The 54,551-nt window shown below is 74.1% G+C and carries 56 protein-coding genes, 1 tRNA gene and 1 pseudogene (2 of these 58 cut by a window edge); 36 read left to right on the top strand and 22 right to left on the bottom strand.

What is annotated here, in order from left to right; translation table 11 throughout:
• Nucleotides 1-761 carry the 3' portion of a DeoR/GlpR family DNA-binding transcription regulator gene (locus ACZ3ZE_RS10975; RefSeq protein ID WP_361178243.1) on the top strand. 25 nt of this gene lie to the left of the window's left edge, so the window shows 761 of its 786 coding nt (coding positions 26-786); its start codon lies beyond the left edge, outside the window; its stop codon occupies nt 759-761.
• A gap of 87 nt (nt 762-848) precedes the next feature.
• Here ACZ3ZE_RS10975 and ACZ3ZE_RS10980 read toward each other — a convergent pair whose 3' ends face one another.
• Entirely contained in the window at nt 849-2,141 is a 1,293-nt protein-coding gene (locus tag ACZ3ZE_RS10980; protein WP_467258471.1) for an SLC13 family permease, read from the bottom strand.
• A 222-nt stretch (nt 2,142-2,363) separates the two neighbouring features.
• Here ACZ3ZE_RS10980 and ACZ3ZE_RS10985 point away from each other — a divergent pair, with 222 nt between their 5' ends.
• Complete coding sequence (locus tag ACZ3ZE_RS10985) at nt 2,364-3,581, top strand: serine hydrolase domain-containing protein (RefSeq protein WP_361622961.1); 1,218 nt, start codon at nt 2,364-2,366, stop codon at nt 3,579-3,581.
• A 90-nt stretch (nt 3,582-3,671) separates the two neighbouring features.
• Here the strand turns inward: ACZ3ZE_RS10985 and ACZ3ZE_RS10990 are convergent, their stop codons facing one another.
• Both ACZ3ZE_RS10990 and ACZ3ZE_RS10995 read right to left on the bottom strand, forming a co-directional pair.
• Nucleotides 3,672-4,604 (bottom strand): M56 family metallopeptidase, encoded by a 933-nt coding sequence (locus tag ACZ3ZE_RS10990; RefSeq protein ID WP_361178249.1) that lies wholly within the window; start codon nt 4,602-4,604, stop codon nt 3,672-3,674.
• 4 nt (nt 4,605-4,608) lie between these two features.
• Nucleotides 4,609-4,998, bottom strand: coding sequence for a BlaI/MecI/CopY family transcriptional regulator (locus tag ACZ3ZE_RS10995; RefSeq protein ID WP_361178251.1), 390 nt, complete (start codon nt 4,996-4,998; stop codon nt 4,609-4,611).
• A 256-nt stretch (nt 4,999-5,254) separates the two neighbouring features.
• Between ACZ3ZE_RS10995 and ACZ3ZE_RS11000 the strand changes: the two genes are divergently transcribed.
• From ACZ3ZE_RS11000 to ACZ3ZE_RS11035, 8 genes are all read left to right on the top strand, one after another.
• Complete coding sequence (locus tag ACZ3ZE_RS11000) at nt 5,255-6,301, top strand: questin oxidase family protein (protein ID WP_361622964.1); 1,047 nt, start codon at nt 5,255-5,257, stop codon at nt 6,299-6,301.
• A 175-nt stretch (nt 6,302-6,476) separates the two neighbouring features.
• Nucleotides 6,477-8,357, top strand: a complete 1,881-nt coding sequence (locus ACZ3ZE_RS11005) for a glycoside hydrolase family 15 protein (RefSeq protein WP_467258474.1) — start codon at nt 6,477-6,479, stop codon at nt 8,355-8,357.
• A 136-nt stretch (nt 8,358-8,493) separates the two neighbouring features.
• A complete protein-coding gene (locus tag ACZ3ZE_RS11010; RefSeq protein WP_467258477.1) occupies nt 8,494-10,371 on the top strand; it encodes a methylmalonyl-CoA mutase family protein in 1,878 nt (625 codons plus the stop codon).
• Nucleotides 10,371-12,557 (top strand): methylmalonyl-CoA mutase, encoded by a 2,187-nt coding sequence (gene scpA / locus ACZ3ZE_RS11015; protein ID WP_361178261.1) that lies wholly within the window; start codon nt 10,371-10,373, stop codon nt 12,555-12,557. Before ACZ3ZE_RS11010 ends, scpA begins: the two co-directional genes overlap by 1 nt.
• A 4-nt stretch (nt 12,558-12,561) precedes the next feature.
• Nucleotides 12,562-13,551: a methylmalonyl Co-A mutase-associated GTPase MeaB gene (gene meaB, locus ACZ3ZE_RS11020; RefSeq protein WP_467258480.1), complete on the top strand. Its 990-nt coding sequence runs from the start codon at nt 12,562-12,564 to the stop codon at nt 13,549-13,551.
• Nucleotides 13,552-13,721: 170 nt separating this feature from the next.
• Complete coding sequence (locus ACZ3ZE_RS11025) at nt 13,722-14,138, top strand: STAS domain-containing protein (protein WP_361178265.1); 417 nt, start codon at nt 13,722-13,724, stop codon at nt 14,136-14,138.
• 41 nt (nt 14,139-14,179) lie between these two features.
• On the top strand, nt 14,180-14,593 hold the full coding sequence (locus ACZ3ZE_RS11030; RefSeq protein ID WP_361178267.1) for an STAS domain-containing protein: 414 nt from the start codon (nt 14,180-14,182) through the stop codon (nt 14,591-14,593).
• Between the two features lie 16 nt (nt 14,594-14,609).
• Nucleotides 14,610-15,134: an ATP-binding protein gene (locus ACZ3ZE_RS11035; protein WP_361178269.1), complete on the top strand. Its 525-nt coding sequence runs from the start codon at nt 14,610-14,612 to the stop codon at nt 15,132-15,134.
• Here ACZ3ZE_RS11035 and ACZ3ZE_RS11040 read toward each other — a convergent pair.
• Nucleotides 15,076-15,972, bottom strand: a complete 897-nt coding sequence (locus tag ACZ3ZE_RS11040) for a SigB/SigF/SigG family RNA polymerase sigma factor (RefSeq protein ID WP_442305126.1) — start codon at nt 15,970-15,972, stop codon at nt 15,076-15,078. The two genes, ACZ3ZE_RS11035 and ACZ3ZE_RS11040, sit on opposite strands and share 59 nt — an antisense overlap.
• A gap of 142 nt (nt 15,973-16,114) precedes the next feature.
• On the opposite strand from ACZ3ZE_RS11040, the pseudogene ACZ3ZE_RS11045 reads away from it, so the two are divergent.
• From ACZ3ZE_RS11045 to ACZ3ZE_RS11065, 5 genes and pseudogenes are all read left to right on the top strand, one after another.
• Nucleotides 16,115-16,510, top strand: a pseudogene (locus tag ACZ3ZE_RS11045) (ATP-binding protein); the annotation flags it as partial.
• A gap of 156 nt (nt 16,511-16,666) precedes the next feature.
• Nucleotides 16,667-16,996 carry a plasmid stabilization protein gene (locus tag ACZ3ZE_RS11050; protein ID WP_361623108.1) on the top strand — a complete coding sequence of 110 codons (330 nt, stop codon included), beginning with the start codon at nt 16,667-16,669 and terminating at the stop codon, nt 16,994-16,996.
• Nucleotides 16,997-17,079: 83 nt separating this feature from the next.
• On the top strand, nt 17,080-17,445 hold the full coding sequence (locus ACZ3ZE_RS11055) for a hypothetical protein (RefSeq protein ID WP_361622979.1): 366 nt from the start codon (nt 17,080-17,082) through the stop codon (nt 17,443-17,445).
• A 158-nt stretch (nt 17,446-17,603) separates the two neighbouring features.
• Entirely contained in the window at nt 17,604-17,819 is a 216-nt protein-coding gene (locus tag ACZ3ZE_RS11060) for a DUF397 domain-containing protein (RefSeq protein WP_361178276.1), read from the top strand.
• A 138-nt stretch (nt 17,820-17,957) separates the two neighbouring features.
• Complete coding sequence (locus ACZ3ZE_RS11065; protein ID WP_361622982.1) at nt 17,958-19,301, top strand: esterase-like activity of phytase family protein; 1,344 nt, start codon at nt 17,958-17,960, stop codon at nt 19,299-19,301.
• Between the two features lie 117 nt (nt 19,302-19,418).
• Here the strand turns inward: ACZ3ZE_RS11065 and ACZ3ZE_RS11070 are convergent, their stop codons facing one another.
• The 8 genes from ACZ3ZE_RS11070 to ACZ3ZE_RS11105 form a co-directional block, all read right to left on the bottom strand.
• A complete protein-coding gene (locus tag ACZ3ZE_RS11070) occupies nt 19,419-19,655 on the bottom strand; it encodes a DUF6253 family protein (RefSeq protein ID WP_329425488.1) in 237 nt (78 codons plus the stop codon).
• A 4-nt stretch (nt 19,656-19,659) separates the two neighbouring features.
• On the bottom strand, nt 19,660-20,469 hold the full coding sequence (locus ACZ3ZE_RS11075) for a maleate cis-trans isomerase family protein (RefSeq protein WP_361178280.1): 810 nt from the start codon (nt 20,467-20,469) through the stop codon (nt 19,660-19,662).
• A 12-nt stretch (nt 20,470-20,481) separates the two neighbouring features.
• Complete coding sequence (locus tag ACZ3ZE_RS11080) at nt 20,482-21,192, bottom strand: transglutaminase-like domain-containing protein (protein WP_361178282.1); 711 nt, start codon at nt 21,190-21,192, stop codon at nt 20,482-20,484.
• Nucleotides 21,193-21,210: 18 nt separating this feature from the next.
• The gene (locus tag ACZ3ZE_RS11085; protein WP_361178285.1) at nt 21,211-22,362 is read right to left on the bottom strand and encodes an acyl-CoA dehydrogenase family protein; all 1,152 of its coding nucleotides are present in this window, start codon (nt 22,360-22,362) and stop codon (nt 21,211-21,213) included.
• A gap of 83 nt (nt 22,363-22,445) precedes the next feature.
• Nucleotides 22,446-22,820 carry an ectoine synthase gene (locus ACZ3ZE_RS11090; protein WP_361178287.1) on the bottom strand — a complete coding sequence of 125 codons (375 nt, stop codon included), beginning with the start codon at nt 22,818-22,820 and terminating at the stop codon, nt 22,446-22,448.
• Between the two features lie 55 nt (nt 22,821-22,875).
• The gene (locus ACZ3ZE_RS11095) at nt 22,876-23,145 is read right to left on the bottom strand and encodes a phosphopantetheine-binding protein (protein ID WP_329425480.1); all 270 of its coding nucleotides are present in this window, start codon (nt 23,143-23,145) and stop codon (nt 22,876-22,878) included.
• Complete coding sequence (locus ACZ3ZE_RS11100) at nt 23,142-24,599, bottom strand: AMP-binding protein (protein ID WP_467258483.1); 1,458 nt, start codon at nt 24,597-24,599, stop codon at nt 23,142-23,144. The genes ACZ3ZE_RS11095 and ACZ3ZE_RS11100 overlap by 4 nt, the downstream gene beginning before the upstream one ends.
• A gap of 377 nt (nt 24,600-24,976) precedes the next feature.
• Complete coding sequence (locus ACZ3ZE_RS11105; RefSeq protein ID WP_329425476.1) at nt 24,977-25,432, bottom strand: MarR family winged helix-turn-helix transcriptional regulator; 456 nt, start codon at nt 25,430-25,432, stop codon at nt 24,977-24,979.
• A gap of 129 nt (nt 25,433-25,561) precedes the next feature.
• On the opposite strand from ACZ3ZE_RS11105, the gene ACZ3ZE_RS11110 reads away from it, so the two are divergent.
• The 11 genes from ACZ3ZE_RS11110 (at nt 25,562) to ACZ3ZE_RS11160 (ending at nt 34,454) form a co-directional block, all read left to right on the top strand.
• A complete protein-coding gene (locus ACZ3ZE_RS11110) occupies nt 25,562-25,975 on the top strand; it encodes a DMT family transporter (protein ID WP_361178291.1) in 414 nt (137 codons plus the stop codon).
• 46 nt (nt 25,976-26,021) lie between these two features.
• Entirely contained in the window at nt 26,022-26,339 is a 318-nt protein-coding gene (locus ACZ3ZE_RS11115; RefSeq protein WP_361178293.1) for a DMT family transporter, read from the top strand.
• A gap of 8 nt (nt 26,340-26,347) precedes the next feature.
• Nucleotides 26,348-26,836: a nucleoside deaminase gene (locus ACZ3ZE_RS11120; RefSeq protein ID WP_361178295.1), complete on the top strand. Its 489-nt coding sequence runs from the start codon at nt 26,348-26,350 to the stop codon at nt 26,834-26,836.
• A complete protein-coding gene (locus ACZ3ZE_RS11125; protein ID WP_361178297.1) occupies nt 26,833-27,534 on the top strand; it encodes a DsbA family oxidoreductase in 702 nt (233 codons plus the stop codon). The genes ACZ3ZE_RS11120 and ACZ3ZE_RS11125 overlap by 4 nt, the downstream gene beginning before the upstream one ends.
• A gap of 83 nt (nt 27,535-27,617) precedes the next feature.
• Nucleotides 27,618-28,571: a pseudouridine-5'-phosphate glycosidase gene (locus ACZ3ZE_RS11130; protein WP_363290924.1), complete on the top strand. Its 954-nt coding sequence runs from the start codon at nt 27,618-27,620 to the stop codon at nt 28,569-28,571.
• Nucleotides 28,568-29,248 carry an HAD family hydrolase gene (locus ACZ3ZE_RS11135; protein ID WP_361178303.1) on the top strand — a complete coding sequence of 227 codons (681 nt, stop codon included), beginning with the start codon at nt 28,568-28,570 and terminating at the stop codon, nt 29,246-29,248. Before ACZ3ZE_RS11130 ends, ACZ3ZE_RS11135 begins: the two co-directional genes overlap by 4 nt.
• 35 nt (nt 29,249-29,283) lie before the next feature.
• Nucleotides 29,284-30,672 (top strand): MFS transporter, encoded by a 1,389-nt coding sequence (locus ACZ3ZE_RS11140; protein WP_361178306.1) that lies wholly within the window; start codon nt 29,284-29,286, stop codon nt 30,670-30,672.
• Nucleotides 30,669-31,442 (top strand): maleate cis-trans isomerase family protein, encoded by a 774-nt coding sequence (locus tag ACZ3ZE_RS11145; protein ID WP_361178308.1) that lies wholly within the window; start codon nt 30,669-30,671, stop codon nt 31,440-31,442. The genes ACZ3ZE_RS11140 and ACZ3ZE_RS11145 overlap by 4 nt, the downstream gene beginning before the upstream one ends.
• 319 nt (nt 31,443-31,761) lie before the next feature.
• On the top strand, nt 31,762-32,898 hold the full coding sequence (locus ACZ3ZE_RS11150; protein ID WP_467258486.1) for a DUF2306 domain-containing protein: 1,137 nt from the start codon (nt 31,762-31,764) through the stop codon (nt 32,896-32,898).
• Nucleotides 32,899-32,961: 63 nt separating this feature from the next.
• Nucleotides 32,962-33,825, top strand: coding sequence for a hypothetical protein (locus ACZ3ZE_RS11155; RefSeq protein ID WP_467258489.1), 864 nt, complete (start codon nt 32,962-32,964; stop codon nt 33,823-33,825).
• 38 nt (nt 33,826-33,863) lie between these two features.
• Nucleotides 33,864-34,454: a helix-turn-helix transcriptional regulator gene (locus ACZ3ZE_RS11160; protein ID WP_361178318.1), complete on the top strand. Its 591-nt coding sequence runs from the start codon at nt 33,864-33,866 to the stop codon at nt 34,452-34,454.
• On the opposite strand, the gene ACZ3ZE_RS11165 is transcribed toward ACZ3ZE_RS11160, so the two are convergent.
• Nucleotides 34,451-35,077, bottom strand: coding sequence for a phosphoribosylanthranilate isomerase (locus ACZ3ZE_RS11165; protein WP_467258491.1), 627 nt, complete (start codon nt 35,075-35,077; stop codon nt 34,451-34,453). The two genes, ACZ3ZE_RS11160 and ACZ3ZE_RS11165, sit on opposite strands and share 4 nt — an antisense overlap.
• An 80-nt stretch (nt 35,078-35,157) precedes the next feature.
• The gene (locus ACZ3ZE_RS11170; protein ID WP_361622997.1) at nt 35,158-36,243 is read right to left on the bottom strand and encodes a hypothetical protein; all 1,086 of its coding nucleotides are present in this window, start codon (nt 36,241-36,243) and stop codon (nt 35,158-35,160) included.
• Nucleotides 36,244-36,539: 296 nt separating this feature from the next.
• On the opposite strand from ACZ3ZE_RS11170, the gene ACZ3ZE_RS11175 reads away from it, so the two are divergent.
• Both ACZ3ZE_RS11175 and lysA read left to right on the top strand, forming a co-directional pair.
• Nucleotides 36,540-36,923, top strand: a complete 384-nt coding sequence (locus ACZ3ZE_RS11175) for an SAV_915 family protein (protein ID WP_467258493.1) — start codon at nt 36,540-36,542, stop codon at nt 36,921-36,923.
• A 13-nt stretch (nt 36,924-36,936) separates the two neighbouring features.
• The gene (gene lysA, locus ACZ3ZE_RS11180) at nt 36,937-38,271 is read left to right on the top strand and encodes a diaminopimelate decarboxylase (RefSeq protein WP_361178330.1); all 1,335 of its coding nucleotides are present in this window, start codon (nt 36,937-36,939) and stop codon (nt 38,269-38,271) included.
• Between the two features lie 102 nt (nt 38,272-38,373).
• Here lysA and ACZ3ZE_RS11185 read toward each other — a convergent pair whose 3' ends face one another.
• A complete protein-coding gene (locus ACZ3ZE_RS11185; RefSeq protein ID WP_467258495.1) occupies nt 38,374-39,108 on the bottom strand; it encodes a DJ-1/PfpI family protein in 735 nt (244 codons plus the stop codon).
• Between the two features lie 179 nt (nt 39,109-39,287).
• On the opposite strand from ACZ3ZE_RS11185, the gene ACZ3ZE_RS11190 reads away from it, so the two are divergent.
• From ACZ3ZE_RS11190 to ACZ3ZE_RS11200, 3 genes are read left to right on the top strand one after another with little or no spacing between them, the layout of a single operon-like run.
• Nucleotides 39,288-39,923 (top strand): metal ABC transporter ATP-binding protein, encoded by a 636-nt coding sequence (locus ACZ3ZE_RS11190; protein WP_467258497.1) that lies wholly within the window; start codon nt 39,288-39,290, stop codon nt 39,921-39,923.
• Nucleotides 39,920-40,816: a metal ABC transporter permease gene (locus tag ACZ3ZE_RS11195; protein WP_361178338.1), complete on the top strand. Its 897-nt coding sequence runs from the start codon at nt 39,920-39,922 to the stop codon at nt 40,814-40,816. Before ACZ3ZE_RS11190 ends, ACZ3ZE_RS11195 begins: the two co-directional genes overlap by 4 nt.
• Entirely contained in the window at nt 40,747-41,592 is an 846-nt protein-coding gene (locus ACZ3ZE_RS11200) for a metal ABC transporter solute-binding protein, Zn/Mn family (RefSeq protein WP_361623012.1), read from the top strand. Before ACZ3ZE_RS11195 ends, ACZ3ZE_RS11200 begins: the two co-directional genes overlap by 70 nt.
• A 49-nt stretch (nt 41,593-41,641) precedes the next feature.
• Here the strand turns inward: ACZ3ZE_RS11200 and ACZ3ZE_RS11205 are convergent, their stop codons facing one another.
• Together ACZ3ZE_RS11205 and ACZ3ZE_RS11210 are read right to left on the bottom strand one after the other, a co-directional pair.
• Nucleotides 41,642-43,531, bottom strand: a complete 1,890-nt coding sequence (locus ACZ3ZE_RS11205) for a class I adenylate-forming enzyme family protein (RefSeq protein WP_467258499.1) — start codon at nt 43,529-43,531, stop codon at nt 41,642-41,644.
• On the bottom strand, nt 43,528-45,543 hold the full coding sequence (locus ACZ3ZE_RS11210) for a CoA transferase (RefSeq protein ID WP_467258502.1): 2,016 nt from the start codon (nt 45,541-45,543) through the stop codon (nt 43,528-43,530). Before ACZ3ZE_RS11210 ends, ACZ3ZE_RS11205 begins: the two co-directional genes overlap by 4 nt.
• 156 nt (nt 45,544-45,699) lie before the next feature.
• On the opposite strand from ACZ3ZE_RS11210, the gene ACZ3ZE_RS11215 reads away from it, so the two are divergent.
• Together ACZ3ZE_RS11215 and ACZ3ZE_RS11220 are read left to right on the top strand one after the other, a co-directional pair.
• Nucleotides 45,700-46,899: an acyl-CoA dehydrogenase family protein gene (locus tag ACZ3ZE_RS11215; RefSeq protein WP_467258505.1), complete on the top strand. Its 1,200-nt coding sequence runs from the start codon at nt 45,700-45,702 to the stop codon at nt 46,897-46,899.
• Nucleotides 46,900-46,913: 14 nt separating this feature from the next.
• On the top strand, nt 46,914-47,453 hold the full coding sequence (locus tag ACZ3ZE_RS11220; protein ID WP_361623024.1) for a hypothetical protein: 540 nt from the start codon (nt 46,914-46,916) through the stop codon (nt 47,451-47,453).
• A 135-nt stretch (nt 47,454-47,588) separates the two neighbouring features.
• Here ACZ3ZE_RS11220 and ACZ3ZE_RS11225 read toward each other — a convergent pair.
• From ACZ3ZE_RS11225 to ACZ3ZE_RS11235, 3 genes are all read right to left on the bottom strand, one after another.
• Nucleotides 47,589-47,665 (bottom strand) — tRNA-Trp (locus ACZ3ZE_RS11225).
• Between the two features lie 75 nt (nt 47,666-47,740).
• Nucleotides 47,741-48,859 carry a sugar ABC transporter permease gene (locus ACZ3ZE_RS11230; protein WP_467258507.1) on the bottom strand — a complete coding sequence of 373 codons (1,119 nt, stop codon included), beginning with the start codon at nt 48,857-48,859 and terminating at the stop codon, nt 47,741-47,743.
• Nucleotides 48,856-50,034 carry an MFS transporter gene (locus ACZ3ZE_RS11235; protein WP_361178355.1) on the bottom strand — a complete coding sequence of 393 codons (1,179 nt, stop codon included), beginning with the start codon at nt 50,032-50,034 and terminating at the stop codon, nt 48,856-48,858. Before ACZ3ZE_RS11235 ends, ACZ3ZE_RS11230 begins: the two co-directional genes overlap by 4 nt.
• Nucleotides 50,035-50,218: 184 nt before the next feature.
• On the opposite strand from ACZ3ZE_RS11235, the gene ACZ3ZE_RS11240 reads away from it, so the two are divergent.
• Both ACZ3ZE_RS11240 and ACZ3ZE_RS11245 read left to right on the top strand, forming a co-directional pair.
• The gene (locus ACZ3ZE_RS11240) at nt 50,219-50,959 is read left to right on the top strand and encodes a hypothetical protein (RefSeq protein ID WP_467258510.1); all 741 of its coding nucleotides are present in this window, start codon (nt 50,219-50,221) and stop codon (nt 50,957-50,959) included.
• Between the two features lie 119 nt (nt 50,960-51,078).
• Entirely contained in the window at nt 51,079-51,768 is a 690-nt protein-coding gene (locus ACZ3ZE_RS11245) for a sigma-70 family RNA polymerase sigma factor (RefSeq protein ID WP_361623033.1), read from the top strand.
• Between the two features lie 64 nt (nt 51,769-51,832).
• Here the strand turns inward: ACZ3ZE_RS11245 and ACZ3ZE_RS11250 are convergent, their stop codons facing one another.
• Nucleotides 51,833-52,699: a DUF3592 domain-containing protein gene (locus tag ACZ3ZE_RS11250; protein WP_442305117.1), complete on the bottom strand. Its 867-nt coding sequence runs from the start codon at nt 52,697-52,699 to the stop codon at nt 51,833-51,835.
• An 87-nt stretch (nt 52,700-52,786) separates the two neighbouring features.
• Nucleotides 52,787-53,893, bottom strand: coding sequence for a hypothetical protein (locus tag ACZ3ZE_RS11255; RefSeq protein WP_467258512.1), 1,107 nt, complete (start codon nt 53,891-53,893; stop codon nt 52,787-52,789).
• A 267-nt stretch (nt 53,894-54,160) separates the two neighbouring features.
• Here ACZ3ZE_RS11255 and ACZ3ZE_RS11260 point away from each other — a divergent pair, with 267 nt between their 5' ends.
• Nucleotides 54,161-54,551, top strand: the 5' end (the start) of a protein-coding gene (locus tag ACZ3ZE_RS11260; RefSeq protein WP_361178406.1) for a glyceraldehyde-3-phosphate dehydrogenase. It continues 1,055 nt past the right edge of the window; only the first 391 of its 1,446 coding nucleotides appear in the window; its start codon is at nt 54,161-54,163; its stop codon lies beyond the right edge, outside the window.

The following is a 54,551-nucleotide window of genomic DNA, read 5'->3' on the forward strand; positions in this document are numbered from 1 at the left end:
GGCTGCTCGACGCGCTGGGCGAGAAGGGCAGCATCGAGGTCGGCGAGGCGGCCGAACTGCTCGGCGTCTCCCCCGCCACGGTCCGCCGCGACCTGGAGGAACTCGCCCGCCAGCAGCTGCTCACCCGCACCCGGGGCGGCGCCGTGCTCAGCGGGGTCACCTACGACCTCCCGCTGCGCTACAAGACCGCCCGCAAGGCCGACGAGAAGCAGCGCATCGCCCGCGCCGCCGCCGCGCTCGTCCCGCCGGGCGCGATCGTCGGGCTCAACGGCGGTACGACCACCTCGGAGGTCGCGCGCGAACTGGCCACCCGCGGCGACCTCGCTTCGCACACCGGCGGCCCGGCGCTGACCATCGTCACCAACGCCGTCAACATCGCCAACGAGCTCGCCGTCCGCCCGTACGTGAAGACGGTCGTGACCGGCGGGGTCGCCCGCCCGCAGTCCTACGAGCTGACCGGTCCGCTCGCGGCGGCCACGCTCCAGGGCCTCTCCCTGGACTACGCGATCCTCGGCATCGACGCGGTCGATCCCGACTTCGGGGCCTCCACGCACGACGAGGGCGAGGCGAGCGCCAACCGTTCCATGGCGGAGCGGGCGGCCACCCTCATCGTCGTGACCGACTCCACCAAGCTGGGCAGGCGGGCCTTCGCCCGCGTCTGCGCCATCTCCGACATCGACATCCTCGTCACCGACCACGACGCCCCCGACCCCGTCGTCGAGGCGCTCTCCGAGCAGGGCGTCGACGTCCGACGGGTCTAGGCTCCCCCCGCCACCGACCCCTGACAAGGCCGCCGACGACCCCGGCCACCGGCCGAGGGACCGGCTGAGCCCCGGCCACGCCCCCCGCTACGGGCCGAGCAGGGCCAGCGAGCCCCAGAGCGCCACCGTGGCGGCGGTCAGCGCGGTGGGGACGGTGAGGGCGCCTAGGAGCGTGAACTCCTTCAACCGCACGTCGTGGCCGCGCTCGTGGGCGATCCGGCGCCAGAGCAGCGTGGCGAGGGAACCGGCGTACGTCAGGTTGGGGCCGATGTTCACGCCGAGCAGGACGGCGAGGACGGCACCCGGCCCGGCGGGGGCGGCGAGCGGGGCGAGCGCGAGCACCGCCGGCAGGTTGTTGATCAGGTTCGCGAGAAGCGCGGCGAGGGCGGCGGTGCCGAGCAGCGCGGGCAGCGAGGTGCCGTCCGGCAGGGCGGTGCCGAGGGCGTCGCCGAGTCCGTTGTCGACGACGGCGCGGACGACGACACCGAGGGCGAGGACGAAGGCGAGGAACGGCAGCGCGGCCGAACGCACGAGCGCGGCCGGCCGGGTGTGCCCCCGCAGCAGGGCCCGCACCGCGAGCACCGCCGCGCCGGCCGCCGCCGCCCAGGCCGGGTCGACGCCGACCGCCGAGGCGACACCGAAGCCGACGAGGGTCGCGCCCACGGTCAGCAGCGGGAACAGCGGCACCTCGACGGGGCCGTCCGCACTCCCGCCGTCCGCGCTCCCGCCGCCCGCTCCCGAAGCGTCCGCTCCCTCACCGTTCGGCCCGGCGGCGAGCTCGGCGGCGAAGAAGCGGCGGAAGACCACGTACTCGACGCCGATGGCGGCCAGCCACGGCAGCAGCATCAGCAGCGCGAAGCGGCTGAAGCTGAGGCCGGTGGCGGCGAAGGCCAGCAGGTTGGTGAGGTTCGAGACCGGCAGCAGCAGCGAGGCCGTGTTCGACAGGTGGGCGGTCGCGTAGGCGTGGGGGCGGGCCGAGGTGCCCATGCGGGCGGCCGTGGCGAAGACGACGGGCGTGAGCAGGACGACGGTGGCGTCGAGGCTCAGCGCGGCGGTGATCAGCGAGGCCAGGGCGAAGACGGCGCCGAGCAGCCGCCGTGGCCGACGGCGTGCCCAGCGGGCCATCCAGCTGCCGCAGGCGTGGAAGAGCCCCTCGTCGTCGCAGAGTTTGGCCAGCACCAGGGCAGCCGCGAGAAACCCGATGACCGGCCCCAGCCGGTCCGCCTCCTCGCGCACGTGCTCCACGGGCACGGCGCCCACGACGACCAGGAGCACGGCGGCGGGCACCGCGAAGACCGCCTCCGACCACCCGAAGGGGCGGCCGACGGCGCAGGCCAGCACCACGACGAGTGCGGCGACCGAGAGGGACGCGAGGAGCATGCGTTCGATCATCCGGTACGGCGGAAAGGCGCCCACGGGCGGGTGCCGCCCGCTGCCACGGGCTGGGTCGCGCCGGACCTGGCGCCGCTGTCCGGCCGCCCCGCCGCGTAACGTCCCGTTCGCGGCCGGGCTGGGCCGCACGGGTCTGTCCCCGTCCCCGTGCGGGGTGTCCGGCGGAGTTGCGGGCGGCGGCGGGCGGGGTGGCATGGGGATAGTGCGGGCATGAGACGCACCACCCTTCGCGCGGCCCTCTGCGCCGCGCTCCTCGCCGTCGTGTCCCAGACCTCCGCCGTCGTGCCCGCCTCCGCCCGGGGCGCGGGGGGCCACGGGGACCGGCCGTGCGAGCGGACCCAGCGGCCGCTCGACGCGCAGGCCCGGCGGGTCCTCGACATCACCCGCAAGGCCAAGGCGGATCTGCGGCTGAACTCCGTGGAGGTGAAGGTCACCCTCGACGGGCGCGAGGTCCTCACCGACGCGCTCGGCGAGTCCATGACCGGCGTGCCCGCCGAGCCGGACATGCACTTCCGGGCCGGCTCGGTCGCCTTCGCGCACATCGGCACGGCCCTGCTCCAGCTGGTCCAGGAACACAAGGTGAGCCTGGACGACACCGTGGACCGCTGGCTGCCCGACGTCCCCAAGGCGCACCGGATCACCCTGCGGATGCTCGCGAACAACACCTCCGGCCTGCACGACTACGTCACCGACCCGGCGTTCCTGAAGGCGCTCCTCCCGCACCCGTTCCGCCAGTGGACCCCGGAGCAGCTGCTCTCCTACCCGTACAGCCACTCCTTCTGGTACGAGCCGGGCACCAGCTGGAGCTACTCGCACGCCAACTACGTGCTGCTCGTCTCCGCGCTGGAGAAGATCACCGGCATGCCGATCCAGGAGTTCGTGAAGCGGCGGGTCACCGGGCCGCTGGGGCTGCGCGACACCCGGAACAACTTCACCCCCGACATCCCGGCGCCGGTGCTGCACGCCTTCACCTCCGACCGCGGCCTGTACGAGGAGTCCACCTTCTGGAACCCGTCGTGGACCACGGCGCCCGGCGCGGTCATCACCACCCACATCTGCGACCTGGCCCGTTCCGCCGAGGGCATCGGCAGCGGTGAACTGCTCTCGCCCCGCGCGTACCGCACCCTGCTGAACCCGGGGACGGTCGGCCTCGGCGGCGGCACCGCCCGCTGTCCGGCCACGATCTGCCTGAAGCAGACCGAGGCCAAGCACTTCGGCCTCGGCGTCATCGTCGTCAACGGCTGGATCCTGCAGAACCCTTCGTTCTCGGGGTACGCGGCGATCCAGGCGTATCTGCCGTCCAAGCGGCTCGCCCTCGCGGTGTCCGCGACGAAGACCGCGACCACGCCGGACGGCAACCAGGCCGAGGTCGTCGCCGAGCGCATCGCGGCCGCCCTCGCCCCGGGGATCCCGCTGGCGATCAGCTGACGGCACCCTCGCGGACGGTCGGAGCGGCGTGGCCGCGTGAACGATCGCGGACGGCCGGAGCGGCGTGGCCGTGCGAACGATCGCGGACGGTCAGAGCGGCGTCGCCGTGTGGAGGATCGCGTACAGCGTGACCGCCGAGTTCGCCGAGGAGACGGCGGACGCGGCGGTCCCCACGGCCGCGCCCCAGGCCGCCATCCCCGTCGCCGTGCCCACCCCCGGCCAGGCCCGTGCGGCCGGCGCCGGGGCGAGCAGCGCGGCCACCCGGCGCGGTACGGGGCCGGCGGCGGCGAACCCGGCGAGGGTCGGCGTCGGCGCCCCCGCCGACACCAGGGCGGACTTGCCGATGGCGCGGGCCACCACCCGGCGGCTGCCGACCCGTACGGCGGCCTCCTCGTCGGCCCACCGTTCGGTGGTGTAGCCGACGGCCGTGCACAGGGGCCGCAGGAACGGGTTGGCCCGCGCCGCCACCCGGACGACGAGGAGGAACCGGTGGTGCCGCCCCTCCAGATGGGCCCGCTCGTGCGCGAAGAGCGCCCGGCGCTCCCGTGACGTCAGCCGCGCCAGCATCCCCCGGCTGACGACCACCCGGTCCCGGCGCCCGCCCGGCAGGGCGTACGCGTACGGGACGTCGTCCGGCAGCACGGCGACCGCGCGGGCGGGCAGCGGGGCGAGGGCGCGTTCCGCCCGCCGCCGTACCCGCCGGTGCCGCCACAGCGTCCATCCGCAGGCGCCCAGCACGGCGAGGAGCGCCGGGATCGCGAGCCGGCCGGCCACCTCGTCGTACGGCACCGCCGCCCGCACCTCCGGATCGGACCAGGCGTCCGGCAGCGGGTTGCCCGGCAGTTGGGCGGTGCCGACGACCACGAGGAGCGCCAGGCACAGCGTGCTGCACAGCGCGAGGACGGCGGCGACGGCGGTCAGCATCCGGGTCGCGGTCCGCGGGTGCAGATGCTGTTCGGCGAGGCGCGCGACCGGCCACGCGGTCAGCGGGAGGACGAGCGGCAGGAAGACGAAGACCCCCATGGCGTCAGACCTCCCCGTCCTCCCCGTCCTCTCCGGCTTGCGCCAGGAGGTCCCGCACCAACTGCTCCTCCGCCGACGACAGACCCGTCACGAACCGGGCGAGCACCGCCTCGCGGTCGGACTCGCCGTCCAGGACCCGGCGCATCCGCAGCGCGGCGAGACCCGCCTCGTCCGCGACCGGCGTCCACTCGAACGACCGGCCCGCCCGCTCCCGCGCGACGGCGCCCTTCACATGAAGACGCGTCAGGATCGTGATCACGGTGGTGTACGCGAGGCCGCCGCCGAGCCGCTCCTGCACCCAGCCCGCGGTCACCGGCCCGTCGGCGGCCCGCAAGGCGGCCAGCACCAGCGTCTCCAGCTCGCCCTGCCCACGCCGTCGCGGCACACCCGCCATCCCGCCGACCTCCGCCTCACCGCTCCCTGGACCGGCCGCCCATCGTACTGACGGGACACCGGGCGTCCCACCGGCGTCCCACCGGCGTTGGCCGGGAGGACGCGGAGGGGACGCCGGGCGAGACCTGGTCCTAGGTCCGGCCTAGGCCCTGCCCGGCCCCATCCTCCGTCCACGGCCCGTTACGCGCCCGCCGCCGGCCGCCTACCGTCCCCCCATGGACACGAGCAGGGACACGAGTACGGGTACACCCACGAGCATGGGAACGCCCACTGACCTGCGCGGGGATACGCGCACGGACACGACGGGCACGCTCGACGAGGCGCTCCAGCGGCTGCACTCCTCCGGGCCCGAGCGGCTCGGCCGGCTCACCAATCACGCCCCGATGGCCGTCGAGGCCCTCGCCGCCCGCGGGCAGGCCGCGGCGGTGCACCGCTGGCTGGACGGGTACGCGCCCAAGCTGGAGCAGTTCCCGGCCGGCGTCGAGCCGGTCACGGACGCCGACTGGCGGCGCGCGCTCGGGGACCCGCGGCGGGCCGCCGACTGGATCGCCCACTTCGAGCGCGCGATCGCCGAACGCCCCTGGCGCGAGGTGCTCGCCGAGTGGTGGCCACGGCTTCTGCCGGGGATGTACGGCGGTTCCACGCACCCCGTGATCCGGGTGGGGCACGCCGTGCGCACCCTGCTCGCGGCCGAGAGCACCGCTCCTCGGCTGGCCGAACTCGCGCACGGCCTCGGCTACTGGGCCGCGCGCCACCGCCCCGTCGAGGGCCTCGCCGTGCTGCCCGGCGCCGGGCGGGCCGTGGACGCGCTCGACGCCGTCCGGCCGATCGGCGAGCGGGACGGCGGCTTCCCCGCCCGGCTCGCCCGGGTCGACGCGCTGCCGGAGTGGGCGGCCGGGGTGACGGACCCGGAGGAGGCGCGGGCCCTGCTCGCCGAGCTCGTACGGGCGGCCACCCACCGGTACGCCACCCACGGCCACGGTGAGGAGACGATGCTGGTCCACGCGGCGACGGCCCCCAACGCGGTGCTGCGCGCCCTGCCCGCGCTCCCCCGCACGCTGTGGGTGCCGAGCCTGCGGGCCGCCTGGACGGCCTCGGCGGCGGTCACCGCCATGTACGCGCCGGACGCGCCGGTCCCGTACGCCCCGCCGGGCTCCGTCACCGCCGAGGAGGTCTTCGCACGGGCCCTCGCGCACGGCGACGAGCACGTCATCAAGCTGACGGACACGGCCCTCGACGTCGGCGACGAGCCGGCCCTCGCGGCGGCCCTGCGCGCGATCGAGCTGAGCGAACCCATGGGGTAGGGGCGGGGCGGACCCGCGGCGACGGCGGACCGCCCGCCGGCCTCCGCCCTCACCCGTTCGGCCGACTCCGCCTGGTCGTGCCCGCGGATCGCCACAAGGATCGGGGACACGTCGGGGTCGTCGGAGCACGGTCCGGACCGGCGTCCGTCGCGGCCGAGGAGGTCCCGTGTGCCCGGTGCGCCGTTATCCGCCGATCGCCGACCACGGGCTCGTCGGCGACCTCCAGACCGCGGCCCTGGTCTCCTCCGACGGGGTGGTCGACTGGTTCTGCTCGCCGCGCTTCGACGCGCCGAGCGTGTTCGCCGCCCTCCTCGACCACGAGCGCGGCGGGTACTTCGCCGTGACCGTCGACGCCCCCGACGTCACCACGCGGCAGCTGTACTTCGCCGACACCGCGATCCTCGTGACCCGCTTCCTGACCGCCGACGGGGTCGGCGAGGTCGCCGACTTCATGCCGCTGGACCGGCCGGAGACGGCGACGGCCCGCCACCGGCTGATCCGGGTGCTGCGGGTGGCGCGGGGCCGGGTGCGGTTCTCCGTGGAGTGCCGGCCGCGGTTCGACTACGGGCGGGCCGGGCACGAGCTGAGCCTCGACGGCTCGGGCACGGCCACCTTCGTCGGTGCGGGGCTCCAGGCGGTGCTCCAGGGCGCGGGCCCGGTCGAGCTGCACCGCGACGGGCGGGACGTGCGCGCGGAGGTGGAGCTGGAGCAGGGCCAGGTGGCGGCGTTCGTGCTGACCGTGGACGACGCGGGCGGCGCGGCTCCGCCACCGGCCGACCGGGCGTCGCTGACGGCGGAGTTCCGGCGGACCCGCGACTTCTGGCACCGCTGGATCCGGCGCAGCCGCTACCGGGGCAGGTGGCAGGCGGCCGTCAACCGTTCGGCGATCACGCTCAAGCTGCTCACGTACGCGCCGACGGGCGCTCCGGTCGCCGCGGCCACCATGGGGCTGCCCGAGCAGGTCGGCGGCGAACGCAACTGGGACTACCGCTACACGTGGGTGCGGGACGGCTCGCTGTCGGTGCACGCGCTGCTCGGTCTGGGCTTCGAGGAGGAGGCGGACGCGTTCCGGCTGTGGCTGGGCGCGCGGCTGAGCGAGCAGCGGACGGTGACCGGCGAGCCGTTGCAGATCATGTACCGGGTCGACGGCGATCCGTACCTCCCCGAGGAGATCCTGGACCACCTGGAGGGGTACCGCGGCTCCGCCCCGGTGCGCCGGGGCAACGGGGCGGCCGGTCAGCTCCAGCTCGACATCTACGGCGAGGCGGTCTTCGGCCTGGCCCGCGAGGGCGGGTCCGCCGCGCGGCGGATCGGCTGGGACGGCTGGGTCGCCGTGTCGGGGGTGCTGGACTGGCTGGCCGGCCACTGGGACCGGCCCGACGAGGGGATCTGGGAGACCCGTGGCGGGCGGCAGGACTTCACGTACAGCCGGGTGATGTGCTGGACCGCCTTCGACCGGGGCATCCGGCTGGCCACCCGCTTCGCCCGGCCGGCCGACCTGGCGGGGTGGACGGCGGCTCGCGACGCGATCCTGCGTCAGGTGATGGAGCGGGGCTGGAGCGCGGACCGGCGGGCCTTCGTGCAGCACTACGGGAGCGAGGTCCTCGACGCCTCGCTGCTGCTGATGCCGGCGGTCGGGTTCATCGCGCCGTCGGAGCCGCGCTGGCTGTCGACGCTCGACGCGATGGGGGCCGAGCTCGTCACCGACAGCCTCGTCTACCGGTACGACCCGGCCGCCTCGCCCGACGGGCTGCGCGGCGACGAGGGCACCTTCTCGCTGTGCAGCTTCCTCTACGTGGGGGCGCTCGCGCGGGCCGGGCGGCTCGACGAGGCGCGGTACTCGTTCGACAAGATGCTGACGTACGCGAACCACGTCGGGCTCTTCTCGGAGGAGATCGGCCCGGCGGGCGAGCAACTGGGGAACTTCCCGCAGGCGTTCACGCATCTCGCGCTGATCTCGGCGGCCATCGCCCTGGACGAGGAGCTCGACGGGGACCGGGACGGAGACGGGGGCGGAGACCGGGACGGGGGCATCGGCCGTGACGTCGACGGGTGACGTGACCCCGTCCGCGCGGGCCGGTGCGCGGGGTGGCCAGCATGGATGCGGTCCGTCGTTCAAGGCCGATCAGGGGAGGTCAAGGTCACAGCGGATCACCCTGCGCTCCTTTGTGAGGCTGGCCTAGCATCCGAGCATGACTGTGCTGCCTGACGACGGCCTTTCGCTGGCCGCCGAATTCCCCGCAGCGACCCATGCGCAGTGGCAGCGCCTCGTGGCGGGCGTACTGAGCAGGTCGGGCAAGGACGTTCCGGACACCGAGGCCGAGGACGTCCTGTCCACCGTGCTCGAGGACGGCCTGCGGGTCCGCCCCCTGTACACGGCCGACGGACATGCCGCCGGATCCGCCGACGGAGCGGCCGACGCGCCGGCCGACGGCGCCGCGGACCCGTCCGCGCCCGACGCCGGACTGCCCGGGTTCGCCCCCTTCGTCCGGGCCGGGCGCGCCGAGGGCAACACGGTGGACGGCTGGGACGTGCGCCAGCGGCACACCGTGGCCGACCCCGAGGCGGTCCTCACCGACCTGGAGAACGGCGTCACTTCGCTGTGGCTGGCCGTGGGTCCCGACGCCATCCCGGCCGGCGAGCTGGACCGGGTCCTCAAGGACGTGTACCTCGACCTGGCCCCCGTCGTCCTGGACGCCGGGGCGGAGACCCCGACGGCCGCGGCCGAGCTGCTCGACGTCTACGCGCGGCGCGGCGTCGCGCCCGAGGCCGCCCTCGGCAACCTGGGCGCCGACCCGCTGGGCACCGAGGCCCGTACCGGCGCCGCGTACGACGGCGACGGCTTCCCCGCGACGGTCGCCCTCACCCGGCTGTGCGCCGAGTCCTACCCGGGGCTGCGCGCGCTGACCGTGGACGCGCTGCCGTACCACGAGGCCGGCGGCTCCGCCGCGCAGGAGCTGGGCGCCTCGCTCGCCACCGGTGTCGCCTATCTGCGGGCGCTCACCGCGGGCGGTCTGACGGTGGAGCAGGCCCTCGGGCAGCTGGAGTTCCGCTACGCGGCCACCGCCGACCAGTTCCTGACGATCGCCAAGCTGCGCGCCGCGCGCCGGCTGTGGGCGCGGGTCGCGGAGGCCTGCGGGGCCCCGGCGGCCGGGGCGCAGCGGCAGCACGCCGTGACCTCGCCGGTGATGATGACGGGCCGCGACCCGTGGGTGAACATGCTGCGGACGACGCTCGCCACCCTGGCGGCGGGTGTCGGCGGCGCCGAGTCCGTCACGGTGCACCCCTTCGACCACGCCCTCGGTCTGCCGGACGCCTTCGCCCGCCGGATCGCGCGGAACACGTCGACGATCCTCATCGAGGAGTCGCATCTGGCCCGGGTGATCGACCCGGCCGGCGGTTCCTGGTACGTGGAGACGCTGACCGACGAACTGGCCCACGCCGCCTGGGAGTTCTTCCAGGGCATCGAGCGGGACGGCGGTCAGGCGGCGGTGCTGCGCTCGGGCCGGATCGGCCGGGACCTGGCCGCCACCTGGGCCGAGCGGTCCCGGGCGCTGGCCGAGCGCCGTGAACCCGTCACCGGTGTCAGCGAGTTCCCGCACCTCGGCGAGAAGCCCGTGGTGCGCGCGCCGGCTCCCGCCGGGCCGTCCGGCGGCCTGCCGCGGGTGCGGCGCGACGAGGCGTTCGAGGCGCTGCGCGCCCGGTCCGACGCCCATCTCGCGGCGACCGGCGCCCGGCCGAAGGTGTTCCTGGCCGCGCTGGGGCCCGCCGCCGCGCACACCGCCCGGCTCACCTTCGCCGCCAACCTGTTCCAGGCCGGCGGCATCGAGCCCGTCACCGAGGGCTCCTTCGAGGACAGCGGTGCCGCCGAGGCGTGCCTGTGCTCCAGCGACGCCCTGTACGAGGAGCGGGCCGCGGCCACCGCCGCCGAGCTGCGCGCGGCCGGTGCCGGGCACGTGTCCCTGGCCGGCCGGCCCGGCGCGTACGCCGGTGTCGACTCGTTCGTCTTCGCGGGGTGCGACGCGGTCGCCGTGCTCTCCGCCACCCTCGACCGCATCGGAGTGTCCTGATGGGAATCCCCGACTTCACCGGGATCGGCCTGGGATCCCCTTCGCCCGCCGGGAGCGCCGAGGAGTGGCGCGCCGCCCTCAAGCGGGCCTCCGGCGGGGACGACCTGCTGTGGGAGACGCCCGAGGGCATCGGCGTGAAGCCGCTGTACACCGGGCGTGACCTGGCGGACGTCGACTTCCTCGGCACGTACCCGGGCGTCGCGCCGTATCTGCGCGGCCCGTACCCGACGATGTACGTCAACCAGCCGTGGACCATCCGGCAGTACGCGGGCTTCTCCACCGCCGAGGAGTCCAACGCGTTCTACCGGCGCAACCTGGCGGCCGGCCAGAAGGGTCTGTCGGTCGCCTTCGACCTGCCCACGCACCGCGGCTACGACAGCGACCACCCGCGCGTGACCGGCGACGTCGGCATGGCGGGCGTGGCCATCGACTCGATCTACGACATGCGCCAGCTCTTCGACGGCATCCCGCTGGACCGGATGTCGGTGTCGATGACGATGAACGGCGCGGTGCTGCCCGTGCTCGCGCTGTACATCGTGGCCGCCGAGGAGCAGGGCGTGCCGGCCGAGAAGCTGGCGGGGACCATCCAGAACGACATCCTCAAGGAGTTCATGGTCCGCAACACCTACATCTACCCGCCGAAGCCGTCGATGCGGATCATCTCCGACATCTTCGCCTTCACCTCGCGGAACATGCCCCGCTACAACTCCATCTCCATCTCGGGCTACCACATCCAGGAGGCGGGTGCGACGGCCGATCTGGAGCTGGCGTACACGCTGGCCGACGGCGTCGAGTACCTGCGGGCGGGCCGGGAGGCGGGGCTCGACGTGGACGCGTTCGCGCCGCGGCTGTCGTTCTTCTGGGCGATCGGCATGAACTTCTTCATGGAGATCGCCAAGCTGCGCGCGGCCCGGCTGCTGTGGGCGAGGCTGGTGAAGCAGTTCGACCCGAAGAACGCCAAGTCGCTGTCGCTGCGCACCCATTCGCAGACCTCCGGCTGGTCGCTGACCGCGCAGGACGTCTTCAACAATGTCACCCGCACCTGCGTGGAGGCGATGGCGGCCACCCAGGGCCACACCCAGTCGCTGCACACCAACGCCCTCGACGAGGCGCTGGCGCTGCCGACGGACTTCTCGGCGCGGATCGCCCGCAACACGCAGCTGCTGCTCCAGCAGGAGTCGGGCACGACCCGGGTCATCGACCCGTGGGGCGGCAGCGCGTACGTGGAGCGGCTCACCTACGACCTGGCGCGCCGGGCCTGGCAGCACATCCAGGAGGTCGAGGCGGCCGGCGGCATGGCGCAGGCCATCGACGCGGGCATCCCGAAGCTGCGCGTCGAGGAGGCCGCGGCCCGGACGCAGGCGCGGATCGACTCGGGCCGGCAGCCGGTGATCGGCGTGAACAAGTACCGGGTGGACGGCGACGAGCAGATCGAGGTCCTGAAGGTCGACAACTCCTCGGTGCGGGCCCAGCAGATCGAGAAGCTGCGCCGGCTGCGCGAGGAGCGCGACGAGCGGGCCTGCCGGGACGCGCTCGACGACCTCACCCGGGCCGCCGGCGGCGAGGGCAACCTGCTGGAGCTGGCGGTCCGCGCGGCCCGCGCGAAGGCGACGGTCGGCGAGATCTCGGACGCCCTGGAGAAGGTGTACGGACGGCACGCGGGCCAGATCCGTACGATCTCCGGCGTGTACCGCAACGAAGCAGGCGAGTCCCCGTCCGTGGACGGCACCCGCGCCCTGGTGGACGCCTTCGAGGAGGCCGAGGGCCGCCGTCCGCGCATCCTGGTGGCCAAGATGGGCCAGGACGGCCACGACCGCGGCCAGAAGGTGATCGCGACGGCCTTCGCCGACCTGGGCTTCGACGTCGACGTCGGCCCGCTCTTCCAGACCCCCGCGGAGGTCGCCCGGCAGGCCGTCGAGGCGGACGTGCACATCGTGGGCGTCTCGTCGCTGGCGGCGGGCCACCTCACGCTCGTGCCCGCGCTGCGGGAGGAGCTGGCCGCGGAGGGCCGCGAGGACATCATGATCGTGGTCGGCGGGGTCATCCCGCCCCAGGACGTGCCGGTCCTCCTGGAGATGGGCGCCGCGGCGGTCTTCCCGCCCGGCACCGTGATCCCCGACGCGGCGGCGGACCTGGTGCGGCGCCTGTCGGCGGAGCTGGGGCACGCCGCGGGGCACGGCCTCTGATCCCATGGCGATCGACATCGACACGTACGCGAAGGGCGTACGGGACGGCAGGCGCGCCCTCGTGGCGCGCGCCATCACCCTCGTGGAGTCCACCCGGCCCGATCACCGGGTGCTCGCCCAGGAGCTGCTGACCCGGCTGCTGCCGCACAGCGGCCGGGCCCGGCGGATCGGGATCAGCGGGGTGCCGGGGGTGGGCAAGTCCACCTTCATCGACGCGTTCGGCACGATGCTGACGGGCCTCGGGCACCGGGTCGCGGTCCTCGCCGTGGACCCGTCGTCGACCCGTACCGGCGGGTCGATCCTCGGCGACAAGACGCGGATGGAACGGCTCGCGGTGGACCCGGCGGCGTTCGTCCGGCCCTCGCCGAGCGCGGGGACGCTCGGCGGCGTGGCCAAGGCGACCCGCGAGTCGATCGTGGTGATGGAGGCCGCCGGGTACGACGTGATCCTGGTGGAGACGGTCGGCGTCGGGCAGTCGGAGACGGCCGTCGCGAACATGGTCGACTCGTTCCTGCTGCTCACCCTCGCGCGCACCGGCGACCAGCTGCAGGGCATCAAGAAGGGCGTCCTGGAGCTGGCGGACGTCGTCGCCGTGAACAAGGCGGACGGCCCCCACGCCACGGACGCCCGCGCGGCGGCGCGCGAGCTGTCGGGCGCGCTGCGGCTCATGCACGGCGCGGACGCGGTGTGGGCGCCGCCGGTACTCAGCTGCAGCGCCCGCGAGTCGACCGGCCTGGACACCGTGTGGGGCCGCCTCGAACAGCACCGGACCCTCCTCGACGCCACCGGCCGGCTGACCGCCCGGCGCCGGGAGCAGCAGGTCGACTGGGCCTGGACGATGGTCCGCGACGAGCTCCTCGGCCGGCTGCACGCCGACCCCGCGGTGCGGGCCCTCGCCCCGGAGGTGGAGCGGCTGGTCCGGGACGGCGAGCTGACGGCGACGCTGGCGGCGGAGCGGATCCTGGGGGCGTTCGGCGACGGCACGCGGGGCTGACCCCTGCGCCGGCCGCACCGACGCTCCCCCATCGCCCCCTTCGGCGCTCGCCCCGGGCGCGGTCGGCATGCGGGGGCCCGAACGGGGGCAGTGGCCCTGTGGAGGCGCGGTGACCGTGTCTCCCGGTACAGCCGTACCGCCGGCAGCGGGTGCCGAAAGGGGGCGCCGTGATGATCCGGGAAGACCGCCCCGAGGCGCACTCCACGGAGACCTCGCACGACCGGCCCGAGGCGCGGACGTACCGGACGCCGTCCGGGACCGCGTGGGTGGTCCGCGAGCCGTCGCCCGCGCCGGGCACGGTGCTGCTGTCGGCGACCGGCGAGTTCGACGTGGACACCGTGGACTGCCTGCGCGCGGCGCTCGCCGACGCCCGGCACGAGGGTGCGCGCCGGACCGTCCTCGACATCTCGCAGATCGGCTTCGGGGACTCGTCCTTCCTGCACGAACTGGTGACGGCGCAGTACGCCGGCGACCGGTTCGTCCTGGTGGGGCCGGTCCCGCGCCAGCTGCGCCACTTGTTCACGATGACGGGGACGCTGCGGCTGTTCACCTTCGTCAGCGATCGTCACAGTCCGGACTTCGCCTGATCATGGGAGTGCCGGTTCGCACGGAAGGAGGCGCCGCGGCCATGGCACCGACGGATCGCGAAGAACACGCCGAACGCGCCGAGACCGGGGCGCGGCTCAGCGTACGGACACGCCCCGAGCCACGGGCCGGCACGGTCGTGCTGGCCGTGCACGGGGAACTCGACCACGACACGGCGGCCCCGCTCCGGGACGCCCTCGCCGAAGCCGACGGCTCCTCCCGGGTCGTCGTCGACTGCTCGGGCCTGCGCTTCTGCGACTCGACCGGGCTCAACGTGCTGCTCAGGGCCCGGCTGCGGCTGACCGAGGACGGCGGCCGCCTGGACCTGGCGGGGCTGCGCCCGCCGGTGGACCGGATGTTCGAGATCACCGGCGCGCACACGGTCTTCCAGGTGTACGAGGACACCGCCGCCGCCCTCGCCGACGAGGGCGGGGCCGACGGGCGTCCGGGCGCCTAGCGGGGGCGGAGGGATCATGACGAGCGAGGGCGCGGACGAGGAAGCCGCCGGGGACGCCGGGGCGACGGGCGTGCCCGGGGCGGTCGGCAGCCAGGTGCGGCGGCTGGTCCTCGGTGGTTCCGCCGGGGCCGTGACGCGCTGCCGGGACTTCACCGCGACGGCGCTGGCCGACTGGGGCTGGCTGCCGGCGCGGACGGCGGAGGGCCGGGAGCGGGCGGACGACGTGCTGCTCATGGTGTCGGAGGTCGTGACCAACGCGTGCCTGCACGCGGGGGGCCCGGAGGAGCTGGTGCTGCGGCACGCCGACGGGTGGCTGCGTGTGGAGGTGTCGGATCCGAGCCCCCGGTATCCGGCGTCCGGCGCCCCGCGGTCGCCCGCGCTGCCGGGCGGTCACGGGCTGATGGTTCTCGACCGGCTCGCGGGGGCCTGGGGCGCGGTGGCGAAGGCCGACGGCGCGCCGGGCAAGGTGGTGTGGCTGGAGGTCAGTCGGCCGTCCCGCCCGCCGTGGCGGCGCCGCCCTCGTCGAGCAGGCCCTTCCTGAGCTCGCCGAGGATCCGGGTGAGCAGCCGGGAGACGTGCATCTGGGACAGGCCGACCCGCTCGCCGATCTCGCTCTGGGTGAGTTCCTCCTCGCCGAAGCGCAGCGACAGGATGCGCCGGTCGCGTTCGTCGAGGCGGGCGAGGAGCGGTTTCAGGGCCTCCAGGTTCTCGATCAGCTCGTAGGAGGGTTCCGTGGCGCCGAGGCAGCACGCGTCGGGCCGGGGGATGTCGGGGTCGTCACCGAAGGTGGCTTCCAGGGAGCGGGCGGTGTACGCGTGGGAGGCGAGTTCGCCCTCGTCGACGCGTTCCTCGGTGGTGTGGAGCTGAGCGGCGAGTTCGGCGCGGCTGGGGCGGTGGCCGAGCCGCTGTTCCAGCTGGTCGGAGGACCTGACCAGGTCGAGGCGTAGCTCCTGGAGGCGCCGGGGCACCCGTACGGCCCAGCTGGTGTCGCGGAAGAAACGTTTCATCTCGCCGACGACGGTCGGCAGCGCGAAGGCCGAGAAATCGGTCCCCCGCGAGGGGTCGAACCGGTCGATCGCCTTGATCAGGCCGATCGTGCCGACCTGGACGACGTCCTCACGGTCCTCGGGCCGGTGCCGGAAACGGCGGGCGGCGAACTTCACCAGGCTGAGATTGAGCTCGATCAGGGTGTTGCGGACGTACGCGTGCTCCGGCGTGCCCTCCTCCAGCTCGCCCAGCCGCACGAGCAGCGCGGCGGACAGCGTCCGGGAGTCGTCCGTGGACGCCAGGGTCGGCCGGTCGATCTCCGGGAGCCCGGCCAGCGCCTCGCGGCGCGTCGCCGGCCCGGCAGGCGCGGGGCGGGTCTCTGTGACGGGCATGACGTTCGGCTCCTTCGACGGTGGCGGTGGGCCGGCGCCGCGCCGGAAGGCAGGCGGCGGGGGTCCGTCGGTTCGAGCATCTGAAGTGAGGATTCCCGTTCCCGGACCGTTTGACACGGCGCGGGAGGGAGAGCCGCAGGGTATGGCCACGGAAAAGCAGCCGACAGCCACCGACCGTTCCCTCCGGTACGAGATCACGGCGGGGCCGGGCGTCGTGGCGGAGTGTCGCGACCTCACACGGAGGGCGCTGCACACGTGGTTCGGTGCTGCGGGCGCGCCGGGCCGGCAGGGCGCCGAGGACGCCCTGCTGCTGGTCTCCGAGGTCGTCACCAACGCCTGCACGCACGGCGGTGTCCCGTACGAGCTGGGGCTCGACCGGCGCGGCAGGGCGCTGTGGGTGCAGGTCAGCGACACCAGCCCGGTCCGGCCGCGCCCGCACGGCCCGCACCGCCCGAACCGCTCGTCGGGGCACGGTCTCTACCTCCTTCAGCGGCTGTCGGCGCGCTGGGGCTCGGTGCTCCGGGGCTCCCGGGGCAAGACGGTGTGGTTCGAGGTGGAGGTGCTCCCCCCGGCTCTCCCCGCCACCGCGGAGAGTCCGCCCGGTGTCGGCGCGTCCCGCGCATGGACCGGGCGCGCGGGGGCAGCGGCCGGAGCGGAAGCCCCGTACACCCCGTACAGCGGAGAGGAGCGGACGATGCCCCGCGGATCGAACGCCAAGCGAGAACGGCAGTACGAGCACATCAAGGAGAGCGCCGAGAAGCGCGGCGAGAGCGAGAAGCGCGCCGAGGAGATCGCCGCGCGCACCGTGAACAAGGAACGCGCCCGGGCGGGCGAGTCCAAGACCGCGAGCAAGACCTCCACCGAGGACATGTCGTCCTCGCGCCGGGGCGGGCTGCGCTCGCACAGCGGCGCCGAGGGCCGCACGTACGACCAGCTGTACGCGGAGGCGCGGAAGCGCGGCATCCACGGCCGGTCCGACATGAACAAGGCCGAGCTGAAGCGGGCCCTGGGGGGCGGCGGCTGAGCGAGAGGGCGGACTTCCGACCGTGCCCGAACTACCATGCCCCCGCAGGGCTTTCACGGGGGAAGCGGGGGAAGGAGCACGGCGTGAACTGGATCTGGGTGATCCTCATCCTCTTCTGGACGGGCGGTTTCGCATGGGCGGCCGACAACGTCAGGACGGCGCTGAAGCACCGGCACGAGCGCAGGATGGAGGTCCTGGAGGCGGCGAGGCAGGAGCGGCTCGCCCTGGAGGCCGCGCACCGGACGCCGGAGCCGGTCTGCGGCTGCACGCACCACCTGGCCAAGCACGACAAGCAGGGCCGGTGCCACGAGCGGGTCGAGGTGCCCACCGCCTGGGACGAGAACAAGAAGCCGGTGCGGTACGAGGCGGGGCAGTGCAACTGCCAGCAGTACGTCGGGCCGCAGCCGCTGTCGCGGATCTACGCGGACGAGCTGACCGACCTGGACTGACCCGGGCCCGGCGGCGTCTCACCCGAGGCGCCGCCGGGCCTCCTCGGCGCGGTCGCGGAGCAGCGGGATCAGGGCGCCCCGGAGGCGTGGCACGGCCGAACCCCGTTTGCGGTACTCCACGGCCGCCGTGACGCTGGGGGTGAGAGGAGAACACCCAGATGAACAAGGACCCGCTGTACTCGCAGAACCTGACCAACGCCGTCTGGCGGAAGAGCACGCACAGCGCCACCGACGGCTGTGTCGAGGTGACCCGTCTGGGCGCCGGGGCGGTCGCGCTGCGCGACTCCCGGAACCCCGAGGGCGGGGACCTGCGTTTCACCGCCGCCGAGTGGGCGGCCTTCTGCGCGGGCGTGCGCGCCGGCGAGTTCCGCTAGCGGACGACGGGGGCCCGGGTGGCGGTGGGCTGCCGACGGGCCCCCTCTCCGGGCGGCGCGCCCAGCCGCCGTCTCCGGTTCACCCGGTGGCCCCCGGCGCGCCACACGCTTCTCACCCGCGGTCTGGACCATCCGGCCATGACCACCGCTTCCCGCGTGCTGCGCGGCTCCGCCGCCGTTCTGCCGCTGTCCGCCGTCCTCGCTCTGACCGCGGTCGCCTGGCCCGCCGAGGGCACCCCGGCCCCGCACGGCTCCCCCGCCCGGGTCGTCTCCGCCTCGGTGCTGCCGGACATCCCGCTGGCGGAGTTCAGCAACCGGCTGCTGCCGGGCAGCGTCGCCGACGACCGCGGGATCGACCTGGGCGGCATCGGCAGCGACCTGTACCCGGCCGGGCGGCGCGGCGAGTACTGGACCGTCACCGACCGCGGGCCCAACGGCCAGATAGCCGTCGGCAAGGAGAAGCGGCGCACCTTCCCCGTGCCGGGCTTCGACCCGGCCATCGTGAAGATCCGTGCCGTCGGCGACCGCGTCGAGGTGCTGAAGGCCATCCCGCTGACCACGTCGTCCGGCGCGCCGGTGACCGGGCTGCCGAACCAGCCGGGCCGCGACGAGGCCCCGTACACCTACGACGCGAAGAACCCGCTGCGCCACGACCCGAACGGCCTGGACACCGAGGGTCTGGTGCGGGGCCGGGACGGCAGCTTCTGGCTGGCCGACGAGTACGGCCCGTCCCTGGTGCACGTCTCCGCGCACGGCCGGGTGCTCGCCCGGCACGTGCCGAAGGGGCTCGGTCTGACCGGCGCCGGCTACCCGGTGATCGAGTCGCTGCCGTCGATCTACCTCCAGCGCAAGGTCAACCGCGGCTTCGAGGGGCTGGCGCTGCTGCCCGACGGCGACCTGGTGATGGCGCTGCAGAGCCCGCTGCTCAACCCCGACAAGGACAGCGGCGAGAACTCCCGCACCACCCGGCTGCTGCGCTTCTCGCCGCGCGCGGCGAAGGTCACCGCCGAGTACGCGTACCGCTTCGACCCGGTCGGTGTGGTCGAGCCCGGCCAGACCAAGACCTCCGAGCTGAAGATCTCCGCGCTCGTCGCGCTGGGCGGCGACCGGCTGCTCGTCGAGGAGCGCACCGACAAGGCGGCCCGGCTGTACGAGATCCGGCTGCGGCGCGGCGCGGACATCCTGGGCTCCGCCTGGGACGCGGCCGGCACCAGCCCGGCCCTGGAGCAGCTCGACGACCCGGCGGCGGCCGGTGTCCCGGTGCCGGCCAAGCGTCTGGTGGTGGACCTGGGCACGGTCGAGGGCGTCCCCGGCAAGATCGAGGGGGTCGCGGTCGAGGGCGAGCGGACCCTGGTGCTGCTCAACGACAACGACTTCGGCATGACCGACGGCACCGGCGCGTTCGACGCGAACGGGCGCCTGGTCGACAGTGGCGTCGAGACCCGGCTGGTGAAGGTGCGGCTGGACCGGCCGCTGCGCTGACACGGGCCCGCCGCTCGTGCCGAGGCCCGCCCCTCTCCCCGGTTCGCCGGTGGAGAGGGGCGGGCCTCGTGGTGGGTACGGCGCCTTCGCACTGCCCCGGGGGTCCGGGGACCGTACCTACCGGCTCGCGAGCTGCCGGGCGACGGGCGCCGGGACGGCGGTCGCGCAGGAGCAGTCGGGCTTGACGGCGTAGCGGGTGAAGCCGGGGAGTTCCTCGGCCCTGCGCAGTCCGCCCTTGTGGAGGGTCACTCCGTACACGTTCGGTCCGTCGGTGCGCCAGCAGACCAGGGGGGTGCGGTAGACGTCGCCCTCGGGGGTGGTGAACACGGCGACGTAGCCGTCGGCGGGCAGCATCCGGTCACGCTTCCTTCGGTACGGCGCGGAAGAGGCGCCCGTAGTCGGTGACCCGCGCGGCGGCCTCGGCGGCGCCGGCCAGGTGCAGGGCGTGCCACAGGACGGCCTGGTTGGCGGTGAGGACGTGGAAGCCGAGCTCGTCCTCCAGGCCGCGGACGGTGCCGACGGCGCGGATGCCGTTGCCGGCGACGAGGATGGCCTCGGGGTGGGCGTCGGCGACGGTGGTGCGGATCCACTCCGACAGGTTCCGCGGGGTGATGGCGGTCTGCTCGGAGGGCAGGCCGACGGGTCCGTGGTGGACCACGGTGAAGCCCTGGGCCTCGAAGTACTCCTGGCCCTGGGTGGACAGCTTGTCGTCGAACCAGGGCGGGTTGACGATCGCGATCCGCCGGGCGCCGAGGGCGCGGAAGCCGGCGACGGCGGCCCTGGCGGTGCCGGTGACGGGGATGCCGCGGGTGACGGGGGCCAGGCGCTCGTAGAGGGCGTTCTCGCCGTCAACGCCAAGGACGTACGAGGAGCTGGTGAAGCCGAGCACGAGTGCGTGCAGCGGCGAGTCGGCCAGGAGCTTGACGGCGTTGTCGACGGCCGGGGGCTCGACGAACGCCGTGATGGGGTCCTGGGGGATCTTCTCCGCGACCATGTGCCCGCCGGGGAGCATCCCGCCGAAGTCGATGCGGGAGGCGTGGATCGTCACCGAGTCCGGTGCGAGGGCCTGGAGTTCGGCCTCGGGGCCGACATCGGCCGAGGGGACGACGACGCCGATGCGGGTGGTGGCGTCCCAGCCGTCGGACGGCGCTGTGGTGGCGCTGCTCATGCTCTCGGATCCTTATCTGCCGGCGGCGGGGTCGACGGCGGTGTCGGCCTCGGCGGCCAGTGAGCCGCCCTTGACGGTGCCGCTGCCCTCGCTGCTCAGGAAGTTGGGGTGCTTGGCGCGCATGGTGGAGATGACGAAGTCGTACGGGACGTCGTCGAAGGAGCCGTGGTCCTTGAGGAACTCCATGGAGCCCTTGCCGTCCTGGCCCGCGTACGGGTGGTAGAGGGAGTCGCCGGTGCCGTCGAACTCGAGCGCCTCCATGCCGTAGAGGCGGCAGAGCAGCTTGTTGAAGACGGGGGTGGCCTTGACCCAGCGGCCGTCCAGGTAGACCTGGGTGAGGCCGTGGAAGAAGACGTCGCCGCCGATGTGGGCGATCAGCCGGGGGCTGGCGAGGTGGTTGCGGACGTCGCCGTAGACCAGCTTGGAGGGGATGCCCAGGGCGCGGACGGCGGCGGCGTAGACGACCGACTTGTGGAGGCAGAAGCCCTGGCCGGCGGTGAGGACGCTGGAGGCCTTGAGGCCCTCGGGGCTGAGGTCGGTGTCGTAGACCTCGTAGTCGAGGCCGTCCCGGACGGCGTAGTAGAGCTTCACGGCGTTCTCGCGCCGGTCGGCGGCACGGTCCTTGACGACGGAGTCCACGAAGTTCTGGACCTCGTCGGACTCGTGGTCGAGGAAGTCCGTGGGCCGGGTCAGTGCGTGCAGTTCGTCGAGGGCGATGCTCATGACGGGAGAGCTCCTAGCTCAGAGTCCGAGGAGGGCGGCCATGCGGTTGCGCTGGATCTCGCTGCTGCCCGAGTAGATGGTTCCCGCGACGGAGTTGCGCAGGTCGCGCTCGATGCCGTACGAGGTGAGGACGCCGCGGCCGCCGTGGATCTGGACGGCGTCCAGGGCGGTCTTCACGTTGGCCTCGGAGACGACGATCTTGGTGGAGGCCAGGTCGAGGGAGATGTCCTCGCCGCGTTCGGCCTTGGCGCCAGTGTCGGCGAGCCACTTGGCGGCGGTCTCGACGGCGATCCGCATGTCGACGATCTTGTGGCTGATCGCCTGGTAGCCGGAGATGGGCTGCCCGAACTGGGTGCGCTCGGTGGCGAACCGGATGACGGTGTCGAGCCGGTGGCGCATCTCGCCGAGGGAGAGGGAGAAGGCGTAGAGGATCTCGCGCTTCATCACGTAGTCCAGGACGAGGAAGCCGCCGCCCTCGGCGCCGACCCGGTTGGTCACGGGGACGCGCAGCCGGTCGAAGCTCAGCCGGCCGAGGGGGGAGGTGCGCAGGCCGAGCTTGTCGAGGGGTTCGCCGATCTCCAGGCCCGGGGTGTCGCGTTCGACGAGCAGGCAGGTCAGGCCGAAGGGGCCGGGCTTGCCGGTGCGCACGTACAGCAGGAAGAGGTCGGCGACGGGGGCGTTGGTGATGAACATCTTGCCGCCGTCGACGACGTAGTGGTCGTCCTCGCGGACGGCGACGGTGCTGATGTTCATGGCGTCGGAGCCGCCGGACTCCTCGGTGATGGCGTGGGCGGTGACGGCCTCGCCGGAGAGGATGCGGGGCAGGTACCGGGCCTTCAGCTCGGCGGAGCCGAACTTCTCCAGCGGGGTGGCGAGGGAGACGATCTGCGTCGAGGTGGAGAAGGCGACGCCGGCGTCGCGGCAGTGGTAGCCGAGGCCTTCGAGGACCTTCATGGTCTCGGTGAAGCTGCGTCCGCTGCCGCCGTGCTCCTCCTTGAAGGGGGTGCGCAGGATGCCGCTGTCCCTGATCGCCTGCCACTTGGCGCGGGAGAAGACGCCGCCTGCGTCCAGCTCCGCGAGGTCGGCGTTCAGGACGTCGGCGTAGGGGGCGACGAGTGCGGTGAGCGGGCCGTCCCGGTCGGTCGGGGGCGGCAGTACTTCGGCGGTCACGGTCTTCCTTCCTGGTACGGACGGGGCGGGCGTTCCCGGCCGGGCCGTGTCGCGCCGACGGCCCGGCCGGGAACGGGAGGTGCCTAGTACTGGGAGAACCCGTCCTCGGAGAGTCTGTGCTGCTCCGCGCCCGTGAGCGGCGGGTTGAAGACCGAGATGAGGTGCAGGTCCTCGTGCTCGGAGGCTATGAGGTAGTGCGGGTCGTGCTCGTCGAGGACGTAGATCGTGCCCGGGTTGATCTTGAAGACGGTGCCGTCCTTGTGCACGACCGCGCCGGAGCCCGCGACGCAGTAGCAGGCCTCCAGGTGGTTGCGGTACTGGAGGGCGGAGTTGGTGCCCTTGCGGACCAGCGTCTTGCAGACGGTGAAGCCCATCTTGTCGGCCTCGGTCAGCAGCCGGTGGCTGGTGCCGTTGCCCCATTCGACCGGGGTGACGTCCTCGAGCGTGCGCGTGAACATGCGTGTCTCCTCTGCGGAATGTGCGGATACCTGGCAGATGCCTGAGGGGTGGCGTTCAGAGAGCGGTGTTGTCCGTGATCGTCTTGGTGATGGCGTCGATCGTGCGGAAGTTGTCCGGCCCGATCTCGATGTCGTCGATGGGGACGCCGTAGGTGTTGGCGATGTGCTGGATGAGCTTCACGAGGCCCAGCGAGTCGACGACGCCCGATTCGATCAGCTCGTAGTCGCCGGGCAGGTCCTCGGCGGTGATGTCCTCGCCCTTCAGGTACTGCGTGAGCAGGTGGGCGCGGATCTCTCCGGCGATGTCACGGGTGGGGGCGCTCATGCGCTGATCTCCTCCTTGATCTTGTTGCGGTCCGGCTTGCCGGTCGAGGTGCGCGGCAAGGGGATCTCGCTGATGCGGACGCTGGACGGAATGGCGTGGCGGGGCAGGTTGGCTCCCGCGTACGAGCGGATCGTGAGGGAGTTGAGGCCGGCTCCGGCGCGCTTGGTGAGGCGGGCGTACAGTCTCACTCCGGCCTCCGGGTCGGGGAGGGCGACGACGGCCGCCTCCTCGACGTCGGGGTGTTGGGCGAGGACGGACTCGACCTCCTGGAGGTTGGTGCGCACCCCGCGCACCTTGACCTGCCAGTCGGAGCGGCCTTCGAGCTGGTAGAGGCCGTCGGCGTTACGGGTGACGATGTCCCCGGTGCGGTAGAAGACCCGGCCCTCGCGGACGACGAACACGTCCGGGTTCAGGGATTCCTGGAGGTAGCCGGTGGTCTGGAAGGGGGTGCGGACGACGAGTTCGCCGCTGCCGGGTCCGGTCAGCGCCCGCCCCTCGTCGTCGAGGACGGTGGCCTCGACGCCGGGCAGCGGCCGGCCGATGGGGATCTTCCCGTGCGCGGTGCGCGGGTCGATGGGGTACAGGAAGCTGTCGTTGGTCTCGGTGCAGCCGTAGACGTTGTGGAACCGCGCGAGAGGAAACGATTCTGCGGCACGTTCCAGGAGGTCCTGCGGTACGGCGTCCCCGGTGAGGAGCACCTCGCGCACCCGCTCGAAGCTCCCCTCCCCCTCGGTGAGCAGGCGGTAGAGCAGCGGCACCCCCTGGACGAAGGTGACCGTGCCGTCCGCGACGAGGCTCCGCAGGTGCGGGGCGTCGGTGGCCTTCTCGCGGTCGACCAGGACGACCCGCGCCCCGGCGCCGAGGAAGGTCCACACGTCGAGCAGGGCCAGGTCGAAGTTGAGCGGGGCGTAGGACAGGGAGCTGTCCGCGGCGGTGATGCGGAACTCCTCGACGGCCCACGCGGCGAAGGCGTCGAAGGCCTCGGTCCCGATCGGCACCAGTTTGGGGGTGCCGGTGGAGCCGGAGGTGGTCAGGAGCAGCCGGGCCGCGTCGGCGGCGGGCCGGGCGAAGCCGTCCGCGGCGGCCTCGTCCTCCTCCTGGTACCGGACGGTCAGGGTGCCGTCGGCGGCGGCCGAGAGCCGTGCCGAGACCCGCGCCTGACGGCAGATCCGGTCGAGGGCGTCCTCGCCGAGTTCGGCGGAGGGCGCGAGGACGACCAGAGGCCGGCCGAAGGCGGCGAGCATCAGGGCGACGGTCGCCGGGTCCTTGCGGGCCGGTACGCACACCGGCCGGCCGGCCGGGAGGTCCGCCGCCGCGATCCGCTCCGACAGGAGCGTCACCAGGGCGGCGAGTTCACCGTAGGTCACCCGCTCGTCGTTGAGCACGAGTGCCGTCGAGGACGGCTGCCGCTCGGCGTGCGCGGCGATGTTCTGGGCAAGGCTGGGCGATGGCACGTTTCCCCCGCATGGTCTGGAAAAGACTGGGCCAAGCACCGTTCGATCCGTCCGGCCCTTCGTTCGAGTGAACGATCTCCGTTCGAACCGATCTGCGCCGAGATCAGAGATTACCGATTCTCCATGCACGGTCAAGCATATACCGAGCGGTCTCGTTGTGACCTAGGTCACCGCTTGTGCATGCAACTAATACTCTAAGTCAAGATCATTAAGTTGGTGCTGCAGCCGTGTGAACGCAAAAAGGCCGCGCCCTTCCGTCTCCGGCGGATGGAGACGGTGGGAGGCGACGGCCAGCGGTCGGGGAAGAGGTACGGGGAGAGGACGGAGGCGAGCCCGGGGGGACGGGGGTGCGCTCGGGACGAGCCCGGAACGAGGGGTTACGCCGGGCGGGCGCTGCGCAGCGAGGCCACGGTGGCCGCGAGCGCGGGGTCGGCGCCCTGCGAGTTGAGCGCGCCGGAGAGTACTTCCGCGTAGGTCGCGCGGGCGGCCACATAGCGGCTGCGGCCCTCGTCGGTGATCACCGCGTAGACCCCGCGCTTGTCCGAGGGACAGAGGTCCTTGAAGGCGTAACCGGCACCTTTGAGCCGCTCGACGAGGCGGGTCACCGAGGACTGCCCGAGCCCGATCTTGTCGGCGAGCTCCTGCATGCGCAGCTCGCTGGTGGGCGAGGAGGACAGGTTCTCGAGCGCCCGGTACTCCGAGAGGCCGATGCCGTGCCGGCGCTGGAGCGCGTTGGCGAGCTCGCGCTCGACCCGTGCATGGAGGGTGAGCACGCGGTCCCAGACGGCCTGGTCCGAGGTGGGCGCGGGAGACGTGGTGCTGGCGTTGTTCATGTACCTCTCCTCAAAAGGGGGTTTGACAACAGGTTATATGACCATGCAAGATCCTAGCTAACTTCGTGCCGTACTTAGGAGCCTCATGATCCTAAGGAACTTGCACGCACAAACAACAATGGAGGCAAAGTGTCCGCCGATCAGACACAGAAGAACCAGAACATCGGCTGGGCCTGGCTGCTGTTCTCGTCGCTGTTCGAGATCACCTTCGCCCTCTCCACCGAGGCCACCCACGCCTTCACCCGCCTCGGCCCCTCGCTCCTCACGGCCGCGGCCGCCTCGTGCGGCATCTACACGCTCTCCCAGGCCCTCAAGTACATCGACGTGGGCGTCGGTTACACCGTCTGGGCCGGCATCGGCGGCGTCGGCACCGTCATCTTCGGCACCCTGATCTACGACGAGCCGATGACGATCTGGAAGGTCCTCGCCTTCGTCCTGATCATCGGCGGCGGCACCACCCTGCGCATCACGGACAAGATCGCCGCGGACAAGAAGGTCGCGGCGGAGCGCGTCGCTGAAGAGCGCGCCACGGCCTCCGTCTGATCTCCCCACCCTCCCCCCCTCGCTTCCAGTAGAGAGAGCCGTTCCCATGACCTGGGTCTACCTCGGTATCGCCATCGTCTTCGAGATCCTCTTCGCGCTCGGCACCAACGCCACACAGGGCTTCACCAAGCTGTGGCCCAGCGTGCTGACCCTGCTGGCCGCGGCCGGCGGCATCTACACGCTGTCCCGCGCCCTGCTGGAGCTGGACGTGTCGGTCGGCTACACGATCTGGACCGGCATCGGCGGCGTCGGCACCGTCGTCTTCGGCGCGATCCTCTTCAAGGAGAAGATCACCCTCGCCCGGCTGCTGTCCTTCGCGTCGATCATCGGCGGCGCCATCATCCTGCGCGTGACCTCCGTCTGAGCCCCCTCATGACGACCGCAGCCAAGGACCACCTGACCAAGCAGGTGGAAGAAGCAGTCCGGATCAGCCGCGCACACGTCGCCGCCGGCGGCATCCCCTTCTCCGGCATCGTGGTCCGCCACGACGGCCGGGTCCTGGGAACCGGCTTCAACCGCGTCCGCGAGGACCGCGACGCCTCCGCCCACGCGGAGGTGGTCGCCCTGCGCAACGCCACCAAGCAGCACGGCTCGTTCGCCGTGCACGGGGCGACCCTGATCGCCTCCGGAGAGCCGTGCGCCCTGTGCTACCAGGTCGCCCTGTACTTCGGCGTCGAACACATCGTCTACGCCGCCGACCGCGAGGCCGCGGCCCAGTACGGCTTCGACTACTCCGGCTCGTACGGCATCTACCGCGCCGACCCGACCGCGTGGGGCATCAGGACCACCCACCTCCCGGTCGAGGGATACGAGGTGCCGTTCCAGGAGTACCTGGCCAACCGAGGGAGCAACCACTCGTGAGCACCGAGAGCACCGGGACGCCCGCGGCCACCGGGAGCGGCACCGAGAAGGTACGGATCCAGGTCTGGTCCGACTACGTGTGTCCCTTCTGCATGCTGGCCGAGGGCCCGCTGGAGGAGGCCGTCGAGGGTCTCGACGTCGAGATCGAGTGGAAGCCCTTCGAGCTCCGCGCCGAGCCCAAGCCGACGCTCCGCCCGGAGGACCCGTACCTCCCCGAGATCTGGAAGCGCGCCGTCTACCCGATGGCCCGCCGCCTGGGCGTGGACATCACCCTGCCCACCGTCTCGCCGCAGCCGTACACCCGACTGGCCTTCGAGGGCTGGCAGTTCGCCGTCGAGCACGGCCGGGGCGACGCGTACAACCAGCGCATGTTCCGGGCCTTCTTCCAGGAGAGCCTGGACCTCGGCCGGCTCGACGTCCTCGTCGGCCTCGCCGAGGAGATCGGCCTCGACGGCCCCGCGTACCGCAAGGCCCTGGAGGACGGCACGTACTACGAGCGCCACCAGGACGCCCTGCGCGACGCCGAGGCGAACCGCGTCCAGGCCGTCCCGACGATCCTCGTCGGCGACACCCGTCTGGAGGGCGTGCCCAGCACCGCGCAGATCCGCAAGGCCGTCCTGGACGAGCGGGCCAGGCTGGCCGAGTCCGCCGCGCTCGACGGCGTGGTCTGTCGCGCCGACGGCACGGGCTGCGCGTAACGCGTCCGCCCTTCACGCAGGCAGAAGTCAGAGAGACAGGCACAGCACCGCACAGCACTCCGCAACACAAAGGGGATCCCTTCATGACCACCTCCTCGCACCTTCGTGCGCCGGCGTTCGACCCGACTCTCCTCGCACTCGGCGAGGAGGTGTCAGAAGCCCTGGCCCACGGCAGACCCGTCGTGGCCCTGGAATCCTCCGTCCTCTCCGGCTTCCCCCACCCCGACAACCTGGAGCTGGCCCGGGAGATGGACGCCGGGATCCGCGCCCAGGGCGCCGTGCCGGCGCGGATCGCGCTGCTCGGCGGAAAGCTGCGGGTCGGTCTCGACGACGCGCTGCTCCAGGAGTTCTGCGCGTACGGGAAGGTGCCGAAGGTCTCCACCCGTGACATCGGCGTCACCCTCGCGGCCGGCGGCCCCGGCGGGACCACCGTCTCCTCGTCGCTGCTCGCCGCCGAACTGGCCGGGATCCGCGTCTTCGCCGTCGCCGGCATCGGCGGCGTCCACCGCGACGCCCCCGCCAGCTTCGACATCTCCACCGACCTCGTCCAGTTCACCCGCGCGCGGACCGCGGTGGTGTGCGCCGGGGCGAAGTCGATGCTGCACCCCCAGTGGACCCTGGAGTGGCTGGAGACCGCGGGCATCCCCGTCATCGGCTACCGCTGCGACGACTTCCCCGCCTACCTCTCCGTCTCCAGCGGCGTGCGCAACCCGCACCGCCTCGACGACCTCGCCGACATCGCCCGGGCCACCTGGGCCCACTGGCGCTCCGGCAACGACACCAGCGTCCTCGTCACCCACCCCATCGCCGAGGACGACGGCATCCCCTCGCAGGAGATCACCGACGCGCTCGCCGAGGCGACCGAGCGCGCCGCCCGCGAAGGGATCACGGGCCCGGCGGTCACCCCGTACCTGCTCAAGGCCATCGCCGAGGCCACCGAGGGCCGCACCGCCGACGCCAACGTGTCCGTGCTGAAGTCGACCACCGCGCTCGCGGCCGAGTTCGCGGTCCACCTCGCCAAGGAGGAGCAGCGGTGAGCGCGGTCCTCTTCGACCTGGACGGCACCCTGCTCGACACGCCGTCCGCCATCGCCGACACCCTCCACGCCACCCTCGCCGAGCGGGGCCGCAGCGCCTCCGACGCGCGGGTGCGGGCGACGATCGGCCGGCCGCTGGCCGCCTCCTTCGCGGAGCTGACGGACCTTCCCGAGGACCACGCCGAGGTGCACGCCGCGGTCGCCCTCTTCCGGCACCTCTTCCGCGAGCAGGCCGTGCCCCGCGCCCGCGAGCTGGTCTTCCCCGGCATCCGCGCCCTCCTCGAAGGGCTGCGCGAGGAGGGCCACCAGATCGCCATCGTGACCAGCAAGATCAGGCCGAGCGCCGAGGAACTCCTCAAGCCCGCCGGGCTGTACGACCTGTTCCACGCGGTGGTCTGCCACGGCATGGCCGAGCGCGGCAAGCCGCACCCGGACCTGGCGCTGCTGGCCGCCCGCCGGCTCGGCCGCGGCCCGGAGGCGTGCGTGGTCGTCGGGGACGCCGTCGACGACATGCGGATGGCCCGTTCGGCGGGCATGCGCGCGGTCGGCGTCACCTACGGCGTCGCCACCGGGGAGGCTCTGGCAGACGCGGGGGCGCACTCCGTCGTCCGCTCCGTCGACGCCCTCTCCGGCGTGCTCGGCACGCTGACGGCAGCGCCGCTGCCCGCACCGCACTAGAAGCCCGAACCAGCGAACCGTAGAGACCAGGGGACATGACAGCCACACTCACCTCCACCCATAAGCGGAGCGTCACGGGCAGCCTGCTGACCATCTCCGCCGCGCAGTTCCTGATCGCGCTGGACTTCTCCGTCATCTTCGTCGCCATGCCCAGCATGAGCGCCGACCTCGACCTGTCCGGCTCCGCCATGCAGTGGGTCGTCAGCGCCTACAGCGTGTTCTTCGCCGGCTTCCTGATCCTCGGCGGCCGGATCGCCGACCGGATCGGCCCGCGCACCCTGTTCATCGGCGCGCTCGCCCTCTTCGGCGTGGCCTCGCTCGCCGGCGGCCTCGCGGCCGGCGCGGCCGTGCTGCTGCTCGCCCGGGCCGCGCAGGGCATCGCCGCCGCCGCGCTGCAGCCGTCGATCCTCGCCCTGCTCAACACCAGCTTCGAGGCGGGCCGCGAGCGGACCCGGGCGATGGCCGTGTGGGGCACCGTCGGTGCCAGCGGGCTGGCCGCCGGGGTCGTCGTGGGCGGTCTGCTCACCACGGTGTCCTGGCGGTGGACCTTCTTCGTCAACCTGCCCTTCGCGCTGATCTGTGTGCTCGCCGCGCCGCGCTTCCTCGCCCAGCCGGACGTGCGCACGGCGAAGCCGCTGAACGTCCTCAGCGCCGTGGTGTGCACGGCGACCGTGCTGGCCTCGGTGTTCGGTCTGACCTTCGCCGCGGGCGACGGCTGGGGCGCCCCGTCGACGCTGGTGTCCTTCGGCGCCGCCGTGGTGGGCCTGGCCGTCTTCGTGGTGCGGGAGCGCAGCAGCTCGGTGCCGCTGATCGAGCGGTCCCTGCGCGGCACCCGCACGCTGCTCGTCGGCTGCGGGGCGACGGCGCTGTACATGGCGAGCGTCGCGGGCGTCGAGTTCTACATGGTGACGCTGTTCCTCCAGGAGAACCGGGACATGGCCCCGCTCGCCGCCGGCATCGCCTTCCTGCCGCTGGCCGTCTGCATCACGCTCGGCAACATGATCGCCGGCCGGATCATCCCGAAGGTGGGGGTCGGGGTCAGCACCCCGGTCGCCTTCCTGGTCGGCGCGGCCGGTCTGGTGCTGCTCGCCCTCGGCGTCCACACCACCTCGTACTGGACCGGCATGCTGCCGGGCCTGATCGTCTCGGGCCTGGGCCACGGCATGATCTACACGTCGATGTTCGTCGGCGGCACGCGCGACGTCGACGACGCCAACCAGGGTGTCGCGGGCGCCCTCATGACGACCAGTCAGTACGCGGGCGGGGCGCTCGGCGTGGCCGTCCTGGTCATCCTGCTCGGCGACGGCCCCGCGGACTCCCGCTTCCTGCCCGGCTTCCTGCTGGCCGCGGCCCTCGCCGCCGTCGGCGCGCTGTGGAGCTGGCGGGGCTTCGGGGGCCTGCGCGGAAAGGACTCGGTGGCATGACCCGCCTGGGCATCCTCGTCATCCACAACGACCCCGTGCCGGAGACCGAGATCTGGCGGACGGCCCCGGACGGCACCAGTGTCCACACGGCCCGCTTCGAGTGCCCGCGGCTCGACGACGCCGAGTACACCGGCAGCACGGCGCGGCTGCTCGCCGACGCGCCCGACGTGGTCCGCTCGCTGGACTTCCTCGGCCGGCTCGGCGTCGACCGGATCGCGTTCTGCTTCGGCTCGCCCAGCTTCTTCGGCGGCGAGGGCTTCGACGCCGAGTTCGCCGAGGCCGCCCTCGCGCACTCCCACGGCACGCCGGTCTACACCTCGGGGCAGGCCCTGACCGAGGCGCTGGCCGCCGTGGGCGTGCGGCGCCCGCTGGTGGTGATGCCGCCGTGGTTCACGCCGCCGACGCACCGCGCCGCGGAGGCGTACCTGACGGCGCACGGCGTCGAGGAGGTGTTCGTCCACCCCTTCGAGCTGGGCCCGGAGTGGGCGCACATCGAGCCGTACAACGCCTTCGACGAGGGCGCCCGTTGGGCGATCGACCCCGACGAGGTGCTGCGCCAGACCACCGCCGCCTTCGCGGCCACGGGCGGCCGGGCGGACGGGGTCCTCGTGCCCGGCAGCGGCTTCCGCAGCCAGACGCTGGTGCCCCTCCTGGAGAAGGCCCTGGACGTTCCGGTCGTCACCGCCAACCAGTCCGTGCTGTGGTCCGGGCTGCGCGCGGCGGGCGAGCGGGGGGACGAGCGGCACGGCCGCCTGTTCCTCTCCGACTAGGTCCCGCCCGGCAGACCTTGCCGGCTCCCCCGAGCTCCGTGCCCCGACGCGCCGTCCCCCGCCGTCGGGGCACGGTCATGCCAGGGTCCGGTACGGAACCTCCAACCCGGCGGTAGGCACGGGGCATTGACCGGGGCGGTGGTTGGCCCTACCTTCCTCGATAGTCCAGAAAGGACTATCGAGGGACGGGGGCGCCTCCATGGCCGGTGCGACAGACACACGCGGGGGTCGGCGCCGAGGACCGGAGCGGGAACCGCGACAGGAACGGCCTCGGGCCCCGCGTCGAGGTCCGCGCCGGGGTCGGATCGCCGCGATCGCCGTGACCGTCCTCTGCCTCCTCTACGCACCGATCGCCATGACCGAGCTGTGGCCGTACGCCAGCCCCGGAGCCCCGGCGTTCGGCGAGTGGCTGCTCGGCAGGTCGGTGTCGCCCGGGTACGTCGCCGACGCCGTCCGCGACCGGATGGGCCCGTACACCCGCAGCCTCGTCCCGCTGGTCGCGCACTCCGTCCTCGGCGGGCTGCTCATGCTGCTCGGCCCGCTCCAGCTGCTCTCGGCGGTCCGCCGCCGGATGCGGCCGCACCGGGCCGCCGGCGTCGCGTACGCCGTCGTCGTCCACGCCTCGATGGCCGGCGCCGCCGTCTACCTCGCCCGCACCCCGCCCCACGAGGCCTTCAGCGGCGCCGCGTTCTGGATCGTGCTCGCCACGATCCTGGTCGGCACCGTCTTCAGCGTGACCTTCGGCGTCCTCACCGCCGTCACCGGCCTCCCCGAACTGCACCAGCGGTGGATGCTGCTCGGCTACGCCTACCTGATGACCGCCCCGCTGCTGCGTCTCGAATGGGGCGTGCTGCCCGTGCTCTACCCCGGGCTCTCCCTCCAGGACGTCAACCGGGTCGCGATCATGCACCTGGGCGCCCTGGTGGCCTTCGGCGCGCTGCTCGCCTCCCGCGCCCTGGACCGGCGCGAGGAGCTGCCCACCGTCACCGGCAGCTGGTGCCCCGTGCCGGTGCTCGCCGCCGCCCATGTGCTGGGCGCGGCCGGTCTCGCCTGGCTCGGGCGGGCCTTCCTCGGCCACGGCGCCGAGGGCCGCCGACTGCTCCTCGCCTACCTCGTGCCGTACGTCGTGATCGCGGCCGTCCTGCACGTGCGGGCCCTGCGGGCGGGCCGGCGCGGCGCGCACTGGCCGCGCGAGGAGTGGCGCACCCAGCTGGCGGCCCTGTGCCTGGCGCCCGCCCTGTCGGCGGGCGCGGCGGTGCTCTTCGAGCGCGCGATGGGCCTCGACCCGCTGACGGCGCTGGTCGCGGGCGCCGGGATCGGCTGCGGCTTCATGGCCTTCGCGGCGAACACGGTGCTGAGCCTGCGGGTGCTGTACGGGCGGGAGGCGTTGCGGCGCGGGCCGGACGCCCAGGACAGCACAGCGCCGGACCCCGTACGGACGGCGGAGGCGGCCTGACCGCCACCCCTCGCCTCCTCCCTCTCCCACTCCCCACTCCCCCACTCCTCCCCTGGAGCAGCCATGACCAGCACCTCCGGCAGGACGGACGGCCGCGAGCTCGCCCCCGGGGTGGTCGTGCTCAGCACGGCCGTGGCCCTGATCAGCGTCGGCGTCGGCGCGCTCCTCGTCCTCGCGAGCGTCACCGGGCACGCGGCCGGGCCGTGGCAGTCGCCCGAGGCCCTGAGCCCCGGGCTCCTCGGGGCGGCGATGGCGGGTGTGGCACCGGCGCTGCTCACCGTCGGCCGGTCCGGGAGCTGGGAGGAGGTGCGGACCCTGATCTGGCCGCTCGCGGTCGTGCTCGTCGGCCTGTTCACGGTGTCGCTGCTCAACGGCGGTGCGCTGCGGGTGGTGTCCGGCGGCCCGGTCTTCCTCGTGCTGTTCAGCCTGGGCTGGGTCGCGACGCTCGCCCTGCTCGCGGTGGGCGCGGTGGTGTGCCTGGTGTCGCAGCTGCGCCGGCCGGTGCGGGCCCCGGTCGCGCGGACCGCCCCGCTGCCCGGCTGGTCGAAGCCCGCGCTGGCGTTGCTGGGGGCGGGCTGGTTCGGTCTCGGTACGGGGCTGCTCGTCGCCCCCGCGTTCTGGGGCGCCCTGGTGCCCTGGGCGGTGAGCCGGGCCGACGCGCAGGGACTCGGGGTGTGGGCGCTGGCGCTCGGGGTGGGGGTGCTGGGTTCGCTCGCCGAGGACGATCTGGCGCGCATCCGGCCCGCGCTGCTGTCGGTGCCGCTGGTGGCGCTCGCGGCGGCGGTGCTGCTGGCCGTGCACGCCTCGGCGGTCGACTGGGGATCCGGCCCGGCCCTGAGTCTCGTGGGTCTGGTCGTCGGGCTGCTGGTGACGGGGGTGTCCGGGCGGTTGCTGTGGAGCCGGCACCTGGCGGCGGCCACCGGCTGACCGGGTCCCGCGCGGTCGGCTGCGTGTACGGTCGCGGCATGTCTGAAGTCCGGTTGACCACGCCCTCGTTCCTGGTACTCGGCATCATCGACAAGCTGGGCGAGGCCAGCCCGTACGACGTGAAGGTCGAGGCGGCCCGTACGGTGGCGCCGTTCTGGTCGATGCCGCACGCGCAGGTGTACGCGCAGTGCGACCGGCTCCTGGAGGCGGGCCTGCTGTCGGAGACGCGCCGGGAGGGCGGGCGCAACCGGCGCCTCATGCGGCTCACTCAGGACGGCGCCGGGGTGCTGCGCGGCTGGCTCGACGACCCGGCGTTCGTCCCGGTCGAGGCGCGGGAACGCGGCATCCTCAAACTGTGGTTCGGCGCGAGCCCCCGGGTGCACGCCCCGGTCCAGGTCACGGAGCACGCCCGGACCCTGGAGGAGTACGAGGAGCTCGCCACGAGCGTCGGTGAACTCCTCAGCCGCGGCCAGCGCGAGGCGCTGGAGTTCGGCATCCGCTACGAGCGGATGATGGTCGACTTCTGGCGCTGGGTGGCGGACCGCGAACCCTCCGACGGCCCCGACGGCCCCGACAGCCCGGACGGCCCCGACAGCCCGGACGGCCGTGACGGCCGTGACACCTTCTAGAGGGCCTGCATGGCCTTCGCGGCGGCCTTCGCGGCCGTGACGAAGGCGTGGACGCAATCGTGGTCCTTGACGCCGGGGGCGGACTCGACGCCGCTGGAGACGTCGACGCCCCAGGGCCGGGCCTGCCGGATCGCCTCGGCGACGTTGTCGGGGGCGAGGCCGCCGGCGAGCAGCCACGGGCCCTCGGGGCGGGCGGTGTCGAGGAGGGAGAGGTCCCAGCGGGCACCGGATCCGGCGCGGGGCGAGTCGAGGAGCAGCACCTCCTCGCCGTAGGCGCCGACCCGGGTGTCGGGCTTCTCGTTCAGGGAGGTGGCCCGCCACAGGTGCGGGAAGGTGCGGGCCGCCTCGTCGAAGTCGGCCCGGGCGTAGGCGGGGCCGTGGAGCTGGAGGGCGTCGACGCCGAGTTCGCGCGCCGCGCGGGCGGCGTCGCCCGCGGGCGTGTCGTTGACGACGAGGACGGACCGTACGTGCGAGGGCACGTGGGCGGCGAGGCGCACGGCCCGGTCCCAGTCGAGGCCGCGGACGCTGGTCCCGCTGATCACCAGTCCGATCGCCTCGGCCCCGGCCCCGGCGGCCACGTCGATGTCGGCGGTCGTGGCGAGCCCGCACACCTTGACGAACACTGCTGCTCCTTGCTCGCGGACTTCTCCCGGGCGGCGGTCCGGGACCTCTCCCGGTCGGCCCGCCCCCGGGAGCCTACTGCCTACGCGTCCTCCGGCTCCTGGACCAGCTCGTCGGCGGCGTACGGGTGCACGTAGCGGTCCTCGCCGAAGGGGGTGAACCAGGTCCCGAAGCCGAGGACCGTCGGCTCGGTCGGGGTGTCGCCCGCGTCGTCGAAGAGCCACTCGAAGTCCTGGTCCTCGTAGACGCCGTTGGAGAAGCACTCCAGGGCCGCGGTGACCTCGTCGTCCAGGAGGCCGTACAGGTCGAGGGTGACGTGGGCCTGCTCCAGGAGGAACTTCAGCACGAGCTCCTCGGCCAGGCAGCCGAGCCGTTCGAAGCCGCCGTCGGTGAAGCGGGTGGTGAGGGCGACGGCGGTGACGAGGAAGCGGCGGGCGAACAGCTCGTCGTAGCGGGCGGCGTAGCGCACCGGGAGCTGGTCCAGGTGCCAGAGATGGCCCTCGCAGTCGGCGACGTTCGTGTCCTCCTCAGCGAGCGCCTGCACGTCGTCGAACAGCTCGTCGATGAGCACTTCGGCGCCGTAGACCAGGGCGCCGGCGGCCAGTTCGGCGGCGCCGGGACCGACACCGAACGCGTCCACGGGGTCGACGACCCCGAACGCGGCCGGGGGGAAGGACCGCAGCCGTGCGGCCATGCCCCGGATCTCGGCCTCGGGGTCGTGCGTCTCCTCGTCCGGTTCCACGGGCTCGTCGGCCTTCAGGGCGTGCTGGGCGCGCCGCGCCTGCGGATCGCTGGGCGGGGCGTCGGGCCCGTCGGCGGCCTCCAGGCTCTCCCGGGCGAGATCGGTGTGCAGCTTGACCTCGCTGCTCTCCACCACCCAGTCGGCCAGCACCTCGGACCGGTCGAGCACCTCCTGGGTCACGGAGCCGACGGCGTCCTCCGCGACCTCCAGGGAGGGTGCCTCGACGAACACGTTCAGCACCGCGCCGCCGGGATGGACCCCGACGACGACGTCGAGGACGCCGACCTCGACCCCGTCGGGCCCCTCGACCCCGGCCACGGAGTCGAACCCCCGCTCCAGCAGCGTCCCGGCCCCGATCCTGCGCAGCTCGTCCAGCTCGGGAGCACCCTCGGGTATGCACGTTTCCACGGTTACGACGTACGTCACGACGGCAAGCGTGCCAGCTCGCCGCGCGCGGATCGAGGTGATCGCGCAATCTCGTCACCCGAGGGCTCGGGACCGGCCGTTCCGGCGTCGCGTCGGGGACGTTCCGGCCGGCGATACGGCGCCACCTGGGAGCACGATCCGGCAGGCGGTTCGGCGCCACTTAGGCGCACGATTCGCGTCAAACCGGCGTCAGGGGTACGTCAGGGGAGGTCCCGGGCGCCCGGGGCGGGCGTAGCTTCGGCTCACCGCTCCGGCGCGAACGCCGCCGGGGCGCACACCCGTTCCCTGGAGGAACCATGCCCCACGTCCAGTGCGGTGAGCTGTGCGGCGACGATCCCGAGCCCTCCGAACGGATGCCGGCCGGACGGCTCTGCGTCCCCGTCCGGCCGGTCGCCCACGGCTGCGCCGCCCGCCTCTTCCGCAGCCCCGTCGGGGCCCGTACGGCGGTGGCGTTCACGACGCCGGCCCGGCTCCGTGCCGTCCTCGGCGCCGACCAGCCGTGGACGTCCCTCGCCGAGCCCGCGCTGCGGGCCCTGGTACGGCCGCTGGGCATCGACGCCCTGACTGTCGACCCGACGCTGACGGCACCGGGCACGGGTACGGGGAGGGGCGCGGGCAACGGCACGGGCGCCCCGGGCGGCACGGCCCCCGTCCGCCCCCTGACCGCGTCCGTGCGCTGAAGGGCGGCCCGAGATGACCGTGACGCCGCTGCCTCCGGTCGCCGTCCCCGCGGGCGACCTGTCCGTGTGGCCCGCCAGCACCGAAGAGCGGCCCCACGGACGCCTGTCCGTCGGCGGCGTGCCGCTGGACGAGCTCGCCGAGAGCCACGGCACCCCCGTCTACGTCCTCGACGAGGCCGAGGTCCGCGCGCGCTGCCGCACCTATCGTGACGCGTTCCCCGGGGCGGACGTCCACTACGCGGCCAAGGCGTTCCTGTGCCGCGCCCTGGCCCACTGGGTCGAGGAGGAGGGCCTCGGCCTGGACGTCTGTTCCGCCGGGGAGCTCGAACTCGCCGTCACCACCGGCTTTCCGCCCGAGCGGATCCTGCTGCACGGCAACGCCAAGTCCCCGGAGGACCTGCGGGCCGCGCTGCGGCTCGGCGTGGGCCGGATCGTCATCGACAGCCCCGCCGAGATCGCCCGGATCGCGGCCGCCGTCGGCCCGGGCGAGCGGCAGCGGGTGATGCTGCGGGTCACGCCCGGGATCAGCGCGGGCGGCCACGCCAAGATCCGTACCGGCTCCGACGACCAGAAGTTCGGGCTCTCGCTGCGGGACGGGCACGCCCAGCACGCGATCACCCGTGTCCTCGGCCAGCCCCGGCTGCGGCTCACCGGGCTGCACTGCCACCTCGGCTCGCAGATCACCGACGTCAAGCCGTATCTCGTCGCGGTCCGCCGACTGGTGGGGCTGATGGCCCGGACCCGGGACGCGCACGGGGTGGTGCTGTCGGAGCTCGACCTCGGCGGCGGGCACGGCATCGCGTACCGGCCCGGCGATCCCGCCCTCGACCTGACGGCCCTCGCCCGCAGGGTGCGGTCCGAACTGGCCGAGAGCTGCGCGGGCGCCGGGCTGCCCGTGCCCCGGCTCATCGTCGAACCGGGGCGGGCGGTGACGGGCCCGGCCGGGGTGGTGGTCTACCGGGTCCTCGCGGTCAAGGCGACGCCCGAGCGCTTCTTCGTCGCCGTGGACGGGGGCATGAGCGACAACCCGCGCCCGGCGCTGTACGGGGTGCGGTACGCGCCCCGGCTGATCGGGCGCCGGTCCGACGCGGAGGCGCGGCGGGCGACGGTCGTGGGGCGCCACTGCGAGGCCGGGGACGTCCTGGCCGAGGACGTCCCGCTGCCGGCGGACGTGCACCCGGGCGACCTGCTGGCGGTGCCGGCGGCCGGCGCGTACCACCTGTCGATGGCCTCCACGTACAACCTGGTCGGCCGTCCTCCGGTGGTGGCGGTCGCGGCGGGGACGAGCCGGCTGCTCGTGCGCCGCGAGACCCAGGCGGACCTGCGGGCCCGTGACGTGGGCCTGTAGGACCCGGGCGGCGGGGCCGCCCGGACCCTGGGTCGTGTCCGGAAGGTCCCGCCTGGCTTGGCCTGGCCTGGCTTGGCGGGCGAAAGGCGCCGTTTCCCGGCCCTAGGCGGAGGTCCAGACCGTGCCGCGGGCCTCGTACTCCAGCATCGTCTCCAGATCGGTGGCGGCGTCGGAGCCGAGCTCGCGGTGGACCAGCCAGAGGGCGAGTTCCAGGCCGGAGGTGACGCCGGCGGCGGTGACGAGGTCTCCGTCGTCGACGACCCGGGCGTTCTTGACCAGGCCGCCCTGGCCCTCCAGGTCGGCCTTGGCCTTGTGGTGGGTGGTGCAGGGGCGTCCCCGGGTCAGGCCGGCCGCCGACAGGAGCATGACGCCGGTGCAGAGCGCGGCGACGGTGAGGCCCGGGCGGGCGGCGGCCGCCAGGGCCCGGGGCAGGGTGCCCCGGTCGATCTCGGCCCAGACGCCCGGGCTGTCCCGTCGCGCGTACCCCCCGCCGGGGACGAGGAGGACGTCGGCCTCCTCGGGCGCCCAGGGGCGGATGCCGCGGACGGCCGTTCCGTAGGCGGCGGTGACGGAGCGGGCGCCGGTGGCGGAGACGTAACGGACCTCCACCGGGCGGGTGGTGAAGAAGCCCGCGCCGGAGAGGACCTCGTAGGGGGCGGCGAAGTCGAGTTCCTCGACGCCGTCGAAGAGGGGGATGTGCACGCGGAGCGGCCGGTCGGCGGCGGGGGCGGGCGTGGAGCCGGGGGCGGGCGCGGCGTTCGCCGGTGCGGCCGTGGCGGCGAGGGTGCCCGTGGCGCCGAGGGCGGTGGTGGCGCGGAGTAACTGCCTGCGGTTCATCGGAAGCTCCTGGGACTGCGGTGACGGGTGGGGTGAGTGAGGTGAGAGTTGCGCGTGTGTTCCTGGGAAGGGGTCGGTCCGTGCCGTCCGCGGGTTCCGGCGAATCCGCGGGAACCCCCGGGTGGCGCCCGCCGACTTCTCCCCCGCCCGCGAGGCAGGGCAGGGCTGAGAGGCAGGGCATGGGCGGACTGGAAATACGCATGCGCGGGGTCGGCTGCCGCCACGGGCGTACGGAGGCGGTCGCCGACGTCGACCTGGTGATCGCGGCGGGTGAGCGGGTGGCCCTGACCGGGACCAACGGTTCCGGGAAGACGACGCTGCTGCGCGCGGTCCTCGGACTGCACCCGCACACCACCGGCACCATCGAGGTCGGCGGCCGCACGGCCCGTTCGACGGCCGAGTGGGGCGCCCGGCGCCGGGCCTGCGCGTGGATTCCGCAGAAGCCGGCGGCGGGGCGCTTCCCGCTGCGCGGCGACGAGCTCCTGGCGAGCGGCGGCGCACCCGCCGAGGCGGCCGAGGCGGCCGGGCGGCTCGGTGTCGGCACACTCACGGACCGGCCCGTACACACCTTGTCCGGCGGCCAGTTGCAGCGCATGTACCTCGCGCGGGCGCTCGGCTGCGTGGCGGCCGGCGCGCAGGTGCTGCTCGCCGACGAGCCGACCGCCGCGCTGGACTTCGCGGGCCAGGAGGAGGCCGCCGACGTGCTGGCGGCACTGCCGGTGACGCTCGTGGTGGTGACCCACGACCGGGCCCTCGCCGCGCGCTGCGACCGGGTCCTGGAGATGGCCGCGGGGCGGCTGCGGGAGGTGCGGTGAGCGCGCTCGCGACCGCCGACCTGGGGACGCTGCTCGACCTGGTCCCCGTGCGGCGGGCGGGGTTCGCGCTGCTGCTCGCCGCCGTGGGGCTGCCGGTGGTCGGGGTGGTGATCGTCGGGCTCGACATCATGCCGGTGCGGTTCGCGATGATGCACGTGGCGCTGCTGGGCATCGCGGTCGGTCTGCTGACGGGGCTCGATCCGATGCTGTGCGCGCTGGTCGCCTGCGCGCTCTCGGGCGCGGGCGTGGCCCCGCTGGCCCGTACCCCGGACGGACTCTCGGGCGCGATGGGCCTGTTGATGAGCCTGGCCATCGCGGGCGCGCTGCTCGTCCTCGCCGTGTCCGGCGTCAACGCCTCTGGGGCGTTCGCCCTGTTGTGGGGGTCGATCCTGTCGGTCGGCACGGCGGACCTCGTCGTCCTGGCCGCACTCGCCGTGACCGTACCGGCGCTGCTGTGGTGGCGGCGGCGCGAGGTGGCGCTGCTGCTGTACGACCGGGAGCTCGCCCAGTGTTCGGGGGTGCCGGTCCGGCTGCTCACCACGGCGCTCCTGGTCCTCGTCGCGGTGGCGGTCGCCGGGGCGATCAAGCTCACCGGCGCCCTGCTCGTCGACGCCCTCACCCTCCTGCCGGCGCTGGCCGCGCGGCGCCTGGGCCGCTCGCTGCGGTCGATCGTGCTGTGGGCGGTCGGCATCGGCGTCGGCGTCAACCTGACGGGCTTCCTGCTGGCCCTGTGGCTGGACTGGCCGCCGGGTCCGGTCCTCGTCCTGACGGCGGGGTTCGTCGTCCTCGCCGTCCACCTCATCCCCGAACGGAGAATCCGCCCATGGCGCGCAGCCGCGTCCGCACCACCCACCTCCCCCGCCTCACTCCCCTCCTTCCCGTCCTCGCACTGAGCGCCGCCCTCCTCCTCACGTCGGCCTGCGGGAGTCCGGACCCGGCCCGGGGAACGGCCGGCGACCACGCGGCACCCGGCGCGAACGGCAAGCCGGTGGTCGTGGCGACGACGACCTGGGAGGGCGCCTTCGCGAAGGCGGCGGGGGCCGAGGACGTCACGGTCATCGTGCCGCGGTCGGTCCACCACGCCCCCGACTACGACCCGAAGCCCTCCGACCTGGCGGCCGTGGCCGGGGCGGACTTCGTGCTGTACGCGCCTTTCGAGCCGTACGCCGCGAAGATCAAGGAGGCGGCCGGGTCCAAAGCCCGGCTCGTCGAGGTGAACCTCGACAACGAGCCCGGCAAGGCCGCCGCCGAAGTCGCCCGCCTGGGAGCCCTGTTCGGCACGAAGGAGGCGGCGGCGCACTGGAAGACGGGGCTCGACGCGGAGGTGGCGAGGCTGCGCGGCGAACTGCGCGCGGCCTGGCCGGGCGGGCACAGCCCGACGGTCGTCACGCAGGTCTTCACCGGCTGGGCGGCCGGCCTCGCGGGCGCCACGACGGTCGGCACGTACGGCCCCGATCCCGTCACCCCGGCCCAGCTCGCGGCCCTGTCCGCGAAGAAGCCCGCGCTCGTCCTCGACAACGCCCACATGTCGACGGGCACGGTCCTGCCCGACTCGGGCGCCCGGCAGGTGGAGATCGCCAACTACCCCGGCGAGGACCTGGACCTGCTGGCGGTGTACCGGGGAGCGGCGAGGGAGCTGAGGAAGGGGATGGGCGGGGTGGACGGCTGACGTCCACCCCGGGGAGCGGAGACCGGGGCCCCGCCCTCCGCTCCCTCCCTCACGCCTCCGCGGGTACGGGCACGAGCGCGGCCCGCCTGCGCAGTTCGCCCCGGTCGGGCTTCCCGGCGGCGGTGAGCGGGAGCGCGTCGAGCAGAAGGAGCAGCTCGGGGTGCTTGTGGCGGTCGAGCCCGCGTGCGGTCAGGTGCGCGCCCAGCTCCGGGAGCGGCGGGACCGCGCCGGGCCCCCTGGGCACGACACACGCGGCGAGCCGCTCCCCCATGAGCGCGTCGGGAACCCCGACGCACACCACGTCGCGGATGCCGGGGTGGGCGGCGAGTTCGCGTTCCACCTCGGCGGGGCTGATGTTGGCGCCGCCCCGGATGACGACGTCCTTGAGTCGCCCGACGACGTGGAGCAGTCCTTCGGCGTCGAGGTAACCGAGGTCGCCGGTACGGACCCAGCCGTCGGGGGTGCGGTAGCGGGCGTCGAGTTCGGGGGCGGCGACGTAGCAGAGCGGGGTCATCGGCCCCCGCGAGACGATCTCGCCGACCCGGCCGCCGGGCAGCGGCTGGTGGGTGTCGGGATCGGCGATGCGGATGTCGGCGACCCGGGGGTCGGGTCGGCCGACGACGATGCCGATGGGGGGTACGGCCGGGTCGGAGGCCTTGGAGGGGGCGGGGGCCGTGCTCGACCCGGGCGCCGTGCTCGACCCGAGCGCCGTGCTCGACCCGAGCGCCACGGGCGTCGTGGAGGCCTCGGACACCTCGGGCACCCCGGACACCACGAGCGCCCCGGACACCTCGGGCACCTCGGGCACCTCGGGCACCCGGGGCACCATGAGCGCGCCAGCCACCCCGTTGCGGCGATCGGGGCTCGTGGGAGTGGTTCGCCCGGTGATCCCCGTATGGCAGTTGACGCCGTCCGCCGACCCGTACAGGTTGACGACGGGGCAGCCGAAGGCCGAGGTGGCGGCCGTGGCGGTGGCCTCGTCGAGGGGGGCGCCGCCGACGACGAGGGCGGTGGGGGCCGGGAGCGTTCCGCCTGCCCCCTCCGGCTCCAGGCGTTCGAGCATCATCCGGATCATGGTGGGGACGCCGAGGACGTGGGTGGGCGCGTGCGCGCGGACGGCCGCGAGGGCCGCCTCGGGCGTGAAGTGGTCGAGCAGGACGAGGGTGCCGCCGTGCCGGGCGAGGGTGACGGCGGTGCCGCTGGAGCCGAACGCGGAGGCCAGGGGGACGAGGAAGAGACAGCGCGGCGGGGTGGCGTCGGGCAGGAGGGAGGCGAGGAAGTTGCCTCGGCCGCCGGCCAGGGCGTTGTGCGAGTAGGCGACCATCTTCGGCGCGGCTTCGGTGCCGGAGGAGACCAGGATGCGGGCGGCACCGTCGGGGTCGGGGCGGGCGGGGACGAAACCGGTGGGGTCGGTCCGCAGCAGCCGGGCCAGCGGAATCGTTCCTTCTGGGGCGGCGCCCGGCCCGGCGGAGATCACGTGCCGCAGGGCGGGCAACGTGGGCGCGAGAGCGAGCAGATCGGCCGCGCGGGTCCGCCCCCGGTGCTCGGTGGCGGCGATGACGGCGACGGCCTCGGCCCGCCGCAGCAGCCCCTCGGCCTCCGGGGCAACGCGGCCGACGGGGAACGGCAGGGTGACGGCGCCCAGCGCGGCGAGCGCGAGATCGGCGACGACCGCGCCACGCCCGTCGGGGAGCTGGACGCCGACGACGTCCCCGGGCCCGACACCGAGCACTCTCAGCCCCTCGGCGAGACATCGGACCTTCCGGTCGAGCGCCGTGTAACAGAGCGCCCCTTTGGCGTCGATCACGGCCGTCCGGTGCGGGTCGGCGACTTGCCGGGCCCGGAACAGGCTGTACAGGTCGAGGTCGGGACAGAGCCCCTCCACCGCCCAGGAACGACGGAGCCGGGCGGGCAGCAGATCGTGCAGGACGACGGTCACGCGAAGCTCCAGGGGTCGGGAACGGTGGGCGCCCCGTGCCCGTCACGCCCGATCGGGCCGTGCGGGGACGGGTGGAGGGTGGAGGCGCGGGTGGCCACGAGGGTGGTGGGGACGGTGGTGGTGCCGCCGCACACGGTGTCGGCCCCTACGGCGTCGGGAAACGTGGTGGCGGCGCATGTGGTGCCGGTGAGGGAAATGTCGGCAGACATGGATCCGCCGCACATGGATCCGCCGCACATGGCTCCGCCACCCATGGCGTCGCCCCCCGCCAGCAACGCCCCCAGGTCGGTGACGACCCGGCTGGCGGTGAGGCCATGGGTACGGAGCAGGGTCAGGGCCTCCGTGGTCGGCAGGGTGTGGAGTGGGTACGTGGCGGCCGCGGCGGCGGAGGTGTCGGTGGGGGCGATCCGGCCGTCGGCGGTCGGCAGGGTGTCCCGGAAGCCTGCCGGTCTGCGCGGGGCGGCGCCCCCGGCGGCTCGGCGCAGGGCGGGTGCCAGGAGGGTGTCGGCCGCCCCGAGCAGCGAGGACTCCACCCGTACGCCGTGCCCGGTCCGTTCGCGCAGCAGGAGTCCGGCGAGGACGGCCTCGGTGCCGTGCAGTCCGCCGAGGAGATCGAGCAGGGTCATCAGGGACGGTACGGGCGGTTCACCCTCCGGGTGGACGGCCTCGCCGACGCCGGTGCGGGCCTGCACCATGAAGTCGGTGCCCATGGGGGCATCGGGCAGCCGCCCGGCCCAGCCGCCGGTGTAGGCGTACACGAGCGCCGGGTTGCCGACGCTCAAGTCCGCCGCTTCGAGGCCGAGTTCGGCGGCCTTGCCGGGGGCCCAGTTGTGCAGGAACACGTCCGCGTCGGCGGCGAGCGCGCGCAGTGCGTCCCGGTCGCCCGGGGACTTGATGTCGAGCTCGACCGCCTCTTTGCCCCGGTTGAGGGCGAGCCAGCGGGCGGAGACGCCGGAGCAGGCGGGCGGCATGCCGCGCAGCGGGTCGCCGCCCGGCGGCTCGATCCGGATGACCCGGGCCCCGAGCAGTCCGAGGAGGTGGGCGGCGAGGGGCGCCTGGATCCGGCGCCCGGCTTCCAGGACGGTCAGCCCTTCCAGCGGCCGGCCCGCAGGCGCCGCGACAGCACCGGATGCCGGTACGGCGCCGCGCCGGTGCCCGCCCGGCCCGAGCGGGCGCAAGGCCCACGGGTCGGCCCCGCCACTCTCCTCCTCCCGGGCGCGTTCGGCGAGCGTCCGCAGCCGGCACACCTCGGCGCCCGAGTGGGCGGCGGCCTGTCGGACGCGCTCCATGCCGTGGGCGCGGGCGGCGGCATGTAGGGCGGGCGGGAGGGGCGCGCAGGCGGTGGCGTAGCGGAACTGGAAGGGGCGCCATCCTCCCCGTATCGCGTCGGCGGGCGCGTCGAGGGCCCGCCAGAACGCGGCCCAGGCGCCCGGGTCCAGGGTCTCCAGCTCGAAGACGATCCCTTCGCGGGAGGTGAACGGGGGTCCGCCCGGGGCTAGTTCGACGGCCTCGGGTTCGTCGGCGCCCGCGGCGGCGAGGTACTGCGAGACGAGGAGGAGTCCCGTACGGTCGGCGGCCGTGTCCACGTGGTCGACGGATGCGGTGCCGCGGGCCCGGCCGATCAGCGCGGCGAGCAGCCCCTGGACGGTGAGGACGCCGGTGGCGGTGGCGAGGAGGTCGACGCCCAGGCCGCGCGGGGTGCCGTGGCGGCGTCCGTGCACGCCCATCACGCCGGTGGCGGCCTGCGCGGTGGCCTCGTCCTCGACTCCGGAGCCGGGCGCGCCCCAACGGGCGCGGGCGCGAACGGAGGGGAACCCGCCGCCGCCGAGGACGAACCGCGCGTCGCCCGCACGGGACCCACCGGCGGACCACCCGTCCCCGCCCCCGTCCCGCGCCCCCAGCCGGCGCAGGTGGTCGTCGACCACCCAGGTGAGCGCCGTGGGTCCGGCGAACGCGAAGTGGAGCCCGTCGAGGGGCCGGACGGGCCCCGGGTTCGTCGTAGCTGACGCCATGCCGCTCGTCTCCTGGCGCGTCTCGGGGGCGGGGACAGTGATGGAGGTGAATGTGGGGACGGGCCGCGGGAACCGGTGGGCGGAGGGGCCCGACCACTCCCACGGGCAGACAGTCGGACGCGTGTTCTGCCGAGTTCCCGGTGAGAGGGGCGAGCAGTGACGGAGCCGACGGCCGCGGCCGAGGGGGAGCGACTGCGGGAGCGGGTCGCCGTGTTCGTACGGGAGCGGGTGTTCCCGTACGAGGCGCGGCTGGACGCGGGCGGTCCGGAGGCCGCCCGGATCCGGGCGCGGCTGCGGGAGGAGGCCCGGGCGGCGGGCCTGTGGGCGTTGCCGCTTCCGGTCGAACTGGGCGGCGGGGGCCTGTCCTTGGGCGCGTACGCGGCGATCGCGGAGGCGGAGGGCGCCAGCGACCACGGCCCGGCCGCTCTGGGTTCGGCCCCGCTCCTGGACGTGACGATGCTGGCCCGGCACGGCTCGCCGCAGGTGCGGGCCGCCCATCTGCCGTCGCTCGTCTCGGGGGAGCTTCGCGCCTGTTACGCGATGACGGAGCCGGACACGCCCGGTACCGAGCCGGCCTTGACCGCGACGCGCGCCGAGCGGCGGTCGGGCGGCGGGTGGAGCGTGAGCGGGCGCAAGTGGTTCGTGTCGAACGCCCTGGACGCGGACCTGGTGACCGTGCTGGCCCGGACGAGCGGCGAGGCAGGCGACAAGTCCGGCCTCTCGCTCCTCCTCGTCCCCACCGCCTCCCCCGGCTTCCGCGTCGTGCGGGAGCTGCCGGTGTTCGGTGCGAGCGGACAGTACGAGATCGCCCTGGACGGGGTACGGGTCGACGAGGAGCAGCTGGTGGGCCCGTTGGGCGGGGCGCTGGCGGTGGCGGGTGAGCGACTGCAACTGGGGCGCACGTTGCGGGCGTTGCGCTGGCTCGGGCAGGCCGGCCGGGCCTTCGACCTGCTCTGCGGGCGGGCCGTCGCCCGGCAGGGCGCCCGGGGCCCGCTGGCGGGCCGTCAACTCGTCCAGCGGCACGTCTTCGAGGCGCTGCTGGCGCTGCGCTCCACCCGGCCCCTGGTGTACGAGGCTATGGCCCTGGTCGCGGAGGGCCGCGACGCGCACGTGGAGGTGGGTCTGGCGAAGACGGCGGCGGCCCGGACGCTGCAGGACGTGGCGGACCGTGCCGTCCAGGTCTTCGGCGCGGCGGGCCTCGGCCCGGACACCGCGCTCCCCGCCCTGCTGCGCACCGGCCGCACGGCCCGCGTCCTCGACGGCCCGGACGAGCTGCACATCACGTCGGTGGCGCGCAGGGTGCTGCGCGACCAGGGAACTTCCGAGGGTGTTCGTCCGTTCCCGAGGGCGACCTGATCGCTGAAAGAAGAGTGAGCGCAACCATGGCCATGGTGGGCCTGTTCTGGATCGCCGAGGGCGATGTGTACGTGGGCGCGAAGCCGTCCGGGCACGCGCCCGGGGTGCGACTGAGCCCGGAGGCGGTGGTGGGCCTCGGCGACGGGCAGTCCCGCCTCCATCTGTGGGAGGACGTACGGGACCTGACGGTGTCGGGCGTCCCCGTGAAGACGCTGATGCGGCAGGTCGGCGCGGTCAAGGACCTGGCGCTCGGCACGGTGCTGGAGCTGGCCATGGCCGGCGGCTCGGGCCTGGCGGGTGAGGCCCCGCCGCTGATGAGGGTCGGTGTGGAGACGGCGGACGGCGTCCACGAGCTGATGACGTACGTGGCCGCCGCCCGGGGTTACTCGCAGACCGAGGCCGATCTCTCCCACACGCTCCTGTCCCGCCTGACGGAGGGCGAGGCGACCTTGGAGACGACGTTGGCGACGATGGCTCGGTGGGGGCGTACGTGGGAGGGCGGGACGCCTCGCCGCGCGGAGCGCGAGGAGCTGCTGCGGGAGTGGCTGGGTTAGACCCGGCGCCATCCTGGGCCGGCGCCGCCCGGCGCTGACGGGTCCGTCGCGCGGTGGACCCCCGCCGGGACGGTCCACCCCACGTCGTCCACGAGACGCGCGGCGCCCCCACCCGGAGGGTGGGGGCGCTGTCGGTGGCAGGGGTGACAGGAGTCGAACCTGCGGCATCCGGTTTTGGAGACCGGCGCTCTGGCCATCTGAGCTACACCCCTCCGCGGACGCCAGCATGCCATCTTCCGGGACCCGCCCGCCAACCGGTTTTCCTGCCGGGCCCGATGCGGGTCCGCTCAGACCCGCGTCAGGTCCACGTCGCCGCGGAGGGCGGCGAGGCCCAGGGCCAGGAAGAAGTCTCCCCAGACGAGTTCGTGCCAGACGGCGGTGTGTTCGGTCGAGTCGTAGCAGCCGTCCAGGAGCATGCCGCCGGGGCGTGTGCCGTCGGAGGGGGTGAGGTGGGCGTGGACGAGGCGGTGGAGGATCGCGTCCGAGCGGGCCGTGCAGGCGGTGGTCCAGGGGGCGTCGGGGACCAGGGCGAGTTTGCGGAGGGCTACCGCGGCGATGGCGGCGGCGGAGGTGTCGAGGGGGCCGTCGCGGTGGTGGGCGGCGGCGGGCGGGATGAGGGGGCCGGTGAGGAACTCGCCGGTGCGGAGGAGTTGTTCGGCGGCTTCGGCCAGGGTCGCGGTGCCGGGGCGGTGGTCGGGGACGGTCACCGGGCGGTTCACGCCGACGCCCAGGAGGCCGTCGGCCACCGCGAGGAGGAGCCAGGCCTCGCCTCGGGTCCAGCCGGGGGCCGGTGCGGGTTCCGCGGTCCAGGTGGCGGACGTCTCGTCGTAACGCCAGGAGGGCTGGGGGCGCCGCCCGTCGCCGGGCAGGCACAGGTCGAGGTGGCGGCGCAGGTGCGCGTCGGCCGCCCGCTCGCCGTCGGGCCCTGCGGAAGCGAGCAGGGGTACGAGGCCGGGCACGCCGTCCGCCCGGGCCCGCAGGCGCTCGCCGCCGAGCGCCGTGCCCCACGGGACCAGGCCGTGCCGGGGCTCCCACGCCTCCAGGACCGTCCGGGCCGCGCGGGCCCGCAGCGCGTCGGCGCCCTTGTCGTCGAAGGCCAGCGCGGTCCCGTACCAGAGGATGAGCCCGCGGGTCGCGGTGTCGGCCGTGGCCCAGGGAGCGAGGCGGGCCGTGCACGCGGAGGCGGCGAGGACGTCCGAGGGGGCGATTCCGGCCCGGTGCCGGGCGCGCAGCCACAGCAGCCCGGCCCAGAAGCCGCCGGTCCAGGAGCCGCGGCCGGTCGTCGTCCAGCGCCCGTCGCCGGGTTCCGCGTACAACGGGAAGCGGGAGCCGACCTGTCGGGCGGTGCGGCCCGCCCGGTGGAGGAGCAGCGCGAGGGCCGACTCGGCCCAGTCCGGGGCGGTCACGCGACGCACTCCTTCGTACGGCGGTCCCGCAGCGCCCAGGTGAGGGCGACGGCTCCGGCGGCGGCGAACTCGGCCGCGACGAGGGTCCAGCCCTGGTCGTACCGGCCGTTGGCCGCGAGTGTCCCGAACAGCGGCGGGCCCACGGCGAATCCGGTGAAGAAGCCCGCCGAGACCAGTGCCGAGTCCTGTCCGGCGCGTCCCGGGGCGGAGCGCTGGAGCACCAGGACCATCGAGACGGCGTTGCCGGCGACGGCGAACCCGCCCACGGCGACCGCCCCCGCCCACACCAGCGGCGGGGCGTGTTCGGCGAGGGCGAGGAGCGCGGCGGCGGCCACCGCTCCGGCGGCGAGCCCGCCGGGCAGCCAGGGGGCCCGGCCGGGTACGGCGGCGCGGGACCAGCCGACGCGGCCCGCGATGCCCGCGACACCGAGGACGGCGACCAAGGCGCCGGCCACCGCCGGGCCCATGCCGAGCCGTCCGGCGCCGTACAGCGCGAGGTAGGTGTTGACGGAGGCGATGCCCGCGCCGAGGAAGACGGAGAAGGCGGCGAGCCAGCCCACCGTGCGCCGGTCCCCCGCCACCGGGGCACCGGGGGTGGCGGGTGCGGGAGACATGTGCGGCGGCACCATGTGCCAGGCCCACACGGCGGCGAGCGCCGCCACCGCGGCCGCCGCCCACACCGTGCCCCGCCAGCCGAGCACCCCCGCCGCGGAGGCGAGCGGCAGCCCCGCGGCGAACGCCCCCACCTGCACACCGGACTGCTTGGTCCCGGTGACCGCGCCCCGGCGGGCCGGCGGGACGGCCGCCAGGATCGCCTTGTTGGTCGCCGGGTTGGCCAGCGCCTGCGGTACGCCGCCCAGCGCGACCGCCGCCAGCAGGAACGCCGGTCCGGGCGCGGCGCCGATCAGCGCCAGGGCGAGCGCCGAGAGCCCGAGGAGGGTGACGAGCGCGCGCCGGGGGCCGACCCGGTCGACGATCCGGCCGCCGAGCGGCGACAGGACGGCGGCCGTGCCGAACCCGACGGTGGTGGTCAGACCGAGCAGGGTCTCGGAGACGCCGAGCCGCTCCACCAGACGCGGTCCGAGCGCGCCCAGCAGGAACAGCTGCATCATCGAGAACGCCATGGCCGTCGTGAGCAGCGCGGTCAGCCCGCGCGCCGGGCGCTCGTCACTCAACCGCCACCCCTCCCCCGTGCCGCGCCCGGTGCCTCCGGGACGTTTCCGGGAGGAGGAGTCGGCCGGGGCGGCCGGGGAGTTCCCGGGCCCTCTTGTGGGACGGACCACATGTCGCGTAGGCATGGGGGCCACGGTTCGAGGGGGCGGGCAGGCCACCGGGGAGGGGTGCGAGGATGGGCACGCCATGACACCGGGCCGATTAGCGCGTGCGGTACGGGCCGCCCTCTTCGCGGCCGTCTGCGTGCTGCTCGCGGCCACCGGCCACATCCTGATGTCGGGCCGTCCTGTCGCCGTCGGGGTGCTGGGCGCGGCCTTCGCGGCGACCTCGGCGGTGGCCTGGGCCGTCGGCGCCCGCGAGCGCGGCCTGTGTGCGGTGACGACGGCTGCCGTGGCCGTGCAGTCGGTGCTGCACTCGGTGTTCTCCTGGGCGCAGTCCGGCGGCGGCGCCGCGTCGCACGCGGGCATGGACATGGGTCAGGCCGGGCACACGGGGCATCTGTCCGTGGCGCGTCCGCCGGCCGCCATCGGCGCCCACGACGCCCACGACGCCCACGACGCCCACGACATGGCGTCGATGGCGTCCTCGCTCGGCGACGTGACCGACCTGACCGACCCGGCCCGCCTGGCCGATCTCTCGGGCTTCTCGCTCTCCTCGTCCTCCGGCATGCTCGCGGCGCACCTGCTCGCCGCGCTGCTCAGCGGTCTGTGGCTCGCGTACGGCGAGCGCGGGGCGTTCCGGCTGCTGCGGGCGCTGCCCGCCGGGCTGTTCCGGCCGCTCGGGCTGCTGCTGGCCGCCGGGCCCGTTCCCGTGGACCGGCCGCGCTTCCGCCCCGTACGCCCGGGTGACGAGCGTGCGCCCCGGCGGCTCCATCTCGCCCATTCCCTCGTCTCGCGTGGTCCTCCGCGGGCAGGCGCTGTCATCTGATCCGACAGCTGGTTCCCCGAGCCCGCCGGCCCTCGCAGAGGGCCGCCGCTCGGGCCTCGGCCGTGCCCTCCGGCAGGCCGTACCCTCCGCCTTCCTCAAGGATCCAAGGACCTGTGGCGATGACTCCTGCCCACGACCAGAACCCCCACCACACCCAGATCCAGCCCCACACCGACACCCACACCCAGCCCCACACCCCCACCCGGCCTCACACCCGTACCCACCACTCCGCCGAGTCCGACGCGGCCACGACCCTGCTGGCCCTCGCGGCCCGGGACGGGGACCCCGCGAAGGCCGACCAGTTCGTGCGGGCGCTGCACCGGGACGTCTGGCGGTACGTGGCCTACCTCAGCGCCGACCGTCAGGCGGCCGACGACCTCACCCAGGAGGTGTTCCTCAGAGCTCTCGCCGCCCTGCCCCGGTTCCAGGGCCGTTCGTCCGCCCGTACCTGGCTGCTCTCGATAGCGCGGCGCACGGTCGTCGACAGCCTGCGGCACGCCGCGGCCCGGCCCCGGCTCTCCGACCGTGACGACTGGCAGACCGCCGCCGAGCACGCGCAGCCCCGTGGCCTGCCCGGTTTCGAGGACGGCATCGCGCTCACCGAGCTGCTCTCCACCATCCCGGGCGAGCGCCGCGACGCCTTCGTCCTCACGCAGCTCCTGGGCCTGCCGTACGCGGAGGCCGCCGAGGCCATCGGCTGCCCGGTCGGCACGGTGCGCTCGCGGGTGGCACGGGCCCGGGCGGCGCTGCTCGCCCTGCTGAGGCTCGACGAGGGGGCGGGCAACTCACCGGTCCTCGCTGCCGCCTGACGCTCTGTCGGCTGTGCGGCCGGTGCCCTCGGTGCACCGGCCGCGCAGCCGGCGCGGCGCGTGGTCACCCCGCGACCAGGACCCCTCCCGCCACGGCCGCCGCCACGCCCACGAGGAGGGCCACGACGCCGAACGCGATCTCGCTTCTGCGGGACCGGTGTTCGCCCGCGAGGTCCGGGGTGAAGACGGCCGGGTCGTCGGGTGTGTAGTGGATGGTGAGGTCCCGGCCGAGCGAGCGGACGGGGTCGCGCAGTCCGTCGGGGCGGTACGCGGTGACGGCGGTGCCGTCGAGGGTGGTGAAGGCGACGACCGGGGTGTGACTGGTGAGGGTGTCGCCGTCCTCGTCGATCCTGACGTCCTTGAGCACGGCGATGACGCGGCCGGGGACCGGGCCGCCGGAGGCCAGCTTCTCGACGCGCAGGCGCGTGTCGCGTACGGCCCCGGGCAGGTAGGTCGCGCCGAGCAGGGTCCAGGGCACTCCGAAGCCGATCAGGGACCACGGCCACTCCCAGTCGATCGCGGCGAGGACGACAAGACCGACGTAGACCAGGAAGACCGCGAAGCCGGGCCAGCCGAGTCCGCGCCGGCCCGCCTCCAGGTCGGTGGTGAAGCGGTAGGCGTGCGGTCTGCCCGGGGGGTAGTGGATGCCGATCTCGCGTCCCGTCCAGGCCGTGCTGATCCGGTCGCCGTGCTCGCCGTCGTTGGTGACGGTGAACTCCTGCCCGGTGGACGGGTCGCGGAAGGTGACGACCACGGCTATCCCCTCACTCGCCGAGCTCCCGTGCCGCGGCTGCCGGACCCGCTCGATCCGGCCCATGACCCGGACCGCCCGCTGGGCTCGGGTCACCCCGGCCAGTGACCGCCCGTACCCGACCAGCGCGACCACGCCGAAGACGCCGCACCACCACAGCAGAAATCCGTGCCAGCCCATCCGTGCTCCTCCTGCTCCAAGCCGTCTGTTCCGCCCGCCCCGTCCGGACCGCCCGCCCCGTCCGTCACGTCCGGACCGCCCGTCCCGTCAGCGCGCCGGGATGCGTCGTACGACCTCGCCGTCTCCGTTCGCCTCCAGCGAGGCGGCGCCGTCGGCGCCGGTCACGCCGACCCTGAGGGTGAGGGAGCCGGTCAGGCTCTCGGCGGTGAGCTGCCAGGTCCGCGGGGAGCGGACGCCGAGGGCGGTCCTGGCCTCCCGGACGAGGGCGGGGATGCGCGCGTAGGGCAGGGCGTCCACGTCGAAGCCGGGGGCATGCGAGCCCGCGGGGGTGAAGACGACCGTGAGGAGGCGGTCCTGCACGACGACGGTGAGGGCCTGGCGCTTCTTCGCGCCCCTGGTGAGCGAGTCGACCGCCCGGCGCAGCGCGCCCTCGTCGAACATCGACTGGCCGGGGCCGAGGGCGACCGTGCCGGACTCCGCCGAGACGATCGTGGTGGACGAGGTGCCGGAGTCGGCGGGCCCGGCGGCCGAGGGGGGCCGCGCGGTGGTGTCGTCCGGGCCGAAGAGTTCGGCCCGGAAGAGGAAGACCACGCCGGCCGCGCCGAGCAGCAGGGCGAGGAGCGTGAGGTAGCCGCCGACGCCGCTGTCCCGGGTCGGCTCGCCGGCCAGGACGGGGCCGGGCACCGAGTCGATGTGGGCCCCGGCCGCGCGGTCCTCCCATTCCGGCGTCGGCCGCTTCACGAGCTTCACCTCCCACGGCCGGTGCGGCGGGTACTGGACGACGACGATGCCGCGGGGTTTGTAGTCGGGCAGGTCGACGAGGTTGACGAACTGTGTGGACTCGACGCGGTAGGCGGGCCCGTCGTCCGGGGCGACGGTGAGGTCGAAGCGGACGGGCACGTCGCTGGACTCCCCGCCGGTGGCGCGCAGGCTCTCGATCATCGCGAGCGCGGTACGGGGGACGACGGCCGCCTCGCGGGCGCGCCCGGGCGCTCCGGCGGCGAGGACCAGCAGGCCGTAGGCGACGGGGACGGCCAGGCCGCCGACCACCAGGGGAACGCGTTCGAGGACGGTGCCGACGACGAGCGCGGCGAGCGAGCTGCCGATCACCGCGCCCGTGAGGATTCCGCGGGCGAGGTCGAGGGCGGTGCGGCGCTTCGGCGGTGCGCCCGGGGTGACCGGCGTGATCGTCATACGGGGATTGTGTCGGGCCGGGTCGCGGTCCGGTAGGCGTCCGGGCGGCCTTCTGTTTCCCAACGGCGGTGCACGGGTTGCGTGTTGCGGCCGGTTCGCCCCCGAGGGGGGTGCCGCCGGCCCGGCGGCGCGGTCACTCTCCGCTCATGACCGGAATGGCCGGTTCTCGGTGACGTGACGACCGCCTCGCCGGGGACCCCTTGAAGGACGGGATGACGGTCGGGTTAGCATATGAGCACTGCCTAGCTCGATCGAGAGATGCTTTCTGTGACTGTCAACGAGGACTCGTTCACAAACTGGAAGAACCGCGAGGAGATCGCGGAGTCCATGATTCCGATCATCGGGAGGCTGCACCGGGAGCAGGACGTCACCGTCCTCCTGCACAGCCGCTCCCTGGTGAACAAGTCGGTGGTGAGCATTCTCAAGACCCACCGATTCGCCCGCCAGATCGACGGCGAGGAGCTCTCGGTCACCGAGACGATGCCGTTCCTGGAGGCGCTCACCACGCTTGACCTGGGTCCGTCCCAGATCGACATCGGCATGCTGGCCGCGGAGTACAAGGCCGACGACCGCGGTCTCTCGGTGGCGGAGTTCACCGCCGACGCCGTCGCCGGTGCCATCGGCGCCAACAAGATCGCGCGCGGTGACGGCCGTGACG

Source organism: Streptomyces sp. NPDC023157 (genome assembly GCF_055560575.1).

Excerpts from the sequence above, each read along its gene's own strand:
- ACZ3ZE_RS10980 (WP_467258471.1), bottom strand. The coding sequence starts at position 2,141 with ATGCTCCTCGCGTCCCTCTCGGTCGCCGCACTCGTCGTGGTGCTGGCC.
- ACZ3ZE_RS10985 (WP_361622961.1), top strand. The coding sequence starts at position 2,364 with ATGAGACGCACCACCCTTCGCGCGGCCCTCTGCGCCGCGCTCCTCGCC.
- ACZ3ZE_RS10990 (WP_361178249.1), bottom strand. The coding sequence starts at position 4,604 with ATGGGGGTCTTCGTCTTCCTGCCGCTCGTCCTCCCGCTGACCGCGTGG.
- ACZ3ZE_RS10995 (WP_361178251.1), bottom strand. The coding sequence starts at position 4,998 with ATGGCGGGTGTGCCGCGACGGCGTGGGCAGGGCGAGCTGGAGACGCTG.
- ACZ3ZE_RS11000 (WP_361622964.1), top strand. The coding sequence starts at position 5,255 with ATGGGAACGCCCACTGACCTGCGCGGGGATACGCGCACGGACACGACG.
- ACZ3ZE_RS11010 (WP_467258477.1), top strand. The coding sequence starts at position 8,494 with ATGACTGTGCTGCCTGACGACGGCCTTTCGCTGGCCGCCGAATTCCCC.
- scpA (WP_361178261.1), top strand. The coding sequence starts at position 10,371 with ATGGGAATCCCCGACTTCACCGGGATCGGCCTGGGATCCCCTTCGCCC.
- meaB (WP_467258480.1), top strand. The coding sequence starts at position 12,562 with ATGGCGATCGACATCGACACGTACGCGAAGGGCGTACGGGACGGCAGG.
- ACZ3ZE_RS11025 (WP_361178265.1), top strand. The coding sequence starts at position 13,722 with ATGATCCGGGAAGACCGCCCCGAGGCGCACTCCACGGAGACCTCGCAC.
- ACZ3ZE_RS11030 (WP_361178267.1), top strand. The coding sequence starts at position 14,180 with ATGGCACCGACGGATCGCGAAGAACACGCCGAACGCGCCGAGACCGGG.
- ACZ3ZE_RS11035 (WP_361178269.1), top strand. The coding sequence starts at position 14,610 with ATGACGAGCGAGGGCGCGGACGAGGAAGCCGCCGGGGACGCCGGGGCG.
- ACZ3ZE_RS11040 (WP_442305126.1), bottom strand. The coding sequence starts at position 15,972 with ATGCCCGTCACAGAGACCCGCCCCGCGCCTGCCGGGCCGGCGACGCGC.
- ACZ3ZE_RS11050 (WP_361623108.1), top strand. The coding sequence starts at position 16,667 with ATGCCCCGCGGATCGAACGCCAAGCGAGAACGGCAGTACGAGCACATC.
- ACZ3ZE_RS11060 (WP_361178276.1), top strand. The coding sequence starts at position 17,604 with ATGAACAAGGACCCGCTGTACTCGCAGAACCTGACCAACGCCGTCTGG.
- ACZ3ZE_RS11065 (WP_361622982.1), top strand. The coding sequence starts at position 17,958 with ATGACCACCGCTTCCCGCGTGCTGCGCGGCTCCGCCGCCGTTCTGCCG.
- ACZ3ZE_RS11070 (WP_329425488.1), bottom strand. The coding sequence starts at position 19,655 with ATGCTGCCCGCCGACGGCTACGTCGCCGTGTTCACCACCCCCGAGGGC.
- ACZ3ZE_RS11075 (WP_361178280.1), bottom strand. The coding sequence starts at position 20,469 with ATGAGCAGCGCCACCACAGCGCCGTCCGACGGCTGGGACGCCACCACC.
- ACZ3ZE_RS11080 (WP_361178282.1), bottom strand. The coding sequence starts at position 21,192 with ATGAGCATCGCCCTCGACGAACTGCACGCACTGACCCGGCCCACGGAC.
- ACZ3ZE_RS11090 (WP_361178287.1), bottom strand. The coding sequence starts at position 22,820 with ATGTTCACGCGCACGCTCGAGGACGTCACCCCGGTCGAATGGGGCAAC.
- ACZ3ZE_RS11095 (WP_329425480.1), bottom strand. The coding sequence starts at position 23,145 with ATGAGCGCCCCCACCCGTGACATCGCCGGAGAGATCCGCGCCCACCTG.
- ACZ3ZE_RS11105 (WP_329425476.1), bottom strand. The coding sequence starts at position 25,432 with ATGAACAACGCCAGCACCACGTCTCCCGCGCCCACCTCGGACCAGGCC.
- ACZ3ZE_RS11115 (WP_361178293.1), top strand. The coding sequence starts at position 26,022 with ATGACCTGGGTCTACCTCGGTATCGCCATCGTCTTCGAGATCCTCTTC.
- ACZ3ZE_RS11120 (WP_361178295.1), top strand. The coding sequence starts at position 26,348 with ATGACGACCGCAGCCAAGGACCACCTGACCAAGCAGGTGGAAGAAGCA.
- ACZ3ZE_RS11130 (WP_363290924.1), top strand. The coding sequence starts at position 27,618 with ATGACCACCTCCTCGCACCTTCGTGCGCCGGCGTTCGACCCGACTCTC.
- ACZ3ZE_RS11140 (WP_361178306.1), top strand. The coding sequence starts at position 29,284 with ATGACAGCCACACTCACCTCCACCCATAAGCGGAGCGTCACGGGCAGC.
- ACZ3ZE_RS11145 (WP_361178308.1), top strand. The coding sequence starts at position 30,669 with ATGACCCGCCTGGGCATCCTCGTCATCCACAACGACCCCGTGCCGGAG.
- ACZ3ZE_RS11155 (WP_467258489.1), top strand. The coding sequence starts at position 32,962 with ATGACCAGCACCTCCGGCAGGACGGACGGCCGCGAGCTCGCCCCCGGG.
- ACZ3ZE_RS11160 (WP_361178318.1), top strand. The coding sequence starts at position 33,864 with ATGTCTGAAGTCCGGTTGACCACGCCCTCGTTCCTGGTACTCGGCATC.
- ACZ3ZE_RS11175 (WP_467258493.1), top strand. The coding sequence starts at position 36,540 with ATGCCCCACGTCCAGTGCGGTGAGCTGTGCGGCGACGATCCCGAGCCC.
- lysA (WP_361178330.1), top strand. The coding sequence starts at position 36,937 with ATGACCGTGACGCCGCTGCCTCCGGTCGCCGTCCCCGCGGGCGACCTG.
- ACZ3ZE_RS11185 (WP_467258495.1), bottom strand. The coding sequence starts at position 39,108 with ATGAACCGCAGGCAGTTACTCCGCGCCACCACCGCCCTCGGCGCCACG.
- ACZ3ZE_RS11190 (WP_467258497.1), top strand. The coding sequence starts at position 39,288 with ATGGGCGGACTGGAAATACGCATGCGCGGGGTCGGCTGCCGCCACGGG.
- ACZ3ZE_RS11200 (WP_361623012.1), top strand. The coding sequence starts at position 40,747 with ATGGCGCGCAGCCGCGTCCGCACCACCCACCTCCCCCGCCTCACTCCC.
- ACZ3ZE_RS11210 (WP_467258502.1), bottom strand. The coding sequence starts at position 45,543 with ATGGCGTCAGCTACGACGAACCCGGGGCCCGTCCGGCCCCTCGACGGG.
- ACZ3ZE_RS11240 (WP_467258510.1), top strand. The coding sequence starts at position 50,219 with ATGACACCGGGCCGATTAGCGCGTGCGGTACGGGCCGCCCTCTTCGCG.
- ACZ3ZE_RS11245 (WP_361623033.1), top strand. The coding sequence starts at position 51,079 with ATGACTCCTGCCCACGACCAGAACCCCCACCACACCCAGATCCAGCCC.
- ACZ3ZE_RS11250 (WP_442305117.1), bottom strand. The coding sequence starts at position 52,699 with ATGGGCTGGCACGGATTTCTGCTGTGGTGGTGCGGCGTCTTCGGCGTG.
- ACZ3ZE_RS11255 (WP_467258512.1), bottom strand. The coding sequence starts at position 53,893 with ATGACGATCACGCCGGTCACCCCGGGCGCACCGCCGAAGCGCCGCACC.